This is a genomic window from Amycolatopsis sp. WAC 04169 (genome assembly GCF_003947535.1).
Classification (GTDB): Bacteria; Actinomycetota; Actinomycetes; order Mycobacteriales; family Pseudonocardiaceae; genus Amycolatopsis; species Amycolatopsis keratiniphila.
The window spans coordinates 113,768-170,019 of the sequence record NZ_QHJI01000004.1; the positions used below are offsets into that span (position 1 = coordinate 113,768).

The following is a 56,252-nucleotide window of genomic DNA, read 5'->3' on the forward strand; positions in this document are numbered from 1 at the left end:
CAAGGCCTTGCTGGCGGAAGAGGTCCGGCGGGGCCTGCAGTTCGGCGGCCGGGTCTGGATCGCCGAAGAGGAAGGGCTCACGGTCGGGATGGTGACCGGCGGAAAGCGCTCCCCGATCCCCGGCGACGCGCTCGCCGGACGCTTGCCGCCGGGCGAATGGGGTTACGTCGGAACGCTCGCCGTCACCGCGGCCGCGCGGGGACGCGGGATCGGGCGCGCGCTGACCGCCGTCGTGCACGACGAGCTGTTCTCGCCGTCGCTGCGCGGTACCTTCGTCTCGTACAATCCGGCGAATCCGCTGTCCCCGGTGTTCTGGCACCGGCAGGGTTATCGTCCTCTGTGGACGACGTGGGCGGCCGCCCCGGCGGCGGCCCTTCGGTAGCGGTGCCCGGCGCGTCGACCCTGGGGACGGGATGGAAATCGAGAAGACCTTGTTCGACGCGCACCGCGCCCGGCTCGCGTCGATCGACAGGCTCCTGCCCGAGGCGGCGCCGCCCCCGGTCGTCGGCGAACGCGTGGACGCGGCCACCGCGGCGGGCGTCCAGGTCACCGGTGTGGTGCAGCGCCAGTTGCACGGCCCGGACGACGTCCCCCTGCTGTGGTCGGCCGCCGATGTGCGCCAGCTCTTCCCGTTCACCGGGAACACCGGCACCGAGGGCATGGACGTGCTGCTGCGCGCGTGGCGGACGTGGATGGACGCCGAATCCCCCGGCGAGGACTCGTCCTGCGTGGTCAACTGGCCGAGCCGGGACGCCGAGGCGATCCGCGCCTTCCTCGACCACGGGCTGGTGCCGATGTCCGCGCTCGCCGTGCGCACCGGGAGCCACCGGGACACCCCGCCCGCCGAGGGCGTGGCCGTCCGCCGGGCGCGGCGTGAAGACTTCGACACCGTGCTCGCGATGGCCGTGTCGACCCACGACTACATCGGCCAGGTCGCCACCCGGCATCGTCCGAACGCCGCCGAACTGCTCGCCCCGGCTCTGGAACGCGCGCTCGACAAGGACGTCCCGCTGCTGTGGCTGGCCGAACGGGACGCCCGGATCGCGGCGTTCGCGCACGGCGCGTGGATCACCTCGTCGCCGGGATCGGCCGAGGCCGAACTGCTCCCCCACGGCCGCTGGGGTTACGTCAACAACGTCGTCACCGTGCCCGGCCTGCGCGGGAACGGACTCGGCCGCACACTGATGTCGGTGGTGCACAAGGAGTTCGCCGCCGACGGCGCGGACGGCACCTACCTCTACTACAACCCGACCAACCCGCTCTCCTCGGTGTTCTGGCACCGGCAGGGTTATCGTCCACTGTGGACGTCCTGGGAGGTCCATCCGGCTTCGGCCCTGCGCTAGTCGTCCGGTTTGCGGAGGTTTCGTCACTCTTGTGTGTGACGTGAGCCCCCCAAGGTTGTGCGCCTCCCAGGTCAGGGCTAACTTTTGAACTGACCAGTCAGTTTAAAAGTTCCGCGAGTCACCGACCTGGGAGTTCTTCGTGCGGGTTCAAGCCGACAGGGTGTCCGTGACCGGACCCCACGGCACGTTGCTGTCGCCTACTTCGCTCACCGTTTCGGGCGGTGAGCTGGCGATCGTGCACGGCGAGCCAGGGGTCGGCGTCACCGCCTTCGGGCTGGCGCTGGCAGGCAGGCTGAAGCCCGCCACCGGGACGGTGACCGTCGAGGGCGGTGACCCGCGCAAGGTCGTGGCGATCGTCGACTCCCCCGGGGTGAGCGAGCCGGACGGCGCGTTGTCGCTGCAGGTCGTCGTCGGGGAGGAACTCGAACTGGCGAAGCGGCCGGCGAACAAGGCCGCCGTCGCGAGCTGGCTGGCCGAGCACGGCGCCGCCGCCTTCGCCACCACCCGCTTCGAGAATATCGAACCGGTGACGCGCACCCGGCTGCTCACCGCGCTCGCCGCGGGCCGCGAGGGCGTCGGCGTCCTCGTGCTCGACACCCCGGACAGGCACACCAGCGACGTCGACAGCTGGGCGCGGCTCGCCCGCGAGCACGCCGAGCGCGGCCTCGCCGTGATCGTGCTGACCGCCACCACCCCGGTTTCGGCCCTGCCGGAGGAGCCCGCTCGCTGCGGCGCCCTCGAGCAGCCCGACCCCGTGCGCTGCGCGCCGGTCGAAACCGCTGAGATCGAAGAGACTTCAGGAGACCAGGAATGAATCCCGTCCGGATCGCCGCCAACGAGCTGCGCCGGCTGAGCAGTGGCACCCTGCCGAAGCTCGCCATGGCCGCGCTCGTCCTGGTGCCGCTGCTCTACGCGTCCTTCTACCTCTACGCGAACTACGACCCGTACTCGCGCCTGGACAAGCTTCCCGCCGCCGTCTTCACCTCCGACACCGGCGCGAAGGACTCGGCCGGCGTGGAGCGCAACGTCGGCCGTGAGGTCACCGACGAACTGGTCAAGTCCGGCACGTTCCAGTGGCACGAGGTGTCCCAGGACGAGGCCGCGAAGGGCGTCCGCGACGACAAGTACTCGTTCGCGATCGGCATCCCGCGCGACTTCTCCACGGCGCTGCTGTCCTCGGGCAATTTCCAGCCCCAGCAGGCGACGATCACGCTGACGACCAACGACGCGAACAACTATCTGTCCGGGACCATCGCGAAACAGGTGGCCGAGCAGGTCCGCAAGACGATCGCGGAGAAGGTCGGCAGCGAGGCGGCGGACAAGTTCCTGGTCGGCTTCTCCACGATCTACGGCAAGATCCAGGAGGCCTCGACGGGCGCTTCGCAGCTCGCCGACGGCGCGGGCAAGCTGAAGACCGGACAGCAGCAGCTGGCCGACGGTGCCAATCAGCTCGCCTCCGGCAGCTCCCAGCTGGCGACCGGGCTCGGCACGCTGAAATCCAGTACCGCCCAGCTCCCCGCGCAGACCCAGAAACTCGCCGACGGCGCCGGTCAGGTCGCCGACGGGAACCAGAAGGTCGCCGACGCCGCCTCGCTCGCGGCGACGGCCTCCGGGGACATCCAGGCCAAACTCGACGGCTACCGCACCCAGCTCGCGCAGGACCTGCGTGCCGCCGAAGTCCCCGAGGCGAAGGTGCAGGAGATCCTGAGCCGCCTCGACACCCTCCGGTCTCCGGTCGACCAGGCGAACACGAAGATCCAGGGCGCGAACAGCCAGCTCGCCCAGCTCGCGTCCGGTGCCCGGCAGGTGTCCGACGGCGCGCACCAGCTGGCCTCGGCCACCCCGCAGCTCACCAGCGGCATCGCGCAGGCGGCCGACGCCTCCACGCAGATCCGCGACGGCGCCGCGAAGCTGAACGACGGCGAGAAGACCGCGCTCAACGGCACGAACCAGCTCGCCGACGGCGCGGTGCAGCTGCGCGACGGGCTCGCGGCCGGGCTCAAGGAGATCCCGAACCCGGACGACCCCACCCGGGCGGCGACCGCCAACACCATCGCGGACCCGGTGGCGGTCAACTCCTCCGGCGTCGCGTCGGCCGGGACCTACGGCGCGGGTCTGGCCCCGTTCTTCATCTCGCTCGCGACCTGGATCGGCGCGTTCGTGCTGTTCCTGTTGCTGCGCCCGCTCTCGACCCGCGCGCTGACCGCCGGCGCGTCGCCGTTCAAGGTCGCGCTCGGCGGCTGGCTGTCCTCGGCGCTGCTCGGGATCGCGCAGGTGATCGTGCTGTTCGGCGCGGTGACCTGGCTGGTCGGCATCGACGTCGCGCATCCGCTCGGCGCGATCGGGTTCGCGGTGCTGGTGTCGCTGACGTTCACGTCGGTGGTGCACGCGCTCAACGCGTTCTTCGGCGCCGTCGGGAAGTTCCTCGGCCTGGTCCTGCTGGTGCTCCAGCTGGTGAGCGCGGGCGGCACGTTCCCGTGGCAGACCATCCCGGACGCGTTGTACCCGCTGCACATCGTGCTGCCGATGGGTTACGCGATCGACGGGTTCCGGCACCTGCTCTACAGTGGCGCCTCGATGGAGATCCTCGGTGACATCGGTGTCCTTCTCGCCTATCTCGTCGGCGGGATCCTGGTCTCGACGCTGGCCGCGCGGAAACGGCGCACCTGGACGGTTTCGGCGCTGAAACCCGAGCTGGCGTTGTGAGCCCCCGGGGTGAGGCGACGAAGCAGAAGCTGTTCGAAGCGACGCTGCGGCTGTCCGCCAGCCGCGGCCTCGTGGGGCTGACGGTGGACGACATCGCGGCCGAGGCGAAGGTCGCGAAGGGCACCGTCTACTACAACTTCGGCAGCAAGGACGGTCTTGTCGACGCACTGCTGCGCTACGGCGTCGGCGTGCTCGCGGACCGGCTGCGCACGGCGACCGGCGACGGCGACCCGATGGACGTGATCGAGTCGCAAGTGGACGGTGCGCTGGAGTTCATCGCCGAATACCCCGGTTTCTCGCAGATCCTGGTGAGCGAGATGTGGCGCACGCCCGGTACCTGGCACGAGACGCTGACGCTGCTGCGCGAGGAGATCATTTCGATCGTGCGCGAACAACTCCACCGGCTGGACGCCGCCGGGCGGCTGCCCGACGGCGTCCAGATCCAGACCGCCGCGGCGGGGTTGTTCGGCACGATGCTGGTGGTCGCGCTCGACTGGCAGGTCTTCCAGCCGAAACGGACGCGGGCCGATGTGCGGGAATCGGTGATGGTGCTGATCCGGGGCCTCGGGCGTTAGCTGAAGGACCCCTTCCTGCCGGATACGGGGAGCGGCGCTTGAGGTCAGGTCCGTGAAGGCCTCCTTGAGGGACTCTGGGTCTCTCAAGGAGGCCTTCACGGACTCGCGAATCGCCACACTCGACCCAAGTACACCGGCAGCCACAGCCGTCACAGGTGTCGCGCGTTAAGGGCCCCTTCCCTCGGCTCAGCCGAGGAAACTCGACCTTGCCAAGTACATGAAGGCCCCCTTCCTCGCGCCTAGGTACAGGAAGGGGGCCTTCATGTACCCCAGCTTCACGTCCTTCAAGTGCCCATCGCGGAGCGTGGGTGTCGAAACATCCTTCAGCTGTCTGTCTCCCGCGCCCACTTCAGCTTGACCTCGAAGTTCCCCTCCAGCCCCGTTTTCGCGATGACGGCGCCCGCCTGCGCGGTGAGCTTGACGCCGAACTTGAGTTCGACCTCGTCCGGTCCCCTCGGCATCGACCGGAACGCGTCCAGTGCCGCCGTGGCCGCGTCCTTCACGTTCGCGAGCGCCGCTTCGAAGGACCCCTTGGTGTCCTCGATCAGGTCGTCGCGCCGGGAGACCCGGGCGGTGCCGGGGACCGGGTCGATCTCGACGACCACCGAACCGCCGCCTTCGAGCGGGAACCGTGCCAGGTCGTTCACCGATGCTCCTCACTGTCCACAGGGGATTTCCAACCATTCGCCGGATTGGATGCTCTTCCGGACGTCGTCGAGTTGTTTCAGCAGGATGTCCAGCCGGTCCCGGTTGCTCAGGTACTCCAGGACGGCGCGATGGAACGCACCGGTCATCGTCGCCGGCATCAGGTCCGAGGCGTCGAAGCACAGCGCGGACGCCGAAGTGATCGTGTCCGCGACCCTCCGGCTCACCTGGTCCGGATAGACGTCGAGACCGAGCTTCCGGTTGGCGGAAAACGCGTTCGCGCGCGGGATCGACGGCCAGATCCGCTGTGCCTTCTCCGAAGCGAGGAACTCCATCAGCCTTCGCGCCTGCGGGGTGTCCTGGAACATCCCGGCGAGGTCGGCCGCGACCTCGGAGACGTCGCGCCCCGGGAAGGAGAGGAAGTCGAAATCGGTACTCGGCTTGGGAAAGGTCCCGTCGGGGCGTTCGAAGTTCTGGTAGCGGCTCATGATGAACGACGCCTGGTGTTCGAGCGCGCAGCCCGGCGGATCGGTGAACATCGGCTTGCCCGCGTCGCCGAAATCGGTCAGCAGCGCGGCCGCGGTGCCGCCGCGGATCGCGGCGGGTTCGAGCACGGAACCCCAATCCAGCCAAGCCTGTTTGACCTCGGTTGAGGTCCACGGCAACCCGCCGGACGCCCACTGCCGGTACTTCTCCGGCCCCGCCGAATGCAGCAGGATGTCTTCGATCCAGTCGGTTCCCGGCCAGCCCGAGGTGGGCGGGGCACCCATTCCGACACACCACGGCGTGCCGCCGGCCGCCGTCAGCCCGGCGGAGTATTCGCGGAGCGCGGCGAACGTAGTCGGGCGGACCCCGGTCATCCGCGCCGGGTCGTACCAGATCAGGCTTTTGAGATCGGCCTTCACCGCGACCGCGTACAGCTGCTCGGTGCCGATCTTCTGCAGGGTGACCCATGGCGAACTGAAGGACCGCGTCACGGCAGCGGAAAGGTCGTCGCCGAGCGGCAGCAGGTCGCCCGACTTCCGGTATTTCGCCAGCACCCCGGCGTTCGGCAGGACGGCCACGTCCGGCGGTGTGCCGCGCTGGACGTCCGAAGCGAGTACCTGGTCGACGGCCCGGGTGCCTTCGTAGAGGTAACCGATCCCGGTCTCGGCCGTGAACGCGTCCAGCACCTGGCGGAAGGCCGTTTCCTCGCCGTCGGTCCAGGACGCGAGGACGACGACCGGTTCGTCTTCCGCCGACGCCGAACAGCCCGCCGCGACCAGCGACAGCGCCGTCAGCACGGAGATCAGGCGCTTCATGGGCGATACCGGTATTCGTCGATCCGGGCGTGCAGCCCGAGCAGGACGAGTCCGCCCGCGAGCAGGGTGCCCGCCGGGATCAGGAACTCCCGTCCGCCGGATTCGGCCGCGGCGGAGGCGTCGGCCGCCACCGCCTTCGCGCCGGCCGTGGCCACCCGGGTGTTGTCCGTCGCCAACGTCGTGGTCTGTAGCGCCCGTGCCCGGAACTCGTCGACGGTCACCCCGCATCCCTGCTCCTCGTCGCAGTACCCCGTGAGCAGTTCGGCGAGCTGTCGCTGACCGGCATCGTCGGCCGCCCGGATCTGCTGCGATCGCGCGGCGGCGACACCGTCGAGCCGCTCCCCTACCGAATCCAGCCGTTCGCGGCTGATCAGGGTGAGCACCAGGGCGACCCCGATGGCGGCGATCAGCACGGTCGCCGCGAGCAGCGGGACATTCGCCACGCGCCGGAAGCGCTTCCGCAGGTACAGCTGGGTGAAGACGAGCAGCACCAGCAGGGCCAGCACCGGCAGCAGCCACAGCGGGAGCATCGCGAGACTCATCCCGGTGTCCGACAGCTGCCGGTTCAGCGCGTCACGTTGCCTGTCCTGCAACACTTCCAGCTCTTCCAGGACCCCGCCCGAAGCGTGCAGCAGCCGTGAGGCGTGCCAGAGATCTACCGCGCCCAGCACGGCGGCGTCCGGCTGACGGAAGTGCACGTCGGCCTGTCCGATGGAGCCCGAGTAGGCCGCGACCTGGCTTTCGATCACCTGAAGCGCGTTCCCGCCCGCCTCACCCGCCTGGTTGAACTCCGCGACCCGGGCGAGGCTCTGGCTCGCCAGCGCCAGCTGATTCGTGTACTCCTGCCCCGGCCCGGCGAGTTTCGCCTCACCGGAGGCGAAACTCGCGATCGCGGCGGCGTCGGCGGCCACCAGCGCGGCGCGCGCGGCGGTCACTTCGAGCACCGCCTGCGCGGTGCGGTCGCGGACGGTCTCGGCCGTGTTCTGGACGTTCTGGAACGCCCACAGCGAGACCACCAGTACCGCGAGGGTGAGTGCCAGCAGGGCCGTGCGGAGCCGGACCAGCCGCACCCGGGTGGCCGTCACGAAACCGCCTCGCCGAACGGTCTTCCGCAGCCGACGCAGAAGTTCGCCCCGGCGGGTGAGAGCGCGGGGCAGGCCGGGCAGGCGACCGGTGTTCCGTCGGGCATCGGCCGATCTTCCTGCGGAAGGGCGATTTCCGAAACCCTCGACGGGATGACGACGTGCAACGCGTGGCTGCGGGTCGCGTCCGGGCGCAACCGCACCACGCCTTTCTCCGCGTCGACGATCTCCACGACCCCCGAAAGACGGCCGAGGGTCTCTTCGTCGCCCGCGGCGGTGGCCAGGGCGACCGCGCGTCCCCAGTCCCGTTCGGCCCCGGCACGGTCACCTGCCGCGTAGGCGTCACCGCCGGAGGTCAACGCCTCGCCGAGATCGGCCTGCGCGGCGTACTTCGAGACCATCGGGTGAATCAGCGTCGGCGGGATCGGATCGCGTGTCCACCGCCCCGCGATGGCCAGCGCGTCCTCCTCGACCGCGGCTCCCGGCACCGGGACGAGTTCCGTCCAGGCCAGCTGGCGGTCCTGTCCGTGGCTGGGTTCCAGGTCCGGGTCGAGATCCAGGATCAGCTGGTAGTCCCGCGTCTCGTCGCTCGCGAACGAACCGAGCGACAGCTCCTGCTCACGGACGCCGACCTCCCGGCACCGGTCGGTGAGGTCGTACTCGTCGGGGAACACCTGCTTGATCGACCGCAGCCTGCTGAACGGCATGGTGCCGATCCGCAGCCGGACCTCGGGGAGCACCTTCGTCATCGCGCTCTCGACCAGCCGCCGGAAATCGTCGGCGAGCTTGTCGTCCTCGACGACGGAATCGACGTTCCCGCGCAGGACCCGGCCGATCTGGGTGAGTTCGGCGGGCTCCCAGCCGTCGCCGATCCCCCTGGCGTCGCAGACGAACCGGCCTTCGCAGCTGTTCAGCACGGCCATCAGATCGGCCCTGGTCTGGGAGTCGTTGCGACCGTCGGTAAGGAGGATCGCGTGGCGGACGGCGTCGGGCACGCCGTCGAAGAGGTCGCGTGCCTTGGCGAGCCAGGCACCCATCGCGGTGCCGCCGACGGCCGCGAGATGCTCGACGGCGGCGCGTGCCTCCGCCCTGGTCCGGTCGGAAGCGGTCACCAGACCGTCCTCGGCCGGGTAGATCGTCTTCGCGCGATCGGTGCCCTGGATGACGGCGAACCGCACGCCGTCGGGGAGGACGTCGATGGCCGCCGCGGCCGCGCGCCGGGCCTCGCCGATCTTGGTACTGGGGAAGCGCATCGAACTGGAGCAGTCGATCATCAGGACCTCGGCGGCCGTCCTGGCCGCGGACGCTTCACCGCCGCGGGAGACGACCCGGACGATCGCGGTCATCGCCCGGTCCCCCTCGGCCAGGAACTTGTTCTGGTGCACTTCGAGGCCCAGACCCGGTTCCCCGCTCATCTCTCCCCTTTCACACCAAGGTCACCGGTCTCACCGAGTTCGCGAGATCGATCAGCACGTCGTGCGCTTCCGGCGAGGGCGCGTGATGGGCGAGCCGCCGGTACGACTTGTCCAGCACGGTGCGGGCACCGGTCTCGTCCGCGCGCAGGATCTCCCCGTCGGTGATCCCGTCCTGCCCGAGCAGCACTCCCGCCAGGCCGGTCTCGCGCACGGCCGTCACGAGCCTGTCGAAGGCGTCGCCGTCGAGGTCCAACGCGGTCAGGCGGACCACGGCGTCGTCGAGTTCCGCCGACGCCGGGAGGTCACCCGTCCCCGGCATCGGCGCGGACAGCACCCGCACGCCGGCGATCCGCGCCGCCTCGTCGTAGCGCGAGAATTCCGGGACCTGGTCGAGGATCTCGACGGCAGCCGCACGGTCGCCCCGCGACAAGCGGACCCTCGCGAGCCCGAACGCCGCGCTCACCTGCGCCCGGTCCCGCACCCACAAGGCGTCGTAGTACCGCTCGGCGGCGGCCGCGCCGTTGAGGTGCTCCTCGCAGAGCCCCAGCGCGAGTTTCGGCGGCTCCTCGCCGGGGATGTCGCGGTACACGGCGGTGAACTTCTCCTTGGCCGCGGCGAAGTCGCCCTCGCCGAGCGCGAGCAGGCCCCGGTGCCACGCCACCCGCCAGTCGTGGGCGGCGCGCTCACCGAGCAGCCGTTCGGCCTCCGCCACCGCCAGCGTGCCTTCGATGACGGCCCCCAGCTCCAGATGCGCCCGGCACCGGCGGAACCCGACCTCCGGCGAACCGGGCACCTTGTCGAGCTTCTTCAGCAACCGCGCCGCGTCGGGCGCGCGGACGGCGCGGAGGAAGTTCGCCTGCGCGTCGTCCGGATCCTCCCGCGGCACCGGCAGCCCGAGGGCGATCTCCTCGGCGGACGGCCGCGCGCCGAGCGAGACGGCCGTGCCCCGCGTCCAGTGCTCCAGCGGTGGCGCCTGGCCGAGTCCCGCGTCGAGCAGCACCGCCCCTTCGGCGAAGAGCGTCGACGCACCGGGCCGGGACTGCTTGTCCCGCAAGGAAAGGATCTCACCGAGCACGCCGTCGAGCTGGACCAGCATTTCGCGTGCGGTCGCGAACCGCTGTTCGAACGGCGCTGTCGCCCGGTCGAGGACGCGGAGGAACGATTCGATGCCGAACCGCACGCCGCGCGCGTCGGTGGTGACCGACCAGCCGTCGCTGGCCTGGAAGAGTTCCCGCAACGTCACGCCGACGGTGTGGATGTCGGACCGGACGGTGAGGCCGTGGGTCGCCCGTTCCCGCGGGGTCACCTGATAGTGCTCGGTGCCGACGATCGGGCTTTCGTCGTCGTCGATCTTGCGGATGGCGCCGAAATCGATGAGCTTGATCCGCTTCTCGCCGTGGATCACGTTGTCCGGCTTCATGTCGCAGTACAGCAGGCCCTCGCCGTGCAGGTAGTCGAGCGCGGTCAGGATCTCGCGCCCGTACGCCACGACGTGCTCGACCAGCAGCCGTCCCTCGCTGGAGTCCAGCCCGGCCCGGCCGCGGTTCTTGACCTCCCGCAGGGAAAGGCCGTCGACGAACTCCATCACGATGTACCGGAAGTCGTCGTGCTCCACCACGTCGAGGATCCGGACGATGTTCGGATGATCCAGCGCGGTGAGCACCTGGCTCTCGGTCTCGGCGATCCGGACGGCGGCGGTGTTGTTCGTGTTGATCAGGCCCTTGAGCGCGACGTACCGGTCGCCGAGCCCGGAATCCGTTGCCAGATAGACGAACCCGAGCCCGCCGCGCGCGACACAGCCGAGCACGTGGTAGCGGCCGTCGACCACGTCGCCCGCCGCGAGCTTGGGCGAGAAGGAGAACGGCGTCCGGCAGACCGGGCAGAACCCCTCGGCGGGCGCGGGCCCGCCGCCGATCGAGCGGCCGACCGGGGTGGCCGTGCACCCGTGCTTGCCGCAGAACCGTTCCTCCTCAGGGACATGCGGCTCGGTGAGCAGGCGGCCCGCGACGTCCGGGAGTTCGACGACCGGCAGCGGGACCCGGTCGTCCGTGCCGGCGTGGCCCGCGAGCTGCTGGGAACGGGTGACCATCGTGCTGGTGATCCGGGTCGGCAGCTCACCGGGGCCGGGGATCACCAGGGTGGGTTTCTCCCGCGGCTCTTCCGGTGTCCCGGGCGGCAATCCGCAGATCTTGCAGAACCCGGTCTTGCCGAGCACGCCGGGGCAGCCGTCCTGTCCGCAGGCCGTCATCCGTCGATCCGTTTCCGTACGGTGTCCGCGTACCGCTCGACGGCGGCCGCCGCGGCCGTCAGGTCGCACGGTCCTTCGAAGAGCATCCGCCAGGCGGGGGCGTAGGCGGCATCCAGTTCGACGTCTTCGACGAGCCCGCTGTTACGGGCCATCTCCCCGTACGCGTCGAGCCGGGCGCGCAGTTCCGCACGCCGGGCGAGGTTCTCGTCGAGAAGCCGGCGAAGGTCGCGAGCCCGATCGAGGGTTTTGGCCACGGCGCGCTCACAGACCGGAAGCTGTCGTTTCACCCAATCGGTGTCTCCCTCCCGCTCCGCCGAACGCAGTTGCGTCAACGCGCCCCGCAGCCGCCGCTCCTTCGGATGAACGTGCGGGGCGCCGGAGAAGCGGGGTGAGTCGCTCGCATTGGTCTTCTCCAGCTTGGCGAGTTCACCCAACCGGGTTTCCAGGAGGGCGAACCGGCCCTCGATGTCGTCCTCGTCCGCGGGCAGCACGTCCGTACTCGACCTGACCACGCTCACCCCCGGCGAAGTCGCCTCGCGGAACGCCAGCGCGAGCCGCAGCCCGAGTTCGTGCGCGCGCTGGGCCAGCGGCACGAGCACGTCGCCGACGAGTTCGTCGGGTTCGGCGGCTTCGTCGATCCCGTAGACGACCACGGTGCGGCCGGAACCGTGACGGCCGGCGGGCGAATCCGCGGCGACGTCGAGCCGGTCGGAGATGCGGCGGCGTACCTCGTCGGCGGTCTTGCCGATCGCGTCGACGGCGAGCGCGACACTGCCCACCGGCGGCACCGTCGGTCCCGTGTCGGTCCGGCCCGCGCCGCGTTCGCGGTCGGCGAGGACGACGGCGCGCCGCAACGAGCCGGCCACGGCGGAATCGTCCTGTCCCATGATGATCACCCGGACATCGGCCCGGCCGTGCCCGCCGAGCCATCGGGCGAATTCGCGCGCGAACCGCGGATCGAGCGCGGGCGGCTCCGGGTACCGCACGAAACTCGGGTCGATCGCGGGGCTGCCTTCGGCCCAGCGGCGCAGTTCCGGCAGGTAACCGAGCATGGTCTCGACCGGGATCATCCAGGAGACGCGGGCGGCCTCGGTCGCGTACCGGGTCGCGACCATGCCGACGACGTGGCCGGTCTTGTCGGCGATCACCGCGGATCCGCTGAAGCCGTGGGTGATCGGCTCGGCGTCGGGATCGCGGTGCAACTGGACGCGTTCGAGGCCGTGCCCGCCGTCGCCGACGACGGTCGCGAGCGACCACATGCCGTCCGAACCGCACGGGAAGCCGTAGGCCCGGACTCGCTGGTCGTCTTCGAGGGCAGTCCGGTGGAGCGGGGCGCCGACGATCTGTTCCTCGGGGTCACGCAACCGGAGCAGCGCGATGTCCCCGCCGTCGTCGCCGATGGGCGCCGCCTGCGCGACGATCGTGGCGATTCCGGGCTCCACACCGGGAAGCGCCACGAAATCCACCGTGACACCGTCTTGGCCTTCGATCACGTGAGCGCAGGTGAGGAGATGCTCGCCGTCGAGCATGGTCCCGGCGCCCAGGATCCGCCCACGATGATCGCGCAGCCGCACCCGCCAGCGTCTGCGCTCGGAAGTCACCCGGAAGACCCTACCGATCGTGAGTGGTAATGACGGTTCTAACCGTCATTACCACTCACGAGGCCTAATGCGCGGCGTCGTTCCAGGACCGCCCGTATCCGACGGAGACCTCGAGCGGGACCGCCAGCTCGTACGCCGACCCCATTCCCTGTCGCACCAACGCTTCCAGCTGCTCGCGTTCGCCATCGGCGACTTCGAGGACGAGCTCGTCGTGGACCTGCAGCAGCACGCGGCTCTTCAACTTCGCCTCGGTCAGCGCCTTGTGCACGTTGAGCATGGCGACCTTGATGATGTCGGCCGCGCTGCCCTGGATGGGCGCGTTGAGCGCCATCCGCTCGGCCATTTCGCGGCGCTGCCGGTTGTCGCTGTTGAGATCGGGCAGATAACGGCGACGACCGAAGATCGTCTCGGTGTAGCCGACCTTCGCCGCATCGCCCACGACCGAATGGAGGTAATCGCGCACGCCGCCGAACCGGGAGAAGTACGCCTCCATCTGTTCCTTGGCCTCTTCGGTCGAGATCCGCAACTGCTGCGAAAGGCCGTACGCCGAAAGCCCGTACGCCAGGCCGTACGACATCGCCTTGACCCGGAACCGCAGCTCCGGCGTGATCTCCTCCGGCGGCAACGAGAACGCGCGCGACGCCACGAAAGTGTGCAGATCCTCGCCACTGTTGAAGGCCTGGATCAGGCCCTCGTCCTGCGAAAGGTGCGCCATGATCCGCATTTCGATCTGGCTGTAGTCCGCCGTCATCAGCTCGGCGTACCCGTCGCCGACGACGAACGCGTCGCGGATGCGGCGGCCTTCTTCGGTGCGGATCGGGATGTTCTGGAGGTTCGGGTCGACCGACGAGAGCCGTCCGGTGGCGGCGATCGTCTGCAGCAGCGTGGTGTGGATGCGGCCGTCGTCGGCGACCGACTTGATCAGGCCCTCGACCGTGGTGCGCAGGCGGGTCGCGTCCCGGTGCTCCAGCAGATGCTGCAGGAACGGGTGCTCGGTCTTCTCGAACAGGCTCTGCAGCGCCTCGGCGTCGGTGGTGTAGCCGGTCTTGGTGCGCTTGGTCTTCGGCATGCCGAGCTCGTCGAACAGGATGACCTGCAGCTGCTTCGGCGAACCGAGGTTGACCTGCTTGCCGATGACCGCGTACGCCTCCTCCGCGGCTTGCGTCACCCGGCTGAGGTAATGCGCTTCCAGATCGGTGAGGTGCTCGATGTCGACCGCGATACCCGCCGCTTCGAGCCCGGTGATCACCTGCAGCAGCGGCAGTTCGAGCTCGGCGAGCAGCTGCGCGCCGCCCAGTTCTTCGAGCTCCTTGGTCAGTGCGCCGGCGAGCTCGAAGACCGCGCGGGCCTTGACCAGCTCGGCCTGGATCTCCTTCTGCTCCATGTCGTCGGCGCCGCCGTCGAGCAGCGAGAGCTGCCCGTCCCCGGTGTCGGCCTCGGACCGCAGCTCACGGTGCAGGTACCGCAGGGCGAGATCGTCGAGCTCGAAGGTGCGCTGACCGGGGCGGACCAGGTACGCCGCGAGCGCGGTGTCCATGACGAGCCCGGCGAACGTCCAGCCGCGGGCCTTGACGGCGTGCAGGGGGATCTTGAGCTCGTGGCCGATCTTCTGGATCTTCTCGTCGGCGAGCCAGGCCGTGAGCGCCTTGTCGTCCTCGGCGTCCATCGTGGTGACGTCGACGTACGCGCCTTCGCCGTCCGCGGCCGCGAAGGTGATGGCCTTCAGGTCCGAGCGGACCGAGGCGCCGGTGGTTCGGAACGCCAGGCCGACCGGCTTGTCCGTGCCGGTGTGCGCGGACAGCCATTCCGTGAGGGCGCCCGGCGCGAGCTTCGACCCGCTGACCTCGAAACCCTCCTCGGCCTCGGGCTCGGCGCTCTGCAGGGTGGCGAAGAGCCGGTCCCGCAGGACGCGGAACTCGAGCTCGTCGAACAGCGCGTGCACGGCCTCGCGGTCCCACGGGCGCAGTTCGAGCATGGTCGGGCCGAGCTCCAGCTCGACGTCGCGGATCAGCTCGGTGAGCTGGCGGTTCAGCATCACCGCGCCGAGGTGCTCGCGCAGCGCGTCGCCGACCTTGCCCTTGACCTCGTCGACCCGGTCGACCAGCTCGTTGAACGAGCCGAACTGCCTGATCCACTTCGCGGCCGTCTTCTCCCCCACCCCGGGGATGCTCGGCAGGTTGTCCGAAGGGTCGCCACGCAGCGCGGCGAAGTCCGGGTACTGCGCCGGCGTGAGGCCGTACTTCTCCTCGACCGCCTCCGGGGTGAACCTGGTCATCTCGGACACGCCGCGCTTCGGGTACAGCACGGTGACCTGGTCGGTCACCAGCTGGAGCGCGTCACGGTCGCCCGTACAGATGAGGACGTCGAAACCTTCGGCGGTCGCCTGTGTCGTGAGCGTGGCGATGATGTCGTCGGCTTCGTAGTTCTCCTTGGTCAGCGCCGGGATGCCGAGGACCTTGAGCACGTCCTCGACCAGCCCGACCTGGCCCTTGAACTCGTCCGGGGTGCTGCTGCGGTTGGCCTTGTACTCCGCGAACGTCTCCGACCGGAACGTCTTGCGCGAGAGGTCGAAGGCCACCGCCAGGTGGGTCGGCGCCTCGTCGCGCAGCAGGTTGATGAGCATCGAGGTGAACCCGAAGACGGCGTTCGTCGTCTGCCCGGTCTTCGTCTTGAAGTTCTCCGCGGGCAGCGCGAAGAAGGCGCGATACGCCATCGAATGGCCGTCGATCAGCAGCAGTTTGGGCCGCTCGGCCTGTGCGGTGGCGGGTGTGGCGTTGGCAACGGTCGTGTTCTCACTCGGGCTCACGGGAGCGAGTCTAGGGTGAGGGTCTGACAGTCCTACCTGTCGTGTCGTTTAAGGAGCTCTGCGTGACCGAACAAGCCCTCGAAACCTTCGCCGGGATCGACCCGGCCTTCGCCGGACAGCAGCTCAACGACAAGCTCGGGCTCGAGATCAGCGAATTCGGTCCCGAACGCGTCGTGGGCAGCATCCCGGTAGAGGGCAACCTCCAGCCCTACGGCCTCCTCCACGGCGGCGCGAACGCCGTCGTCGCCGAAGCGCTCGGTTCGATGGTCTGCGCGCTCAACGCCGGCACCGACAAGGCGACGATGGGGCTCGAACTCTCGTGCACCCACCACCGGGCGGTCCGGTCGGGACGGGTGACCGGTGTCGCGACGCCGGTGCACGTCGGACGCGGGACCGTGACCGCCGAGATCGTGCTGACCGACGACCAGGGGCGCCGGTCGTGCACGGCGCGGCTGACCTGTGTGGTGCGGGAGCGGCCGCCGGGCGCCTGAGCCGTCCGGCCCTTCGAAGTGTCATGAAAGGGCCGTTCAGGACGTTTTTGGTCCTGAACCGCCCTTTCATGACATTGGGGACCGCCGTGGGTGTGCACCGGAGGTCCGTGAAGGCCTCCTTCACTACCTTGAGGGTAGGCAAGGAGGCCTTCACGGCACGAAGGTCGAGTTTCCTCGGCTGAGCCGAGTGAAGGGGGGCCTTCACGTACTTTGAGCGACGTGGATCTCGACACTGCCCAGGTGCGCGCGTTCGTCGCCACCGCCGACCACGGCCATTTCGGTCGCGCGGCAGAATCCCTGTTCCTCACCCAGCAAGCGCTGTCGAAGCGGATCCGGAAGCTCGAGGACGCCCTGTCCGTCCAGCTCTTCCGCCGCACCAACAGGTCCGTCGAGCTGACCGCCGACGGCGACCGCTTCCTCCCGCACGCGCGCGAGCTGATCCGCGCGGCCGACGCCGCCGTCGCCGCGATGGGCCTGCAGGACCGCCCACCCCGCCTCGACATCATCGACCCGCGCCTCTCCCCCATGTACATGCTGCGGCGCATCGCCCGGCGCGACCCGGCACTGGCGGTCGAGCGCGTCGCCGGGCGCGGGCTGGCCAACGCCCTCGATCCCCTGGTCCGCGGCGAGATCGACCTCGCGTTCGGCCGCGTCGCGGACCTCGGCCGCGAAGTGCCCGCGGAACTCGAACACCGGCTTGTCCGGCTGGAGCCACTGGTCGCCCTTCTCGCGCCGGACCACCCGCTCGCGAGCAACGATGTCCTGAAATTGTCCGATCTCCGGAGTGAGGGCATCTGGATTCCGCAATTGGGCGGCCCGGTCGAATGGCTTTCTTATTTGCAACGCCTATGCAAAGAATTCGACGTCCCGATCGACGACTCCGGGGTCAGCTACGACCTCCGGCACACATTGGAACAGACGCGCTACGGAAAGCAGCGGGTCACGCTCGCCGGCGCCGACATGGACCTCGCTTCCGACCTCAATCTGCGAGTCCTGCCATTCGAGCCGTCGCCGCTGTTCCCGTGGTCGGTGGTCTGGCGCCGCGGCGAAGGCCCGGCCCTGCGGCGCCTGCTGGCGCTCGCAGGCCGGACCAGCCACGAAGAAGGTTGGTGCGCCTACGATCCCGACCGGTCCTGGCTGCCGGACGACGACCTCAGACAGCTAGGTGCCGGGCGAACCAGCGCGTGAGCTCGGCGTCCACCAGCTTCGCGTGTTCGGTCTGCGGAGCGGGTTCGAGGCCGGGCGCCTCGGCGAATTCGTGCGCCATCCCCGGGATGGTGACGAGCTCGGATCGCCGCTCCCCCAGCGCCTTGTGCAGGGCCGCGGCCGGTTCGGTGATGGAGACGTCGTCCTCCTCGCCGATGACGAGCAGGACCGGCGCGGTCAGTTCGTCCGCCCGCCGCACGTAGTCGTATTCGTTCGCGACCGCGCGGGAGCGGTCCGACCAGGGGTAGGTGACGTCGTAGACCCGCTCGTTCGCCGCGATCACCGGCGCCAGCTGGGTCACCGGGTTCACCAGCGCGGCGGCCGCCACCTCGATCTCGGGATGGGTCAGCATCTGCAGCGCGACCCCGCCGCCCTGTGAACCGCCGACCAGCCCGACCGGACCGTCCTCAATGGACAAGCGGGAGCGCAGTTCCGCCACCGCCGCCGGGAACTCCGCCTCGACCTGCTTGGTGAGCGGCTCGACGACGTTGAGCACGTTGTCCTCGCTCGCCAGCCGGAAGAAGCCCTCGAAACCGCCTTCGGGAAAACGTTTCCCGGTCAGTGGCAACCCGAGGTGCACCCGCCACGCGTGCAGTTCCCGCATCGGCAGCGCCGCCGCCATGGCCGCCTCGCTGAACGGCGCGCCCAGCAGATGCCAGGTCAGCACCAGTGGCGCCGGGCGCTTACCGTCCGACGGCGGCAACGCCACGAACGGAACCCCTGCTGCCACGCCTTCGATCGCTTCGGTACTCATCGTCATGGGAACAGCTAATCGCGAGGTCAGGGCCGGGATCCAACAGCCGTTCGGACCGCGACGACAACCATCGGTTGTCAAGGTGCGAAGGAAGACGGGGCACCGTTGGCGCCCTTTGGGGCAGCCTTGCTACGACGAAAGGCCGCCTACGAAGGAGCTGAAAACCGCAAGATACGCGGCCGAAACATGATCATTACCCACGAGCATGATCGACGTGGTAGCGGTGAATCCCCAGCGTGACCAGCGAAGACCTGTCAACCGGCAACATTCGCCTTTTCGTGCAATTCGTTCTGGTTTCGACCGTCACGATGTGGACACAGAGTGATGGGCGTCTGTCCAGATCATGGCGGAGGGGGATATCTTCCTGCCCTAACCTAGCCCCTGTGTCGGGGGCAACGCCTACCGGCGGCTGGTTGGTCATGGGAGGTAGTCGGTGTCAGGAGTGCGTTTTGGACGGGTTTTCGCCGTCGCGGCGGCTGCGTCGCTGGCGCTGGCGGGCTGTGCAGGCGGCAGCAGCTCGTCCGGCAGCGGTGACAGCAGCACGCTGAAGATCGGGTTCATGGGTGACCTCACCGGTGAGAACTCCGGGATCGTGATCCCGCCCCGCAACGGCGCCAAGCTCGCTATCGACGAGTACAACAAGACGAACCCGGCGATCAAGCTGGAGCTCAAGGAATACGACAGCCAGGGCAAGCCCGAGCAGGCGACGTCGCTGATCGCGACCGCCGTCGGCCAGGACAAGATCACCGCGCTGATCGGCCCGGCCTTCTCCGGTGAGTCGAAGGCCATCGGTGGTCAGCTGGAGCAGAACAAGATCCCGAGCGTGTCGCCGTCGGCGACCAACGCGGGTCTGTCCTCCAACGGATGGAAGTACTGGCACCGCGTCGTCGCGAGCGACGCCAGCCAGGGACCGGCGATCGCCAACTTCCTCGTCACGGCGAAGTCGCCCAAGAAGGCCTACATCATCTCGGACGACCAGGAATACAGCGTCGGCCTGGCCGACAACTTCGAGAAGACCCTGAAGGAGAAGAACGTCCCGACCGAGCGCGACAAGTTCGCCAAGGACGCGTCGGACTACTCCTCGACCGTGCAGAAGGTCAAGGCCGCGAACCCGGACATCATCCTCTTCGGTGGCTACTACGCCCAGGGTGGCCGTCTGCTCAAGCAGCTGCGTGACGGCCAGGTGACCGCCACCTTCGCGACCGGTGACGGTTCGCTCGACGCCCAGCTGATCAGCGGTGCCGGTGCCGCGGCCGCCGAGAAGGCCGTCGTCGGCTGCCCGTGCAACATCCCGGACGCCGGCTCCACCGACGAGTTCAGCACCAAGTACAAGGCCGCGTTCAACGTGGACCCGGCGATCTACTCGAGCGAGGGTTACGACGCCGCGACCGCCATCATCAACGCGGTCAAGTCCGGCGCCAACACCTCGGAGAAGATCAACGAGGCCCTCAAGACGATCGACTTCAAGGGTGCCTCGAAGCAGATCAAGTTCAAGGAGAACGGCGAACCGTCGACGGAAGCGATCAACATCTACCAGGTCACCGGTGGTGTCCTGAAGAACCTCGGCGTCTCGACCGAAGCCAAGCTCAACGGCTGACGGAGCAGATAGGAACACCTAACGGAAGCGGGGGCGCTGTGCGATCACAGCACCCCCGCTTCCCGCAAATGTGGCGAAAGAAATCCTCGCCCCGTCCCGTAAGGCATCCACGTCATGCTTCAAGACCTGCAAGCCCAGTTCCTCGGTAGCACCATCGGCGGACTGGTCGCCGGAAGCATCTACGCCCTCATCGCCCTCGGCTACACAATGGTCTACGGCGTGCTCCGGCTCATCAACTTCGCGCATTCCGAGATCTTCATGATCGGGACGGTCACGTCCCTGTTCGTCCTGATCACCATCGCGGGTGGCACCGCCCCGATCACGCTCGGCGTGTTCGGGATGATCGCCGTACTGCTGTTGATCATCATCGCTTCGGCCGCCGTATCCGGTGGTGCGGCGGTCCTTCTGGAGCAAGTGGCCTACCGGCCGCTCCGCAAGAAGGGCGCGACCCGGCTCGCCGCCCTGATCTCCGCCATCGGCGCCTCGCTGTTCCTCCAGGAACTGTTCGGCCTCGAGATCATCGAATGGATCACCGACAAGTCCGGCCGCGTGCAACAGAACGCGCCGCGCTTCATCCCGCACGAGGAGCTGTTCCGCATCGGCAACGGCGTGGTCCGCACGGACCACGTGTTCGTCGTCGTCGGTGCCGTGATCATGATGGTCGTCCTCGACCAGCTGGTCAGCCGCACCCGCATCGGCCGAGGTATCCGCGCCACCGCGCAGGATCCCGAAGCCGCCGTGCTGATGGGCGTCAGCATCGACAAGATCGTGCGCCTCACCTTCCTGCTCGGCGGCGCGATGGCCGGTGTCGCCGCCGCGCTGTACGTGATGGAGTACGAGAACACCGACTACCGCATCGGGTTCCTCCTCGGCATCAAGGCGTTCACCGCGGCCGTGCTGGGAGGTATCGGCAACCTGCGCGGCGCCCTGCTGGGTGGCATCGTGCTCGGTTTGGTGGAGAACTGGAGTTCCATCTTCTTCGGTTCGGCTTGGAAGGACGTCACCGCCTTCGTGGTTCTGGTGCTCGTCCTGATGTTCCGTCCCACCGGCATCCTCGGTGAATCGCTGCAGCGGGCACGCGCATGAAGGGCAACGAAGAAGTGGCTGAAAAGTCCCCAGAGAACGGAAAGCCGACGCGCGCCGGCTTCCACCCCGTGGACGGTATGCGGGATTGGTGGGCACGCGCTCCGCATTGGCAACGCTATGGCGTGTACATCGCCCTGATCATCGGCGCGCTGATCCTGCCCGCGCCCGCGATCGGGTCGTTCATGTCGCCGGAATCGGACTGGACCACGGTCCTGATCTTCCCGGTCGGCGTGTACATCCTGCTGGCGATCGGCCTGAACATCGTGGTCGGCCACGCGGGCATGCTGGACCTCGGGTTCGTCGCGTTCTTCGCGATCGGCGCGTACACGCTCGCCGTGATGGGCACCCTGCACGGCTGGGGATTCTGGGGCACGCTCGTGCTCGGTATCTTCCTGGCGGCGATGTCAGGGGTGATCCTCGGTGCTCCGACGCTGCGGTTGCGCGGTGACTATCTGGCCATCGTGACCCTCGGCTTCGGTGAGATCGTCCGGATCACCGCGACGAACACCGACGCCATCGGCGGCGCCCGCGGTATCACCAACATCCCGCACCCGGAGCCCATGTTCGGGACCGAGTTCCTGCTCGACCCGGCGCCGTACTACTACCTGATCCTCGCGGCGATCGTGATCGCGATCATCTTCTCGGTGCGGCTGCACAAGAGCCGGGTCGGACGGGCGTGGGCGGCCATCCGCGAAGACGAGGACGCCGCCGAGCTGATGGGTGTCCCGACGTTCAAGTTCAAGCTGCTGGCGTTCGCCATCGGCGCCATGCTCGGCGGTATGGCCGGTGTGGTCTACGCCAGCAAGGCCGTCTTCATCGAGCCGAACAACTTCCCGTTCATCCTGTCCGCGACCATCCTCGCGGCCGTGGTGCTCGGCGGCGCGGGCAACCTGCCCGGCGTCATGCTCGGTGCCTTCCTGGTCGCCTGGCTTCCGGAGCGGTTCCGGTTCCTGTCCGAGTACCGCATCCTGATCTTCGGTGGCGTGCTGGTGCTGATGATGGCGCTGCGGCCGGAGGGTCTGCTGCCGTCGCGGCAGCGCAAGGCGGAACTACACGAGGGAACGGGCGGGATGGGTGCCATGGGCGCCGAAGTCGCGGGTCCGGATTCCGAGGCTTCGGCGGAGGTGACGAAATGAGCGCGCTGCTCGAATTCGACAACGTGACGATGCGCTTCGGCGGTGTCACGGCGTTGAAGGAAGTCGACCTCGCCATCAACCAGGGTGAGATCTTCGCCCTGATCGGCCCGAACGGCGCGGGGAAGACCACGGTCTTCAACGTGATCACCGGCGTCTACCGGCCGACCGAAGGCCAGGTGCGCTTCGGCGACACCCGGATCGACGGGATGAAGCGGTTCAAGGTCAACCAGGCCGGGATCGCCCGCACGTTCCAGAACATCCGGCTGTTCCACAACATGTCGGCGCTCGAGAACGTCATGGTCGGTGCGGACTCGCACCACAAGACCGGCGCGATCTCGGCGACGCTGGGCCTGCCCGTCCACCGCAAGGAGGAGAAGCGGGGCCGCGAACTGGCAAGGGACCTGCTGGACTTCGTCGGCATCGGCCGGGTCGAGCACAACACCGCGAAGAACCTCTCCTACGGCGACCAGCGCCGTCTGGAGATCGCGCGTGCGCTCGCGACCGACCCGAAGCTGCTGCTGCTCGACGAGCCCGCCGCCGGGATGAACCCGGCGGAGAAGAACTCGCTGCAGCAACTGATCCGCAAGATCCGTGACGACGGCCGGACCGTGCTCCTCATCGAGCACGACATGGGCCTGGTCATGCAGATCGCCGACCGGCTGGCCGTGCTCGACTTCGGCCAGAAGATCGCAGAAGGGCTCCCCCACGAGGTGCAGAACAACCAGAAGGTGATCGAGGCTTACCTGGGGGTGGCGGAAGATGCTTCTTGAGGTTCAGGACATCAACGTCCACTACGGGAAGATCGCCGCGCTCAAGGGAATGAGCATCGAGGTCGGCGAGGGCGAGATCGTTTCGCTCATCGGGGCCAACGGCGCCGGCAAGACCACGACGCTGAAGACGATCTCGGGCCTGCGTCCGCTGACCAGCGGCCGGATCCTCTTCGACGGCAAGGACATCTCGAAGACGCCCGGCCACAAGCGGGTCGAGCTCGGGATCGGCCAGTCACCGGAAGGCCGGGGTGTGTTCCCCGGTATGACGGTGCAGGAGAACCTCCTGATGGGTGCCTACACCCGCAAGGACGACCTGAAGGCCGACCTCGACGAGGTCTACGAGCTGTTCCCGCGGCTGAACGAGCGCAAGACCCAGTTCGGCGGCACGATGTCCGGTGGCGAGCAGCAGATGATCGCCATCGGCCGCGCGCTGATGACCAAGCCCAAGGTGCTGCTGCTCGACGAGCCGTCTATGGGCCTGGCGCCGATGCTGATCGCGCAGATCTTCGACATCATCCGCGAGATCAACAAGCGCGGGACCACGGTCCTGCTGGTGGAGCAGAACGCGCAGCAGGCGCTGAAGCTCTCCGACCGCGCGTACGTGCTGGAGACCGGTGAAGTGGTCAAGAGCGCCCGCGGTGCCGAGCTGCTGGACGACCCGCAGGTGCGGGCCGCCTACCTCGGTGGCGATCTGGGCGTCTGACGCCTTTCGGGAAGGGCCCCGTCGCGTTTCGCGGCGGGGCCCTTCTCATGCCAGCTTGATGTCGGTTCCGGTGAGGTTCTTCATGTCGGTCAGCGTCGGACCGCCGAAAGCCCGCAGCACCACGGGTTTCGCTTCCTTGGGCAGGTCGAAGTAGAGGTCGAACTCGACCCGCACACCGCGCCCCAGCTCGAACTTGTCCGGCTGCCGTTTGATCGTCATCGCCTGGTTGTCGACCGCGATCACCGCGCCGGAATCGGTGACCAGCTGCTGGCGCCGGGTGTCGAAGAGGATGCCGGACACGCCCTTGCCCGTGACCACCAGCCGGAGCCGGACGAACCCTCCCTTCGCCTCGAACTCGGTGTGGCTGCCGGTGAGGCTGGGCAGCCCGGCGGCCAGCCCGATGAGGGAGAACTCGGTCTCCCCGTTGAGCGCGGGCGGCAGGTGCAGCGCGGTCTCGTCCGGGCGGACTTCTCGCGCGGGGAGGTCGTAGACGGGTTTGGCGGGCGGCGGTTCCTCACCGGCGGAGCAGCCGGTGAGCAGGACCAGGACCGAAGCCGCCGCTGTCAGGCACTTTCTCATCGGACGACCTCCACGCTCAGCCACGGCCAGCCGTCGACCTCCGGCAGTCGTAGCGGGCCGATCTCCTCCCCTGGCAGGAAACGCACCGTCGTGCCGGTCGTCCCGTCGTCGGCGATCGGCGACAGGGCGGTGACCGGGACACCGCGTTCGTAGCGCTGGGTCCAGGAACCGTTGCGACGCCGGTTGGTGTGCACGAGCCAGTCGCTCAGCGCGGCCACCACCGACACACCGCGGCGCGGATGACCGTCCGGCAGCTTCTGTGCCTCGGGGGAATCGAAGAAACGCAGATCCTTGGTCGACATGACCGGCTTCTTCACGAACCCGCCGTGACCGTCGGCGCGGGTGTCGGTGCCGCGCCCGTCGTCCGCCACGGAGACCGAACCGTCGGAATGGACCGTGACGACGGCACGCCCGCCGCCGGTGCTTTCGGCCTCCTCGGCCGCATAGGCGAGCACTTCGAGGACGAGGTGCGCGACTCCGCCGGGGGCGAACTCCCCGGGGCTCCGGCGGATACGCGCCAGGTGGTCGAGGTCCACGGAACCGGCCCAGTCGTGCGTGGTGTTGCGCCATTCACTCACCCCGTCGATTCTGCCCGGTCCGGGGCTACTGTGCGGCTGTGGAGTTACGACGTCTTCGCTACCTGTGTGCCGTGGCGGAGGAAGGCCATCTCACCCGCGCCGCGGAGCGCCTCGGCATCCGGGCGTCGTCGCTCAGCCAGCAGATCATCGCGCTGGAGCGGGAACTGGACGCGACGCTGTTCGTCCGCACCCAGGCGGGGATGACGCCCACCGCCGCCGCGCTGGCGCTGCTCCCCCACGCCCGCCGGATGCTGGAGGAGGCCGATCTCGGCGCGCGGGCCGTCCGCGACACCGTGGGCAGGCCGCTCCGCGTCGGCGTGACACCGGGCGCGCCGTCGAGCGTGCTTCCCGCCCTTCACGCGGAAGGGGTGGAGATCGACGACCTCTCCGCGGCACGGCAGCTCGAACTCCTCCGCCGCGGCGCGCTCGACGCCGGTCTGCTCGCCCTGCCGGAGGACGTGGACGGCCTGCGGGTGGCCGTCGTGAGCGAGCGGCCGCTGGGTGTGCTCGTCGCGGACACGCACCCGCTGGCCCGGCTGGACACCGTCGGCTGGGAGGACCTCGCCGGGCTGGACCTCCTTCTGTACGAACGGAAGCTGGCCCCCGGATATCACGACGCGCTGCTCGCGGACTGCGCGGCGGCGGGCTGGCGGCCGGCTCACGTGCGGTCCGGGCCACCTCGGCGGTCGCTGTTCGTCGGCGAATTGCGGTACGGCGGAGACGTCGTCGCCTTGCGCCCCGAGGAAGAACCGGCCGAAGGACTGCGACGGTTGCCATTGCGGGAGGCGCCTGTCGTCCGGCACGCGCTCGTGTGGGATCCGGCGCACGAGTCCTCCGATCGGATCGCGGCGCTGGTATGACGGCGCCCACAACGGATTTCCACGCCGTCCGTTCGACCTCTCCTGTTCGGTGACGCCTGACGGCCGTTCGGATCCGCCTCGTGGACGGCGCCCTTCGGTTCGCGATTACCTCACGGTGTCCGAGAACGAAGGAGAATCGTCATGCGACAGTGGGGTTTCGTGTATTTGGCCGACGGCTGCGACCCGGAGCGGGATGTGTCCCGCGTGGACAGTGGGACCTGCCTGACGGTGATGATCGGGGTCGGCCGCGTGGAGCAGGTCGTCGCCGCGGCCCGGCGACTGGTCGGTGAAGGGGCGCAGCTGATCGAGCTGTGCGGCGCGTTCGGTCCCGTTTGGACGGCACGGGTGATCGAGGCGGTCGGCAGTGAGGTTCCGGTCGGGAGTGTCATGTACGGCGCCGAAGCCACCGAACAGCTTCACGACCTGTTCGGCGGCTAGCAGTCGTCGATATGCGCGGATTCGACGCAGGCGGCGGGCTCGGCATGGCCCGCCGCCTGGTACAGCAGGGTGTACAGCGTTTCGCGCTGATCCTTATCGAGCGCGCCGAGCACCTCGTCTTCGACCGCGGCGAGGGCGAACTCGGCCTTGACGAGTTGCTTCAGGCCGACGTCGGTCAGTTCGACGATGTGGCGGCGCCGGTCCGCGGGTGATCGCCTGCGTTCGATGAGGTTCGCGGATTCGAGGTCGTTGAGCAGCCCGACGACGTTCGTGCTGTCCATCTCCAGCGTCTTCGCGAGGTCCTGCTGCGAACAGCCGCCGAGGTCGCGCAGCACGGTCAGCGCGACGAGATGCCGGGGGCGCAGGCCGAGCGGGGCCAGGACGGACTCGCTGCGCAGCCGGATGCGGCGGGTGACGTGGTCGAGCAGCGCGCCGCAGCGGTGCGGGGGCTGGTTAACGACCGGGAGTTCGGACACTCGTCAAGTGTACGTTCCCACATGATGACCGCCACAGCATCAATGGTTTGCGTTACACAAACTATCTATGCAAGATAGTACGCATGACGAACCTGCTGCACATCGACTCCAGCATCACGGGCGAGCACTCCACCAGCCGCCGCCTCACCGCGCGGGCGGCCGCGGCCTGGCGTGCGGCGCATCCGGAAGGCACCGTCACCTATCGCGACCTGGGCGCCGACCCGCTGCCTCATCTGGACGCGGTCACCAACGTCGCCAGGACGCTCCCGCCGGAACAGCACACCCCGGAGCAGGCAGCCGCCTGGCGGCTGATCAAGGAGCTCGTCGACGAGGTGAAGGCGGCCGACACGATCGTGCTGGGCCTGCCGCTGTACAACTTCGGCCCGCCGAGCACGGTCAAGGCCTGGGTCGACCATCTGATCGCGCCCGGCCTGTCGATCGACATGGAGACCAGGGAAGGCCTCCTGGGCGGCCGCGATTTCATCGTCCTCGCCGCACGCGGCGGCGGATACGGCGCGGGCACGCCACGCGAGGGCTGGGATCACGCGCAGTCCTGGATCCCCCACGGCCTCTCGCTGACCGGCCTCGAGCCGCGGTTCGTGACCGCCGAGCTGACCATGGCGAAGACCAACCCGGCGATGGCGGACCTCATCCCGCTGGCCGACGAGAGCCAGGCCGAGGCGGAACGCGCCATCGACGCCTTGTGGACTCCCGTGGCCGCCTGACTCGTGAGTGGCAAGGACGGTTCTAACCGACTCGTAATTTACCTACCCACAGGTGTGATTGGCGGTCGACGGGGGTTCGGGGACATCGAGTGTCCCGAACCTTCCGTTGATCAAGGGCCAAGACCAGGCGTCCCTGGCGACGATGGAGGATTTGGGACGTTCAACGTCCCAAATCCTCCATCGTCGCGCCCGGCAGCCGCGGAACCACCACTCTCGCCCACTCAGGCGTAGGGAGGCAAAGACCGGTCCGCTCTAACCGTCCTTGCCACTCACGAGGGCTCAGCCGATGCCCGCCGCGAACACGTGCATCGCGCTGTTCGACGGCAACGTCACCGCGACGACCTCCTTGCCTGCGGCCAGCGGGACGGAGTTCGCGAACACCCGGTACGGCGTGGTCGGATACGCGGCCCCGGCGCGGGTGTGCTTACCCATCACCGTCGCCACCGTGGTCGCGCCGTACTGGGCGGGATCGGCACAGCACCAGTTGGGGAAGCCGAGTTCGGCCTGACTCGTGCTGCCGTCGGCATAGCGGACGACGACCGTGCCCTTCGCCGTACCTGTACCGGTTCCGGCCAGCACGAGCTTCGCCCCGGTACCTCGCACCGCGATGGTCTGGCCGGACGCGAGGACGTTGTCCTTCTGCCCGGAACCGGTCTGCGGCCACGTCAGCTGCGCACCGAGCGCGGAGAAGCCCGCACCCGGCTTGAGACCCGCCTCGGCGAGGCCTTCCGCCCGGAAACTGCTGCCGCCACCGTCGATGTCCCCCACCGCGACGTGGGCCGCGTCGGTGACGCCGACGTTGCCGTAGGCCGCGGCCAGCGAACCGTGCGGGACGGTGACCGTCACCGAGTCGGTGACCCGGTTCTCCCCCAGCCGCGCTTTGTACGACGCCGACGCGGTGAGCTGGTAGTCATCCGGTTTGATGCCCGCGTCCGGCGTCACCTTCACCGGGACACGCACGGTCGCGCCGGGCATCACCAGCCGCGGGCCGGCGGGCACCTCGGCACGGAAGCCGTTGGCCGGCAACGAGAACGAGACGTCCCGGACCGGCAGCGGCGTGCCGTTGGTGAAGCTCAGCGTGCCCGTCGCGGTCTGTCCGGGACCGGCGACCGCCGGGACGGACAGGGTGACCGAGCCGTTGCGGTCCTCGGGGAAGATCCCGCCGACGGCGCTCGTGCCGAACAGCCGGACGTCCTGACGGTCACCGGCGCCGATCTTGCCGGTCTTGACCCGTGCGACCCCACCGGTGGCCGGATCGAACCACCAGCCCGACGGCGCCGCGTCCAGTTCGGCCTTGCTGCCGTACTGCCGCAGGATCGAAGTCCCGGCCAGTACGGTCGCGGGCTTGCTTCCCGTGTGGACGGTCAGCTGGTAGTTCCGCGACGCGGGCTTTCCGGCGTAGGAACCGGAGCTGGCCCCGATCCCGACGGTCACCGTGCCCAGCCCGGACGTCGGCGCGTCCACGGTGAACGTCTGCTTCGCCTGGTCACCGTTCTTGTACGCCCTGGTCACGCCGTCGTCCTCGGTGAGCGTGAACGAACCCTTGCCCTGCGGGTAGACGTCGAGGTCGAGCACGCCCTTGTCCCGCGTCTGCCACGACTTCGTGCCCTCGGCCCACATCGGCACCACGGCACCGGCGCGGACGAACAACGGCAGCGTGTCGAGCGGCGCGTCGTAACCGTCCACAGTGGTCGGACCGGTGTAGGTCTTGCCGCTCCAGTAGTCGACCCAGGTACCCTTCGGCAGGTAGATGCCGTTGCGGACGGTCGAGTTCTCGTACACCGGCGCGACGAGGAAGTCCTTGCCGGACAGGAACTCGTACTTCGCCTTCTCGCCCCACACGTTGGGGTCGTCGGGATATTCGAGCGCCAGCGGGCGGACCTGGCCGACGCCGGATTTGTGCGCCTCCACCGAGTGACTGTAGGTGTAGGGCAGCAGCCGCTCCTTGAGCAGCAGGTACTTGCGGTTGATCGAGGTGTACGGCTCGCCGTACCGCCACGGCTGCTTGTCCGACGCGGCCCAGCCGTCCATCGTCATCGAGACCGGCAGGAAGGCCTTCCACTGCAGATCGCGGACGTAGGTCTGCGGGCTGCCGCCGAAGATGCCGTCGATGTCGCCGGTGTTGTACGCGATCCCCGACGTCGTGGCGCCGGCGTAGGTCGGGATCTGCCACTTGATGTAGTCGTAGGAACCGGCCTGGTCGCCGCTCCACAGCACGCCGCAGCGCTGTGCGCCCGCCCAGCTGACCGGTGTCCACACGAAACCGCGCGCGTCGCTGTTGTCCTCGATGCCCTTGTGCGCGGTGTCGCAGGCGTCCAGCGCGAACTGGTAGCCCGGGCCGACCCACGCGACGTCGAGTTTGCGGACGCGGACCCCGGCCTTGACCTCTTCGACCTGGTTCGGCACGCCGTTCTCGGTCCACAGGCCGAGCTGCATGTTGTTCTTGCGCAGGCCTTCGCCCGTCTGCTGGAGGTTTTCGTAGCCACAGCCGTAGCCGTCGTTGACGAGCATCCAGCCGTTGGGCATCCCGTGCTCGGTGTAGCCCTCAGCGATCTTCACCGCGTCCAGTGTGTGGCGCTCACCGCGGTTGGCGTTGTGCAGGTAGCAGTCGGCGTCACCGTGTTCGAGGCCGTAGAGCGGTGGCAGGAAAGGTTTCCCGACCAGATCGGTGTAGCCGGTGATGACGTCCTTGAGCCCGTCGCCGACGACGTATGTCGCGTCGAAGCGGCGCTCGTCGTGCGTGGTGCGCACCGGTTCGGTGAAGGCGTAGGTGCCTTGCGCGAAGGTGTTGCGCAGCACGCCGTATCCCGCTGTGGAGGCGTAGAACGGTTGCGAGTTCGGGGCCCCGCCGTCGTTCCAGTTGTAGTCAGCGAAGATCCGGATCGTCTGGTCGCGATGGCTGAAGCGGCCGTTCTGCTCGCCGCCGCCGACGAACTGCTCGGTCGCCGTCCGCGCCAGGGTCTGCGTGGTCTGTTTGTCGGTCCAGGACAGCGGCGCCGACTCCTCCCAGAGCCGCTTGCGGTCCGCACCGTCGTACAACGCGAGCCGCAGCGGATGCTTGTACGCCCGCAACGTCGCCTTGGCCGTGGAAACCGCCCAGTAGTCCCCCTTGTCGGCCGTCTTGGGGGTCACCGGGGCGCCGGTCCGCGGCAGCACGATCTTGCTCCCGGCCGGATCGGTGAACGTGCCGTCCGGCGCCAGCCAGACCCTGACGGCGCCTTCGGCCGGGAAGCCGACGCGCACGGCGGCACTTCCCGATTTCAGCGTCACCGTGGGACCTTCGGCGGAGATGCCGGTCAGATCGCCCAGCTTGCCCGCCGCCGCCGCGGCCGGGTCGGCGTGGGCGGCGACCGGGGAAAGCCCGAGAAGGGCCACTGCGGCCAAACAACTCAGGGATTGCGCAACTCTGCTCATTCGAGACACCTTTCGCGCATGAATACGCAATAGGGTCTCTGTATAGCGCACGGTTCGCGCAAAGTCATCCGCCGAAGCGGTGCTGCCGACTTTCGTCGGGTCGGCCGAAGATCCTTATGGGGCAATGGGTGTGCGTGCCCTGGATGTCATGAAAGGGCCGTTCAGGACAAAAGATGTCCTGAACGGCCCTTTCATGACACTCGGGACCGGAGAGGTCAGACCGCCTGGACCTCGACGCCCGCGGCTTCGAACGCCCGCAGCACCTTCGGGTCGGCGTTCGAATCGGTGACCAGCGCGTGCACCTGCGGCGTCGCGCAGATCCGCGCGAACGCCCGGCGGCCCAGCTTCGAACCGTCGGCGACCGCGACGACGCGTTCCGCGCGCTCGACCATCAGCCGGTTGATACTCGCCTCACCCTCGTGGTGGGCGAAGGCACCGGCGTCGGCGTCGAACGCGTCGACCCCGAGGAACAGCAGGTCGATCGTCAGTTCGCTGAGCACACGCGTGGCCAGCGGCCCGCTGAGCTCGAACGACTGCGGACGCGCGACCCCGCCGGTGACCACGATCTTCACATGCGGCCGGACGGCGAGTTCGTGCGCGATGTTCAGCGCGTTGGTGACCACCGTCAGCCCCGGCGAGTCACCACGACCGGCCAGATCGGACCGGGTCGCGAGCGAGCGCGCGACCCCGGCCGTCGTCGTCCCGCCGTTGAGGCCGACCACCATGCCCTGCGCGACGAGCGCCGCCGCGGCGACGCTGATCCGCTGCTTCTCGGGCACGTGCCGCGCCGTCTTGTAGCGCAACGGCAGGTCGTAGGCGAGGTCGTTGGCCACCGCGCCACCTCGGGTGCGGGTGAGCAACTGCTGCTCCGCCAGATGATCGAGATCGCGCCGGATCGTGGCGGCGGAGACGTTCAGTTCCTCCGCCACGTCCTCGACGTCGATCTTCTCCCGCTGCCCCAGCAGGTCCAGCAGGGTGCTCAGCCGTTCGTGCCGGGCCATCGGCGCCACTCCTAGCTCGCTGCGGCCTATCGCGCATACCGGTGCGCTGTTGGCCACTGTTTCGAGCAGTATGCTGCATCGCGGTTGTCCGCCGCGAGCGGCACGCCGGTCGAGTGGCCCGGCCGGTCACTTCATCCGGAAGTCGTGCTGTTCCGGCAGCGGTTCGTCGGAAACCGCCGCCCAGGTGTCGGACAAAGACGTTTCCCCTTCCCTGATGTTCGCGACCTCGAAACCACCGTCGTACACGGCCTTGGCCCCGGCGGTGTCGCCGAGGGCGAGCCGGGTCCTGGCGGTCAGGAGGGCGATCCGCCCTTCCACGGGCAGCCCGTCCAGCAGCACGCTCGCTTCGTCCGGAAGCCCGGCGGCCAGTTGCGCCGCGATGGCCTCGACGACCAGTGGACGCAGCGACGGCGCGAGGGCGACCGCCCGCCGGTACAGCCACGCGGCCTCGTGCCCGGCCGTCGCGATCGCGAGATTCCGCAGGGCCCAAGGGTTCTCGGCCGCCGACACGGATTCGCGCCAGGCGCGGACCGCGTCCGAGTGCCGTCCGGCCGCCCAGTGCGCGACACCGCGGTGGTACCAGGTCAGCCAGTTCTTCGGGGCGTACTCCATGAGATCCGCCCAGTACCGGTTCACCAGGGTCGCCGGCGGGACGGCGAGCGGATCGCCGTCCGGCGGAGTCCCGTCGAGCAACGCGAGCCACGGTTCCTGGTCCGGCCCGAGTGATTCGTCCGGGAACGGCGTGCCCGGGAGACACATCGGCGCCCGCCGGTTCTCCAGGGCACCCCAGCCGGAACCGGTGGCCAGGAAGGATTCCGGGGTGACGTCGGCGATCTTCCGCCACGCGTCGTGGAGCTCGTCCATGGTCTCCGCCGACGGCAGACCGGCGGCGACGGCTTCGCGAGCCGCCGTCCAGTCGTCGCCGTGCACCGCGGCCGGATCGGCGGTGACCGGGCCGTATGCCTCCAGCCAGTCCCAGCTCTCCCCCGGCGGCAAGCGCAGGTGCTCCAACTGGGTGCGGGCCAGCCCGGCCTGGATCTCCAGATAGCCACCGGCGCCCGGGGCCAGCCATTCCTGCCAGCGACGTCCGCCCGCGGATTCGCCCCACAGGAACAGTTTCCGGCCGCGTAACCGCCCCGTGGACAACTGCGCGAGCCCCGTCCCGTCCTGCTCGACGGCCGCGACCCACGGTCGCCCGGTCACTTCGAAGAAGTAGTCCGCCGCGGCCTCCGCGCGGGCCGGATACGTCAGCTCGCCGGGTACGTCGACCAGGTCGAGCCGTCCCGAATAGCCGTAGTGCCAAGCCTGCGTCGCGGGCGCCAGCACGCGGGTGCCTTCGTTCTGCGGCACCGCGATGTTCGACCACCAGTACACCGGGACGTCGTAGGGATGCGGGTTCCGCACCCGCACGGCCACGAGCAGGTGCTCCGACCCTTCCGGCAGCCAGAAGTCGACCTGGTAAGGCAGGTCGCGGGTGCGTTCCCACTCCCACAGGCGCAGCACCGGCGTGCCGTCCGGTCCCTCGATCTCAGCGGCGAACATCGGCTCGCAGGTCAGCGTCGTATGCCCGGTGCTGCCGAGGTTCCACTCGACACCACCGGCGAACCACGCGTCCCTCAGCGCGAGGTTCGCGGGCTGGAACACCGGGTTGCGGTAGAGCAGCTCACGCCCGGACGGCTTGTGGACCAGCGAGTACAGCCGCCCGCCCAGCGACGGCAGCACGGTGGCCCGGAGTTTGTCGTTCTCCAGCACCACCGCCGGGAGTTCGCGTTCGGCACGTTCGCGCGTGTAGCCGTCCTGCAGGAGACACGGCAGCGTGGTGTCCAGGCGGCCGTAGCCGATGTTCTCCGCCAGGTCCGGCGGCAGCTCGTCCACATTGGACACCGTCGCCACCGCCTCCGGTTTCCGGAGCGGCGGCAACGGGTTCTCCGGGCCCAGCTCGGCGGCCGGGAGCACCAGCCCGGTGCGGTACAGGCTGGTCATGCGTCCGGGAGCCGGTCGCCGGTCGCGGCGTCGAACAGGTGCACCGCACCCGGTTGCGGGGTCAGGGAGATCGGCTCGCCGCGCTGCCACGGGGCCATCCCCGGGGTGCGGACCGTCAGCACACGGTCGCCGTCACGGCAGTAGAGGTACTGGTCGCTGCCCAGTTCCTCGACGACCTCGACGATGGCTTCGAAACCGCCGTCACCGATCGTCCAGCCTTCGGGCCGGACGCCGACGACGATGCCGGGCCCGGTCAGCGCCGAGCGTTGTGCCGGGGTCAGCGGCAGCCGGGTGCCGCCGGCGACGGCACCGTCGCTGTCCACAGTGGTCTCCAGCAGGTTCATCGCGGGCGAGCCGATGAACCCGGCGACGAACACGTTGACCGGCTTGGCGAACAGCCCGACCGGTGTGTCGCACTGCTGCAGGATCCCGTCCTTCAGCACGGCGACCCGGTCTCCCATGGTCATCGCCTCGACCTGGTCGTGCGTGACGTAGAGCGTGGTGATGCCCAGCCGCCGCTGCAGCGAGGCGATCTGGGTGCGCGTCTGCACCCGGAGCTTGGCGTCCAGATTGGACAGTGGCTCGTCCATCAGGAACACACTGGGCTCGCGCACGATCGCGCGCCCCATCGCGACGCGCTGCCGCTGGCCGCCGGACAGCTTCGCGGGTTTGCGGTCCAGGTACTCGGTCAGGTCGAGCACGGCCGCGGCCTCGCGCACCTTGCGGTCGCGTTCGGCCTTGGACATCTTGGCCAGCTTCAGGTGGAAGCCGATGTTCTCCCCCACCGTCATATGCGGGTAGAGCGCGTAGTTCTGGAACACCATGGCGATGTCCCGGTCCTTCGGCGGCAGTTCGGTGACGTCGCGGTCGCCGATGTGGATGGAGCCGTCGTCGACGCCTTCCAGCCCGGCGAGCATCCGCAGCGTGGTCGACTTCCCGCAGCCGGACGGGCCGACCAGCACCAGGAACTCGCCGTCGGCGACCTCGAGGTCGAGGCCGTCGACCGCGGGACGGTCCACCCCGGCGTAGAACCGGGTGGTGTCGGAGAAGGTCACGGTGGCCATCAGGTCCTACTTTCCGGCGCCGAGGGTCAGGCCGGTGATGATCCGGCGGGCGAGCACGAGGTAGAGCACGAGCATCGGGAGCACGACGATCGCCACACCGGCGATCAGCCCGCCGTACTCCGACTGGTAGCTCGCGGCCCCGTAGAAGGTGAAGAGAGCACGCGACAGCGTGAAATGCGCCTGGTCCTTGAGGAACACGATCGCCAGCAGCGTCTCGTTCCACAGCCCGATGGCGTTCAGGGTGAGCGCGGTGATCATGCCGCCCCGCGTGAGCGGCAACATGACCGAGAAGAACGTGCGCATCGGCGACGCGCCGTCGAGCGCGGCCGCCTCCTCCAGTTCGTCGGGCAGCGACCGGAAGAACCCGGTCATCAGGAACACCGTGAACGGGATCGACAGCGCCACGTACAGCACGAACAGGCCGTATTCGTTGTCCAGGTGCACTTTGCTGAGCACCACGAACAGCGGGATGATCACGGTCTGGAACGGCACGCCCATACCGATCGCGACGACGTTCGTCATCGGCCCCGCGCCGCGGACGCCGAGCCGGGTCAGGGCGTACGCGCAGGGCGCCGAGACGGCGACCGTGACGACCGTCGCGAGCCCGACCAGGACCACCGTGGTCAGCACGGCCTCGCCGAAACCGGCGTTGTTCCAGGCGTAGATGAAGTTCCGGAACGGCTTGCCGACCTTGAACCACTGGTACGGCAGGTCGAACGGCTTGGTGAAGATCTCCACCGGTGTCTTGAACGAAGCCGTGAGCAGCCAGTACAGCACCAGGATGTTGCCTGCGGTGAACAGCCACACGATCGTGGAACCCAGGACGCGCAACGGGCTGAACCGTTTGGAGCCGGGTGCCGGACGTGGTTTGCGTGGCGGCTTGCGCACCGGTTTCGCCGCTCGCCGCGCGGGCGCCTCGACGTCGGTGACGGACATGGGATCTCCCTCAGAACTGGATCGCGTCACGGCGCATCAGCCGGCGGAGCAGGACGACGAGCACGGACACCAGCACGATCATCGCCACCGCGCAGGCACAGGCGGCGCCGAAGTCCGGGGTGCCGTTCGAGCCGAAGGTCCGGTCGAACACGTAGATCCCCAGCGTCCACGCCTCGTTGGGCGGGGCGTAGGTGCCCGGCCCGGCCAGCACGAACACCAGCTCGAAGATCTTGAGCGCGTTGATCGTCCACAGCACCCCCGCGACGCCGACGACGTCCCAGGTCATCGGCAGCGTGATGTTCTTGAACTTCTGCCACGGCGACGCGCCGCCCAGCTCCGCGTCCTCGTAGAGGTACGGCGGGATGCGGTCGACCGCGGCCATCAGGATGGTGATGTAGAAACCCGAGCTGGCCCAGATCAGCGAAGCCGTCACCACACCGGTCACATTGGACGGTGCGAGGAACTTCGCCGCGTCCGCGCCGAGACTTTCCAGCACGTAGTTCGCCAGTCCCTGTTTCCCCGGCTGGTACTTGAAGACGAAGCCGAGGAACATGCCGAGCGCCACCGGCGCCACGATGTTCGGGAAGAACAGGATGGCGCGGACGATCTTGCCGCCCTTCATGTCCCTCAGCACCATGGTGAACAGGAACGCCAGCGCGAACGTGCCGATCCCGCCGAGGAACACGTAGATCAGCGTGTTGCGGAAGGCGTACTGGAACGAGTCGCTCGCCCACATCTGCGTGTAGTTGGTGACGCCGTTGGGTTCCGGCGTGTCCCCCGCCCCGGCCCAGCTGGTGAAGCTCAGCACGACGGTCGCGATCGTCGGCAGGACCAGGAAGGCCAGGTACAGCACCAGCGCCGGCGCGGCGAACGGCCAGAACAGCCGTTTCTTGCGACTCAGGTGCGCCCCGGCCTTCACGGCCCGCGCCGGCGGTGTCGTGACCGTCATCAGCCCTGGTTCTTCCAGAACTCGGCGCCCTTGGTGGCGAGCTGGTCCACGAACTGCTGCGGGGTGATCTGGCCCTTCAGCAAGGCGATGTCGGCGGGGTCGAAGACGTCGGTCTGCCATTTGCCGCCGGCGATGCCGTCGATCCCGTCGTACTGCAGGACGTGCTCCTTCTTCGGGTCGTCCAGCGCGGCCTTGACCTGCTTCAGGTCGTCCGGCACGGCGAGATCCGCGCGCGGCACGAGATTGTCGGCCACGATCGGGATACCGGCGAGCAGGTCCTTGTTGAGGAAGTAGGCGATGAACGCCTTGGCCGCCTCGGCGTGCTTGGCCTTCTTGGTCACCGAGAAGCCGATCGACATCTGCTCGACGGTGTCGTGCGTGGCGCCTTCGGGCATCGGGAACTGGAAGGAGCCGTAGTTGATCTTCGTCCCGGCGCCCTGCTTGTCCAGGTACTCGCGGGTCTCGCTCGGCGCCCAGCTGCCGACGTAGAGGAACCGGGAGTCACCGTCGGCCCAGCGCTGCTGCACCTGCGGGAACTTCGCCGCGTCCCAGCCGTCGATGAAGTACTTGGGCAGCTTCGCGGTTTCGGTGGCGGCCTTGAGGAAACCGGGGTCGGTCTTCCACGCCTGGCCGGTCTTGTCGGTCGCGGCCTTGTACAGCCCGCCCGCGCCGACGTAGCGCTCGGCGAGCTGGGTGTAGAAGTACATGTTGTAGAACGGGATGTCGCCGTCGAGGCTGATCGCGGCCTTGCCGTCGGCCTTCGCCTTGTCGAACAGGCCGATCAGCTCGTCCATCGTCTTCGGCTGCTGGATGTCGCCGGCGGTGTCCTTGTTGAACCACCAGGCGCTCGACTGGATCGTGTACGGGACCATGAAGTTGTGGCCCTCGCGGTCCTTGTTCTGCGGGAAGTCGTACGAGCTGGGCGAAAGCACGTCCTTGACGGTCTTGTCGCCCTCGCCGACCTTCATCGCGAACACGTCGTCGACGCTCTGCGTGCCGCCCGGCGTCATGACCGCCGCGCCGACCTTGCTGACGTCCTGGTCGAACAGGTCCGGCACGGCGTCGGTGTTCAGTGCGGGCACCAGGTTCTGGGTGTAGGCCTTGCGGCCCAGCCACTGCACGTCGACCTTGACGCCGGTCTTCTCCTGGAAGCATTTGAAGGCCTTCTGGAGGACCTTGCCCTGCGGTTCGTCGGCCGTCCACATCGACCAGTACGTGAATTCCTTGTCCGTCGCGGGTTTCACCCCCGCCTCCGGACAGGGCGCGTTGAGGAACTGATCGACGCCCGGGAGGGCGTTCTCGCCGGTGCCACCGGCCGTGTCCCCGCCGCCGCATCCCGCGAGCAGGAGCGCCGCCCCTGCCGTAAATGCCGTGAGCCTGCCTACCCGCATCCGCCACCACCTGGATCGAAGATCACACAAGTTCTGCTTGTTCTTGCGCAGTTTTGTGAGGTTTCACGCACATGTCAACACTCAATCGCGCAAAGTCTGCTCAATCGTCACCTTGACCGGTTCAACATGATCAAGCTTGAGCACTCCCAGCAGCCGTCGCAGCTCGACGGCGACCGCGGCGCGCCCGGCACCGAGGTACTTCCGCGGGTCGACGCGCTCCGGATGCGCGCGCCAATCCTCCGCCGCGGCCGCGGTGAACACCTTGTTGAGCTGGGTGGCGATATTGATCTTCGTCATCCCGGCTCGTACGGCTTCGGCCAGCCCCTCGTCGGGTACGCCCGACGAGCCGTGCAGTACCAGCGGCACCGGCACCCGTTCCCGCAATCGCGCGATCAGCTCGAAGTCCAGCGCGGCGTCACGGGTGAGCATGGCGTGCGAACTGCCGACCGCCACCGCCAGCGCGTCGACGCCGGTGGACGCGACGAACTGCGCCGCCTCGTCGGGATCGGTGCGCGCTCCGGGCGCGTGGACGCCGTCCTTGCCGCCGACCTCGCCGAGTTCGGCCTCCACCCATACGCCGTGGTCGTGGCAGTACGCGGCGACTTCCCGCGTGACGCGCACGTTGTCGGTGTAGTCCAGTTTGGACGCGTCGAACATGACGGAGCCGAAGCCGAGCGCGACCGCCTCGCGGACCAGATCGGCCGATTCCGCGTGGTCGAGATGTACCGCGACCGGCGTGGCGGCTTCTCTGGCCGCTGCGAGGGCCGCGGCGCCGACCGGTGCCAGTGAGCCGTGGTACTTCACGGCGTTCTGGCTCAGCTGCACGATCACCGGTGCTTCCGCCGCGGCGGCGCCGTCGATGATCGCGGTGAGGTGTTCGAGCTGGATCGCGTTGAACGCGCCGCAGCCGTGCCGGGCCGCCGCGGCGGCACCGACGATCTCCCCGGTTCCCACCAGAGGCATGACTGTTCTCCTAGTCCGGGCGGGCGCGCACGGCGACCAGCCCCTGTTCGGCTCGGTAGTGCTCGAGGTCGACGTCCCCGGCGAGCGGGCCGAGCACGGCCGCCCCGGACAACGCGACGGCGCGGCGCAGGACGTCCGGCCAGGATTCGGCGCGGCTCAGCCCCAGTGCCAGCGCGGCGACGACGGCGTCACCCGCGCCGGTGGTGTTGCCACTGAGCACAGTGGACGGTGCCGCGTGCCAGGTGCCGGAGCCGGTCACCGCCAGCAGCCCTTCGGCACCCAGCGAGACGACGACGGCGCCGGCCCCGGCCTTGCGCAGTTCGGCCGCGGCGGCCGCCGGATCCCGGAGGCCGGTGACCTCGCGCAGTTCGTCGGCGTTCGGTTTGACGACGGACGGTTTCCCGGCCAGTCCGGCGAGCAGCGCCTCACCGGAAGTGTCCAAGATGGACGGTGCGTCGCCGAACAGCCCGGCGTATCCCCCGGCGCCCGGAGGGAGGCTGCCCGAGCAGACGAGCACGTCCGGCTTGCGGGCGTGGACGGCCGTCGCAAACGCTTGCCACTCGTTTCCGGCGAGCCGTGGCCCGGGCTCGTTCAGCAACGTGACCGATCCGTCGTCCGCGAGAACCGTGATGGTGCGCCGGGTTTCGCCGCCGATCGGAACGGCGGTGGCCGGGATGCCCGCCGCCGCGAGATCACCCACGACGGCGGCGCCCGTCGCGCCGCCCGCCGTGAAGAGCGCGCGGACGTCGGCCCCGAGCGTGTGCAGCACCCGGGCGACGTTGACCCCCTTGCCGCCCGCCCGGTGCCGCACCTCCCGCACCCGGTGCACGTCACCGGGCCGGAGACCGTCCACTGTGTACGTGACGTCCAGCGCGGTGTTCGGCGTGACGGTGACGATCACGGCTGCCTCAGGTCAGGACGACGGAGCGCGTGAGGCTGCGGGGGTTGTCCGGATCGAGCCCCTTGCGGGCGGCGATGGCCCCGGCGACACGCTGCGCGCGGACCAGGTCCGCCAGCGGGTCCAGGCCGCTCTCGACGAACAGCCCGCCCGCGCGGGCGACGTCTTCGGCCAGCCCCTCCGGCGCCTTCCCGAACATCCAGGTCACGCGGCCGGGTTCGCTGATGCTGATCGGCCCGTGCCGGTAGTCCCACGCCGGGTACGACTCGGTCCACAGCAGGCACGCCTCGCGGAACTTGAGCGCGGCCTCGTTCGCGATGCCGACGGACCAGCCGGTGCCGAGGAAGCTGAACTGCCCGGCGCCGATGAGTTCCTCGGGCAACGGTTCGGCGAGCACGCGCTCGGCCTGGTCGGCGACCGCGGTCAGATCCTCGCCGAGGTGCGCGCGCAGCATCGCCAGCGCCGTCGTGGCGAAGCGGGTCTGCACGACCGAGCGTTCGTCGACGACGGACAGGTCGACGATCGTGTCCGCGGCGGCCTCGATCTCGCGGGGCACGCCGGTGATCGCGATGGTCGGCGTCCTGCCTCGCAGCTTCGCCAGCAGGGCGTGGACCTCGGTCGTGGTGCCCGACCTGGTCAGCGCCACGACGTGGTCGTAACCGCGCCCCTCCGGGAACTCCGACGCGGCGAAGGCGTCGGTCTCGCCGAGCCCGGCGGACTCGCGAAGGACGGCGTACGCCTGGCCGATGAACCACGACGTGCCGCAGCCGACGATCGCGACCCGCGCGCCCGGCGGCGGCAGCAGCTCACTGTTCGCCGAGGCCAGCGCCGCCGCGTCCCGCCAGCGGCCGGGCTGGCTCGCGATCTCCGCCGCCATGAAGGTCCCGCTCATGAACTCCCCATCCGTGCCAGTTGTGCGCAATAGCTGTCACGTTAGGTGCAGTTTTGTGCAACGTCAATGCTCTGTTAGCGCACTTTCACGCATTTGACGCGTTCGGATGTGCGTGATGGCCGCGGCCTCGACATGCGTGACCGGCGTCACTCCTAAAGCTGTCACAACCGCTCCGCCCGGCTCGTCATGTAGGCAGCAATCGACCGAGAGGAAAGATCATGGAACCGCGCGTCAACCTGTTCGAGAACGAAGTCGTCCTCAAGTACGTCAAGCGTCTCGGCGCCGCGAACCGCCCGATCGAGGAGTCCTCGCTGCCGCACGCGACCCAGGAACTGGTGAAGCTGCGCGCCAGCCAGATCAACGGCTGCGGTTTCTGCACCGACATGCACAGCAAGGACGCCGCACACGCCGGTGAGACCTCGGTCCGGCTCAACCTGGTCGCCGCCTGGCGGGAGGCGAACGTGTTCACCGAGCCCGAGCGCGCGGCCCTCGCGCTCACCGAGGAGGGCACCCGGATCGCCGACGCGCACCACGGCGTCAGCGACGACACCTGGGCGCAGGTGCGCAAGCACTACGACGACGAGCAGATCGGCGCGTTGATCGCGTTGATCGCCGCGATCAACGCGTACAACCGGCTCAACGTCATCGCCCGGACGCCGGCGGGCGACTACCAGCCCGGCATGTTCGACTGATCCTCGCGTTCATCGACAACAGGATCGCTTCGCCGGACAACGATCGAGGTGCGACGGGCTGCTAAACCTGCGGATACCAGCGATCCGGAGGTTTAGCCCGTGCAACTCGACGTCCGCTTCTTCCCCGTGACCGGGACCCATCGGCTCAGCACCGACCTGGTCGGGCTCCGCGCGAACTTCCACTACGGCTCGGGAAACGTACTGGAGCAGCATTACGCGGACCGGACGACGATGATCTGGACCGGCGTGTCCGGCGACTTCGCCGGTGTCCGCCAAAAGGAATCGACACTGCGTGTCTTCGAAACCGGTCCGGCGCAGTATTTCGTCACCTGGTACGAATCCGGGACCGTCGCGACGGCGGCGCACGGTGAGATCTTCGACGGCGGCTATCCCATCGCGGTGATGGCCGACTTCGGCAAGTCGGTGGCCACGGCCGCTTATACGAACCCGCGCGAGGACGGCGGCCAGTATTTCCTGGTCGACCAGGCGACGATCGAGATCCTGGACAAGCCGCACGGCTGGCCTTCCTTTCCCGAACCGCGGTCGTGAGTGGCGTTTCGGGTTCTAACCCGAAACAGCACTCACGACCAGACGCTGCCGAACAAGCACCGCGCGCGCAAAGGCAAAGCCCCCGCCCGCCTCCGCTCCCATACTGGCCGTCCAGCGGAGATGAGGAGCACCGAATGAGCCGTGACGACACGTCGCTCGCCAAGAACGTCCTGGGCGTACCGGGCATCGTCTTCCTCGTGCTCGCCGCGGTCGCGCCACTGACCGGGATGATCGTGATCGCGGCCATCGGCATCGCGGTCGGCAACGGCGGCGGCATGGTCGCGGCGTTCCTGCTGGCGACGGTGGTCCTGCTGCTGTTCGCGGTCGGGTACGCGCAGATGTCGCGGGTCCTCACGAGCGCTGGTGGCTTTTACGCTTTCGTGGTGAAAGGTCTCGGCAGGACGCCGGGTCTCGTCGCCGGTTTCATCGCGATGCTCGGCTACAACTGTTTCGTCGCCGGAGCGATCGGCACGAGCGGGTTCTTCACCTCAACGGCGATCGACGACGTCTTCGGCCTGAAACTCGATTGGCTGTTCTGGAGCGCGCTTTCGGTCGCACTGGTCCTCCTGCTCAGCCGTCGCGGGATCGCGGTCAGCGCGAAGGTTCTGGGTGTCTCGCTGATCCTCGAAGTGTCGATCCTGCTGATCATGGACTTCAGCGTGTTGTTCCGGCACGGTTTCTCGTTCGCCGCGTTCAGCCCGTCCGTGATGTTCCAAGGCGCCGGCGGGCTGGCGTTGTTGTTCGCCGCCAACGCTTTCATCGGGTTCGAGGCGACCGCGCTGTTCGGCGAGGAGGCCAAGGATCCCAAGCGGACGATCCCGCGGGCCACCTACATCGCCATCGGGTTCATCGGGGTGTTCGCCGCGTTCACGACCTGGGCCGTGGTCAGCGCGATCGGCGCCGAGCAGGCGCAGGACGTGGCCGCCGCGCATCTGTCGAGCGGGGATCTCGTGCTTTCGGTCGCCCAGGAGTACCTCGGCGGCCCGTTGACCAAGCTGATGTTGCTGCTCCTGGTGGTCAGCCTGTTCGCGGCGCTGCTGGCGCTGCACAATTCGGCCACCCGCTATCTGTACGCGCTGGGCCGGGTCGGCGTGCTGCCGCGGCTGCTCGGCAAGACCAGCCCGAGCAACGGCGCGCCGCGTTACGCCTCGATCGTCCAGCTGGCCTTCGGTTCGCTGGTGGCGCTGGCGTTCCGGCTCGCCGGGCTCGACCCGGTCGCCGACCTCACCGCGAGCATGACCGGCTTCGGCACGCTCGGCATCCTCACCCTGCAGTTGTTCGCGGCCGTGGCGATCCTGGTCTATTTCCGCCGGACACGGGACCGCCGGGTCGTGAAGACGCTGATCGCCCCCGGGCTGGGCGCGGTGGGGCTCGGCCTCATCGTGACGCTGGCGATCCTCAATTTCCCGACGCTCGCCGGATCGAGCAACGGCGTCGTCCCGCACCTGCCGTGGCTGCTCCTGGTGGTCGCGCTGGCCGGGCTCGCGCTCGCGGTCTGGCTGCGCCGGTTCCGTCCTTCCGTGTACGAGGCGCTGGAGAGCGACCTGGAACGCGAACCGTCAGACGTTGTTGGTCAGTGAGAGGTTGAACGAGTACCGCGAGGCCCGGTAGACGTGCCACCCGTATTCCACGACCTTGCCGGACTCGTCGTAGGTGGTGCGGCGCATGGTGAGCAGTGCCGCACCCGGCTTCTCGTCGAGCAGTTCGGCGTCCTCTTCGGTCGCCTGCCGCGCGCCGACGTTCTGCTGGGCGGCGTGCAGACGGACCCCCGCCGAGCGCAGTAACTGGTAGAGCCCCTTGTCCCGCAGTTCGTCGTCGGCCGGATCGATGAGGCCGTCGGGCAGGTAGTTGTTCATGATCGCCAGCGGCTCGCCGCCGGTCGAGCGCACCCGCTTCAACCGCCGGACGTGGGTCAGGCCCGGCGTCTCGAGATGCTCGATCGCCTCGTCACCCGCGGGCTCGACCTGGTTCACGAGGACGACGGATTCCGGCTTGTCCCCGAGTTCACTGAGGTCGTCGAAGAGGCTGCTCAACCGCAGCGGCCGGGCGACCTTGGTGCGGACAACCTGCGTGCCGACACCCCGTTTGCGGACGAGCAGCCCCTGGTTGACCAGCGACTGGATCGCCTGGCGGATGGTCGGCCGCGACAGGTGCAGCCGCGCCGCCAGATCCAGCTCGTTGTCCAGCCGGGCGCCGTTGGGCAGCCTGCCGTCTTCGATGGCGGCGCCGATCTGGCGGGCGACCTGGGAGTACAGCGGTTCCGGGCCGTTCGGATCCACCACGATCTCGCCGGGCGCCCAGGGTTTCATGCGCGGAGCCTACCGCGCTCGACCACTATGACCTTATGTCCATATGTCTTGACAAAGTCTCCGGGCGCTTGCGATGGTCGAAGGACCACGCGAGCCGGGAGGTACGAACGTGTCGGACACAGTGCGCCGGATAGTCGCCGCGCGAGTGCGGGATCCGGGGGCCGTCGCGGTGGCCGCAGCCACCCGGGTCCGCGCGAAGTCGCCGTTCAACGACAAGGGCCGCACGATGATCATCGCCGCGGACCATCCGGCCCGCGGCGCCAACGGCGTCGGCTCCGACCCGCTCGCGATGGCCGACCGCGGCGAACTGCTCGACCGCCTCGGCCTCGCGCTGGAACGCCCCGGGGTCACCGGCGTGCTGGCGACGCCGGACATCATCGACGACCTGCTGCTCCTCGGCGTGCTCGACGGCAAGACCGTCATCGGCTCGATGAACCGCACCGGGCTCGCGGGATCGAGTTTCGAGATCGACGACCGGTTCGCCTGCTACGACGCCGAAACGATCGAACGGATGCGCTTCGACGGCGGCAAGACGCTCACCAGGATCTGCCTGACCGACCCGGCGACGCCGAGCGTTCTCGAGAACACCGCGAAGGCGGTCAACGACCTCGCCGACCGCAAGCTGATCGCCATGGTCGAGCCGTTCCTCGCGGACTGGGTCGACGGACGCCTCCGCAACGACCTCTCCCCCGACGCCGTGATCCGCTCGATCACCATCGCCTCCGCACTCGGCCGCTCGTCGGCGTACACGTGGCTGAAGCTCCCAGTGGTGAAGGACATGGAGCGCGTACTGGCCGCGTCGACCCTGCCCGCGGTCCTGCTGGGCGGCGAGGTCAAGGATCCCGACGCCGCGTTCGCCGCCTGGCAGCGGGCGCTCGCGCTGCCGACCGTGCAGGGCCTCGTGGTCGGCCGGTCCCTGCTCTACCCGCACGACGGCGACGTCGCCAAGGCCGTCGACACGGCCGTCGGACTGCTGTGAACACCTGTGGAGGACAACGCGTGAAGACCATCGACCACTGGATCAACGGCGCCGCCACCACGGCAGGCTCCACCCGCACGGCCCCGGTGTACGACCCGGCCGCGGGACAGGCGCGGGCGGAGGTGCTCCTCGCGGAACCGTCCGATGTGGACACCGCGGTCGCCGCCGCGGCCAAGGCCTTCGAGTCGTGGGGTGATTCGTCGCTGTCGCAGCGGACGAAGGTGATGTTCGCCTTCCGTGAGCTGCTGGTGAAGCACGAGGACGAACTCGCCAGGATCATCTCCGCCGAGCACGGCAAGGTGATCGACGACGCGCGCGGCGAGATCGTCGGCGGCCGCGAGATCGTCGAGTACGCCTGCGGGATCGCCGACGCGCTGAAAGGTGGCTTCTCCGACCAGGTCTCGCGCGACGTGGACGTGCACGACTTCCGGCAGCCGCTCGGCGTCGTCGCCGGGATCACGCCGTTCAACTTCCCGATCATGGTGCCGCTGTGGATGCACCCGATCGCCATCGCGGCGGGCAACACGTTCGTTCTCAAGCCGAGCGAACGGGTCCCGTCCGCGTCCCGGCTGGTCGCCGAACTGTACGCCGAGGCCGGGCTCCCTGACGGCGTGTTCAACGTGGTCAACGGAGACAAGGTCGCCGTCGACGCGATCCTGGAGCATCCCGGCATCTCCGCCGTGTCGTTCGTCGGGTCGACGCCGATCGCCAAGTACGTCCACGAGCGCGCGACGGCCACCGGCAAACGCGTGCAGGCGCTGGGCGGGGCCAAGAACCACGCCGTCGTCCTGCCCGACGCCGATCTGGAGTACGCCGCGAACCATCTCACGGCGGCCGCGTTCGGTTCCGCCGGGCAGCGCTGCATGGCGATCTCCATCGGCGTCGCCGTGGGATCCGCCGGTGACGGGCTGATCGAGATCCTCGAACGCAAGGCCGCCGAGATCAAGGTCGGCCCCGGCCACGAGGCGGGCAACGACATGGGCCCGGTGGTCACCGAGGCCGCGCGGCGACGAGTGATCGACTCCGTCACCCTCGGCGCGGAGCAGGGCGCGACCGTGGTCGTCGACGGGCGGGAGCTGCGGGTCGCCGGGCACGAGGACGGATTCTTCGTCGGACCGTCCCTTTTGGATCATGTGACCACCGGGATGGCCGCCTACCGGGACGAGATCTTCGGGCCGGTGCTCGGGATCGTGCGAGTGTCCACACTGGACGAGGCGATCGAGCTGATCAACGCGAACCCGTACGGCAACGGGACCGCGGTGTTCACCGGCAGCGGCGAGGCGGCGCGGCGGTTCCAGCGGGAGGTGAAGGTCGGGATGATCGGGGTCAACGTGCCCATCCCGGTGCCGATGTCGTACTACTCCTTCGGCGGGTGGAAGGACTCCCTCATCGGGGACAGCCCGATCCACGGCCCCGCGGGCGTGCGGTTCTACACGCGGGCGAAGGTCGTCACGACGCGGTGGCCACACTCCGCCGCCGGCTTCAACTTCCCGACGTCGAGCTGACCGACCGCGTTTCGTCCTCTGAATGCGGCCAGGTACGTGAAGGACCCCTTCATTGCGTCTAGCGCAGTGAAGGGGTCCTTCACGTACCTGAGGGGTGCTGGAGGTCATGAAAGGGTCGTTCAGGACGAAATGTGTCCTGAACGACCCTTTCATGACATCCGGGGAGTCGCGAAGGCCGAGTTCCCTCGGCTGAGCCGCGTGAAGGGGTCCTTCACGCGCAACCGTTGAGGCGAGCCGCAGTTAAATGCGGCAACCGCATTCAGAGGACGAAACGCGGGTCGTCAGCGCACCTCTTGCCGTTGCCGTTTCCCGACGATCCGCCAGCCGACCGCCAGCACCACGACCAGCACCGGGATCGAGTAGAACGCGATCTTCTCGGCGCCGTCGGAGAAGCCCATCAGGACCACCACCAGCGCGAGGAAGCCCAGCGTCGCCCAGCCGCTGTAGGGCGCCCACGGCATCCGGTAGGACGGCCGTTCCAGTTCCCCCCGCAGCGCCGCCTGACGCAGCCGCAACTGACAGAAGATCAGTGTCGCCCAGGTCGTGATCACGCCGAGCGAGGCGATGGCGATCGCGATGTCGAAAGCGTCCTTCGGCACCAGGTAGTTGAGCACCACGCCCAGCACGTAGGCGCCGGACGTGAACAGGATGCCGCCATAGGGCACGTGACGGCTGCTCATCCGGCCGACGAACTTCGGCGCCTCGCCCTTGTCGGCGAGCGCCCGCAGGATGCGTCCGGTCGAGTAGAGCCCGGAGTTGCAGCTCGACAGCGCGGCGGTGAGCACGACCGCGTTCATCACGTCGCCGATACCCGGGATCCCGAGGCGGCTGAACACGGTGACGAACGGGCTCTCGCCGCCGTTGTAGAACGGCCACGGCAGCAGCATCGCCAGCAGCAGCACGGATCCCACGTAGAACACACCGATCCGCCAGACGACCCCGTTGATCGCCTTCGGCAGCACCTTGCGCGCGTCCTTCGTCTCGCCGGCCGCGATGCCGACGACCTCGATCGCGGAGTAGGCGAAGATGACCGCCTGCAGGGTCATCAGCGCGATGCCGACACCGGCCGGGAAGAAGCCGTTGTGGGCGGTCAGGTTGTGCACGCCCGCCGTGGTGCCGCCGATGTCGGCGCTGGTGAGCACCAGCCCGGCCGCGGTGACCAGGAAGACCACGATGGCCAGCACCTTGACCACCGAGAACCAGAATTCCAGCTCGCCGAACAGTTTCACCGAAAGCAGGTTCACCGCCAGGAGCACGCCGAGGGCGACCAGCGCGGTGATCCACTGCGGCACGTCGGGCAGCCACTTGTGCACGTAGATCGCCACCGCGGTGATCTCCGCGATGCCGGTCATCGCCCAGTTCACCCAGTACATCCAGCCGGAGGCGAAACCCGCCCACGGCCCGATGAACTTGCGGGCATAGGTGACGAAACTGCCGGAGGACGGCTCGTGCAGCACGAGCTCACCGAGGGCGCGCATCACGAAGTACGCGGCGATACCGCAGAGCGCGTACGACAGGACCAGCGACGGCCCGACCTGGTGGAGCTTGCCACCGGCACCGAGGAACAGCCCGACGCCGATCGCGCCGCCGATGGCGATCATCTGCACTTGGCGGTTGCCCAGTGCTTTTGAGTAGCTTTCACCTTTTTCGGTGAGCAGCGAGGAATCCATGGTTGCCAGACGCTAGAGCGTGTGCGGCACGTCACCCAACATTGCTAAGGAAGACTTAAGGTGTGCGGGACGTCACTCCGCCGGTTTTACGGGAATTTCCCTTTTCGATTTGACAAATTCACCCGCGAACCCCGATCGTCGCGCGCGAAGAGGCGCTTCTACGCTACGGCCGTGGACCTCGCAGCGCTGCTGGACCGGATCGCCGACGACGTCGCGCCGGAGATCGGCCGCGGCTCCGTCGCGGACTACATCCCCGCCCTGGCCAGGGTCGATCCCGGCCGGTTCGGCATGGCGGTGGCCGAAGTGGACGGTGGGCTGCACGGGGTCGGCGACTGGGAGATGCCGTTCTCCATCCAGAGCATGTCGAAGGTCTTCACCTTGGCGCTCGCGCTCTCCCACGGCGACGGGGTGTGGGAACGAGTGGGCCGCGAACCGTCCGGGAACCCGTTCAACTCGCTGGTCCAGCTGGAGAACGAGGACGGAATCCCGCGCAATCCGTTCATCAACGCCGGCGCGCTCGTGGTGACCGACGAATTGGCGCACCACGGCGACGCGGCGGAAACACTGCTCCGGTTCCTCCGGGAGGAAAGCGGCCGCGCGGACATCGGAATCGACGCCGAGGTCGCCGCGTCGGAGGCCGCGCACGCCGACCGCAATCGCGCGCTCGCGTATTTCATGGCGTCGTACCGGAACATGCGGCATCCGGTGCCCGCGGTCCTCGACCAGTACATGCGCCAGTGCTCGATCGCGATGAACTGCGGCGACGTCGCGCGGGCGGCGGTGTTCCTCGCCCGCCACGGCGTGCGCAACGACGGCAGCCGTCTGCTCGGGCAGAGCGCCGCCAAGCGGGTCAACGCGGTGATGCTGACCTGCGGCACCTACGACGCGGCGGGCGAATTCGCCTATCGCGTCGGGCTTCCCGGCAAGAGCGGGGTCGGTGGCGGCATCGTCGCGATCGTCCCCGGCCGGTGCGCGATCTGCGTCTGGAGCCCCGGCCTCGACCCGCGCGGCAACTCCGTCGCGGGCGTCGCGGCGCTGGACCGGTTCACCACCCTGACCGGCTGGTCGATCTTCTGAGCGGTTTGGATCCGCGCCGGCGGGGGAAGCCGCCGGTGTGCAGACGTTTCTCCCGTGCGCTGATTTCCGGGCCTCCGCTTCCGTCCTCGACCAGCGGAGGCTCGGGAAGCAGCGGGTCGAGACCATCCAGGTGCTGCGCGCCCTGACGGTGCCGGGATACGGCTGGCGGCATCACCCGGCCGCGGCGATGTGGGCGGGCTACGAGGAGGCGCTCGTCCGGTACGGCTTCGACATCTGCGAGGTCTGGTGCGAGACCGGCCGCCAGGACACCTGCCGGCAAACGCTGCGGCTCGATCTGCTCCGCGCCACCGGGCTCGACGAGGTCCGCACCCAGGACCGGCTCGCCGGCGCGAAGGAACTGCCGCCCTGGCTCGGCGACCCGGATTTCCACCGCAGTCACCAGTCCGCGCTCGTCCGCAAGGAGCCGGGGCACTACCGCGCGAGTTTCCCGGACGTTCCCGACGACCTGCCCTACGTCTGGCCGGCGTCGGACCGTCCACGACGAGAAGGAGTGCGATGAGCAAGCGATTCCGCAAAGGCGACAAGGTCCGCTGGAACAGCCACGGCGGGCACGCCGAAGGCGAGGTCCTGAAGGAGATCACTTCGGACACCGAGGCGGGCGGCCGCACGGTTCGCGCGTCCAAGGAGGAGCCGCAGTACCTCGTCCGCAGCGACAAGAGCGGCGGCGAAGCGGTCCACAAGCCCGAGGCACTGGAGAAGCTGTGAGCGAAGACAAGGACGTCCACGCCGAGTTCGGCGAAGCGGTCAACATGACCGCGGGTGAACTCGAGAAGTGGCTGAAGACCGACGAGTCCCGCGACGCGGGGCAGCACAAGGACGGAGGCGAGTCGGTCGGCCACGAGTCGGGCCGCCGGATCGTCACGATCCTGCGCACGAAGAAGGCGGAACTCTCCGAAAAGGACGAACGGCACATGCGCAAGGTGGTCGGCTACGTGCACCGGCATCTCGCGCAGCGCCCGTCCGGCGACGTCACGGAGACGACCTGGCGGTATTCGCTGATGAACTGGGGCCACGACCCCTGCAAGTAGTCAGCCGGCCGAAGGCCGCCCCATCTCGTGCCCCGGCCGCCCCTCGGTACGCCGCCGTCGCTTGATCCGCTCTTCGTGCAGATGCCGCCGCCCGCCGGTCAGGTCACCGGTGACGTCGCGCGCCATCTCGCGATAGGCCGCGTAGTAACCCTCGTCGTACTCCTCGATCATCTGGAAGGTCCACCGCTCCGGCAGCACGTTGAGCCCGACCAGCTCGGTCTGGATCCGCTCCGCCCACTCGGCGTGCCCGGCCTCCCGGAGCGCTTCGACGGCCTCGCCGAGCGCGAAGTCGGCGGTCCCGGTGAGGTGGTGGAAGGCGTACAGGTGGCCACGCGCCTGCTCGACCGTTTCGAGGGCGAAGGTCAGCTTCCCGACGGCGTCGACGGTCGCCTGGTCGGGTTCTGGAGATGAGTCCGGCATGCCGGGGAATGCCCCGGACGCGGCGTTCCTACACCCCGGCGTCGTACCGCGTCCTGGCGTCGTTGATCTCGTTGATATGGAGTTCGGCCCAGTCCCGGATCACCGCCAGCGGTGCGGTGATGGTCTGGCCGAGTGTGGTCAGCGTGTACTCGACCTTCGGCGGCACCGTCGGATGGACGGTGCGCGTGACCAGACCGTCGCGTTCGAGCCCGCGCAGGGTCTGGGTGAGCATCTTCTCGCTGACCCCGTCGATCGCGGCGCGCAGTTCGCTGTAGCGCTTGGTCCCCGTGGAGAGACAACCGACGATCAGCGCGGTCCATTTGTCCGCGATGCGATCCAGTACCTGTCGCGAGGGACACGGCGCGCTGTACACATCGGCCGGCCGCCCGTCCGGCAACCAGGCCAGCACCTGGCCCGGAGTGCCTGGACGGGGACGGCGGCGGTGTGGTTCCGGCATACCCGCGACGTTATCCGGTGGCCTGGCCCGCGGCCCAGATCCGGCGCAGCGCGGGCGGCAGGACCCGGCCGAACACCTGGCCGGCGAAATGCCCGCCCGCGAGGATCGTCCAGTCGTCCTCGATCTCCTTCAGCAGTTGCTCGCGGGTGGCGACGCCCTCAGCCGGATCGACGTCGAACGCGAACGTCCAGTGGCTTTCGGTGATCTGCACCTGGCAGTGCATGACGTCGCCGAGCACGACGACGCGGCGGGGATCCTCCCCGTCCGGATCGGTGACCACCAGGCTGCTGTGGCCGGGCGTGTGCCCCGGCGTGGCGAGTATCCGCACACCCGGCGCGACGACGTCGCCGTCACCGAAGAACCCGATCACCTCGGCCAGCGGCTCCTGTACGGCGAGCGGATCCGGGCCGACCGGGTCGTTCGTGCCGGACCAGTGTGCCCATTCGGCCTCGCTGACCAGATGCCGCGCCGCGGGGAAGGTCAGCCCGGTCACCGGCCCGCGCTGGCCGTCCGGCGCGGGCGGGACGTTCGTCGTCCAGCCGACGTGGTCGTGGTGCAGATGCGTGTAGATCACGGTGTCGACGTCTTCCGGGCTCAGGCCTTCCGCGGCCAGGGCGTCGAGCAGGCCACCGCCGTGGAACTCGGCGGCACCGGGCAGGCTGAAGTCGGCCGCGCCGAGCCCCAGGTCCACCAGGATGGCGCGGTCGTCCGTCCTGATCAGGAAGGAACCGATGCTGACCGGGAACCAGCCGCGTTCGTCGAGGAACGCGTCGTGGGCCGCCCAGCCGGACGGGACACTCGACGGCAGGAAAACGCCGGGGTTGAGCCAGGCGTGGCCGTCGGGCAGGTAGGTGACCGTGGTCCGGCCGACCCGGATCTGGGACCTGGCGGCAGGTCTGGACATGTCGTGGACTCCCTTGTGGATGGTGAGCGAAGCTGTACTCACTTTCGGGGAGCCGCTCTCCGGAGGGAAGTACGCACTTACAAGTGCGGTCTAGAGATGGCCTTCCACGGCGATCCGCGCGAACGAGCGGATCAGCGGGTTCTCCCGCTCGGTCACCCACGCGACGACCAGCGGGCTCGGTGGCATGTCGGCCAGCGGCACCCAGGTGAGCCCGTCGGGGAGGGCGTGCCCGAGCGGCGCGATCCCGGCCGATCCGTTCCACAGGACGGCTTGCAGGCATTCGCCGACCGTGCGCACCACCGGCCCGGACGGCCGCCCGCCGACGGGTGTCGCCCCGTTCCAGTACTCGCGCCACCGGGGATCCGTGCCCTCCGGCAACTGGAACCACGGCCGATCGGCGACGTCGTCCAGCCGGAGCGTCGCGTGGTCGGCGAGCGGATCGCCGGTACGCAGCACCAGCCCGACCGGATCCTCACGCAGAACCCGGACGGTGAGGCCGGTTTCGTCGAACGGCGACCGGGTCAGCGCGACGTCGGCCAGCCCGGCGCGCAGGCCGGTGGTGGGATCGGTGAAATCCGCCTCACGGAAGCGGATCGAGACCTCGGGATGCCGTCGCCGGAACGCCGCGGCCAGGCGGGTGCCCGCCTCCCCCGCGCCGTCGGACAGGGTGCCGACGGTGAGCGTCGCGGGGCCTGCCGCCTCCACCACCCGGGCGCGGGCGCGTTCGGCCTGGTCCAGCAGGGTGCGGGCCTCGGCGTACAGGGTGCTTCCGGCCGCGGTGGGTTCGACGCCGGCGGCCGACCGGAGCAGCAGGACGACCCCCAGGTCGTTCTCCAGTTGCCGGATGGCCCGGCTCAGCGGCGGCTGGGTCATGTGCAGCCGCGCGGCGGCCCGGCCGAAGTGCCGCTCCTCGGTGACGGCCACGAAGTAGCGCAACAGGCGTAGCTCCATCACCAGCGATGATACCCATCAGGTATCGAGATGCGGAGATCGGACTTGGACGACGCCCGGAGCCCGGCGCGAAGGTGGGGACATGCCCTTCGAACCACTCACCCACGAACCCGCCGTCGACCCGGCCCAGGCCAGGGAGATCGCCCGCGACGTCGTGGTGATCCCGAATCTCGGCGTCGACCTCGTACCCAACATCGGCGTCATCGGCGGCTCGCACTCGGTGCTCGTCGTCGACACGGGACTCGGCCCTCGTAACGCCGAGAAGGTGCTCGCCTTCGCGACCGAACTCGCCCGCGGCCGCAGGCTCTACCTGACGACGACGCATTTCCACCCCGAGCACGCTTTCGGCGCGCAGGTCTTCGCGGACGACGCGACCTACCTCGTCAACAGCGCCCAAGCCGCGGATCTGGTCCACAAAGGACCGAATTATCTCGACATGTTCCGCGGCCTCGGCACTCCGGTCGCCCGGGCGTTGGACGGTGTCGAACTCGCCACCCCCGACGTGGTCTACGACGACGCGTACGACCTCGATCTCGGCGGGCGGATCGTGCGCCTGGCGGCCACCGGACGCGCCCACAGCAGGGGCGATCAGGTGGTGACCGTGCCCGACGCCGGCGTGCTGTTCACCGGAGACCTGGTCGAGACCGGGCAGTTCTCGATCTTCCCGTGGTTCCCGCCGTACGACACCGATGTCTCGGGAGTGCGCTGGATCGAAGTGCTGGGACGGCTGGCCGCCGCCGGACCGGACCTCGTCGTCCCTGGTCACGGCGACGTCTCCGGACGCCGGATCCTGACCGACGTCCGCGAATACCTCGAACTGCTGCGCGACGAGACCTGGAAGCGCCGCGACTCGGCGCTTCCCCAAGAGACGATCGCCGCGGAGGTCGAAGCGTTGATGATCGAACTCCACCCCGGGTGGGAGGGGCGGGACTGGATCGCGAAGGGGGTCGGCTGCTTCTGCGCCGACCATTCAGGCCATAAGACAGCACGCGCCGGTGAAGCAGCCGAAGGCGCCTCCGCTTGACGCGTTCTTCCAGTTGTCGAAGTGGTCGATCACGAGTTCGACCTCGGCCTGCCCGGCCGCGGTGACATCGATGCCGGCGTCGGAGAAGAAGCTGCGGATATCGTCGGAAACGGTGGTCTTCATCGAAGATCTCCCTCGAACCTGCGGTTTGGACACCGAAATCGTGCAGGTTCGGGCCCCGGTGCCGACAGTGCGAAGCGACACGGGCGACGCGTGGCTTTCGACTGCTCCACTCGCGTCAACCGGGCGACGCGAGTGGAGCAGCCTGCTACTTGAAGATGGCGATGGGGTGGACGACGAGTTCGCCGGTTTCGGGGTCCCAGTCCTCGACCTTGCCGAGGCATCGTGCCCGGAACGCGCCGGCGGGCGCGGAGTCGCGCAGGTCGCTGGTCACACAGGTGAACCGGATCCGCCTGCTCCGCTCCGGATCGTCCGGATTCCCATACGGCGCCACGAAAACCGTCTCGGTGTCGGTCTGGGACCGTTGACGGAACAGGCCTTTCACGGAGATGAACGCCTCGAAACCGCGCAGCCTGGTCTTGAGCTGCCGGGTGCTCTCGGGGCCGTCGGCCCAGCCGAGTTCCCTGACCAGTGCCCGATTGTGGACCAATTCCTGCTTCGTCAAATCGACGTAGATGATGTCGTGGTGCTTCTCCAGCACCTTCGTCACGATGCCGATCACCGTGATCGGTTCGGCCTTGCGGATGTACCTCCGGAACTCCTCGTCGGTGTCAGTGCGCTCCGATTCCCCTCTCAGCGGGCCGAATCCACCCGAACCCCAGAACCGCCAGCCCCGGCTCTTCCGTTTCTCGACCTCCTGTTCCAGCGCCTCGTTGTAGCGATGCAACTGGTAGAGGCCCATCACGGATTTCGTGTGCAGGTAGAAGGCGATGCCCCGGATCATGCCCTGATCGCCGTCGGAGCGCGCGCGGCGCCAGTGCTTCACGAAGGCGACGATCGCGACGAGGAAGGCGACCACGGTCAGCACCCAGACCGCGAGCCACCAGCCCCAGACGTCCCACCACAGATTATCGGCAGCCACGGATCTCCTTGAAGGCGTCGAGCAGGGAGGTGGTGTTCGCGTCGACCATCCGGCCACCGGTGGCCACGGCCGCGCGCTCCAGTTCGGCGGGATTCGCCTCACCGAACCGGATGGTGTACGTGTGCACGCCCGGATCCCTTGGCGCGCGCAGGAATTCTTCGATGCCGGGGCCGGTGTTGCTCTCCCCGTCGGTCATCAGCACGATCGAGACGTCCCGGCCTGGCTCGGCGCCGCGATGGGCACTCGCCTTCGCGTACGCCTCGCCGAGGGCGGACCAGACCGCGGTGTTGCCGTCGAACTCGTCGGCCGCGATGAAGGCCCGCAACGCGTCGAGATCGCCCGGCCCGTCGATGGTGAACTCCTTGTCCCCCAGTATCTTCCCGCCGAACCGGAGGACCGTGAGGCGCTCGCCGCGGTAGAAGCGGTCGAAGCCTCCGTCCGGACCGCCGCTCAGCCCGGCGAAGGCCGCCCGGAGCGCGGCGATGCGAGCGCCCTTCATCGAACCGGAGAAGTCCAGCACGAAGATCACGCGCCCCGGCGCGCGGGAGGCGGCGGCCGCGTAGTCGTCGAGGAGTTTGTCCACGACGGCCTGTTCGTCCGGGAAGTACAGCGAGTTCCCGATGGAGGCGGGCAGCCTCGGATCGAGCCCCACCTCGCCGGTGATCGGGCGGCGGAGGGTCCGCTCCATCAGTTTCTTCTGCGTCGCCGGGCTTCTGAGCCAGGAGACGACCTGGTCGTACACCTCCCGTTTCGCCGGGTCGAGCAGCAGGACCGGGTAGTCGGACTGGACGATGCCGTCGCGCGGGTACACCAGTTCCAACGGGGTCTTGAGCCTGCCGCTCGCGTTCAGGGAGAGCAAGGTGGACTCGTATCCGATGATCGCGTCCACGTCCTGGCGTTCGGTGAACCGATCGGCCACGGCGGCCGAAGTGTCCGCCGTCAGCGTGTGCCCGGTGCGGAAGCCCTGGAGCTTGTCGCATTTCACGTCCTGGAGGCGCAGCGCGGCGCCCGT

55 protein-coding genes (2 of these 55 running past the window's edge) are annotated in these 56,252 nt (G+C 68.7%); 25 read left to right on the plus strand and 30 right to left on the minus strand.

Annotation, left to right across the window (positions count from 1 at the left end; translation table 11 throughout):
- From DMC61_RS09760 to DMC61_RS09780, 5 genes are all read left to right on the plus strand, one after another.
- Positions 1-382 carry the end of a GNAT family N-acetyltransferase gene (locus DMC61_RS09760; RefSeq protein ID WP_125688603.1) on the plus strand. The gene continues 521 nt to the left of window position 1, outside the view, so the window shows 382 of its 903 coding nt (coding positions 522-903); its start codon lies off the left edge, out of view; its stop codon occupies positions 380-382.
- Between the two features lie 31 nt (positions 383-413).
- Entirely contained in the window at positions 414-1,343 is a 930-nt protein-coding gene (locus DMC61_RS09765) for a GNAT family N-acetyltransferase (RefSeq protein ID WP_125688605.1), read from the plus strand.
- Between the two features lie 139 nt (positions 1,344-1,482).
- Positions 1,483-2,157: an ABC transporter ATP-binding protein gene (locus DMC61_RS09770; protein ID WP_125688612.1), complete on the plus strand. Its 675-nt coding sequence runs from the start codon at positions 1,483-1,485 to the stop codon at positions 2,155-2,157.
- Positions 2,154-4,049, plus strand: a complete 1,896-nt coding sequence (locus DMC61_RS09775; RefSeq protein ID WP_125688614.1) for a YhgE/Pip domain-containing protein — start codon at positions 2,154-2,156, stop codon at positions 4,047-4,049. Before DMC61_RS09770 ends, DMC61_RS09775 begins: the two co-directional genes overlap by 4 nt.
- Positions 4,046-4,624, plus strand: a complete 579-nt coding sequence (locus tag DMC61_RS09780; protein ID WP_016335482.1) for a TetR/AcrR family transcriptional regulator — start codon at positions 4,046-4,048, stop codon at positions 4,622-4,624. The genes DMC61_RS09775 and DMC61_RS09780 overlap by 4 nt, the downstream gene beginning before the upstream one ends.
- 323 nt (positions 4,625-4,947) lie before the next feature.
- Here DMC61_RS09780 and DMC61_RS09785 read toward each other — a convergent pair whose 3' ends face one another.
- The 7 genes from DMC61_RS09785 to polA form a co-directional block, all read right to left on the minus strand.
- Positions 4,948-5,271 (minus strand): CU044_2847 family protein, encoded by a 324-nt coding sequence (locus DMC61_RS09785; protein ID WP_016335483.1) that lies wholly within the window; start codon positions 5,269-5,271, stop codon positions 4,948-4,950.
- Positions 5,272-5,280: 9 nt separating this feature from the next.
- Positions 5,281-6,570 carry an ABC transporter substrate-binding protein gene (locus DMC61_RS09790; protein ID WP_125688616.1) on the minus strand — a complete coding sequence of 430 codons (1,290 nt, stop codon included), beginning with the start codon at positions 6,568-6,570 and terminating at the stop codon, positions 5,281-5,283.
- Positions 6,567-7,655, minus strand: a complete 1,089-nt coding sequence (locus tag DMC61_RS09795; RefSeq protein ID WP_125688618.1) for a hypothetical protein — start codon at positions 7,653-7,655, stop codon at positions 6,567-6,569. Before DMC61_RS09795 ends, DMC61_RS09790 begins: the two co-directional genes overlap by 4 nt.
- A complete protein-coding gene (locus DMC61_RS09800; RefSeq protein WP_125688620.1) occupies positions 7,652-9,067 on the minus strand; it encodes a VWA domain-containing protein in 1,416 nt (471 codons plus the stop codon). Before DMC61_RS09800 ends, DMC61_RS09795 begins: the two co-directional genes overlap by 4 nt.
- Positions 9,068-9,077: 10 nt before the next feature.
- Entirely contained in the window at positions 9,078-11,315 is a 2,238-nt protein-coding gene (locus DMC61_RS09805; protein ID WP_125688622.1) for a serine/threonine-protein kinase, read from the minus strand.
- Entirely contained in the window at positions 11,312-12,916 is a 1,605-nt protein-coding gene (locus tag DMC61_RS09810) for a serine protease (protein WP_233594742.1), read from the minus strand. The genes DMC61_RS09805 and DMC61_RS09810 overlap by 4 nt, the downstream gene beginning before the upstream one ends.
- Positions 12,917-12,980: 64 nt before the next feature.
- A complete protein-coding gene (polA, locus tag DMC61_RS09815) occupies positions 12,981-15,722 on the minus strand; it encodes a DNA polymerase I (protein WP_125688624.1) in 2,742 nt (913 codons plus the stop codon).
- A 62-nt stretch (positions 15,723-15,784) separates the two neighbouring features.
- On the opposite strand from polA, the gene DMC61_RS09820 reads away from it, so the two are divergent.
- Complete coding sequence (locus tag DMC61_RS09820) at positions 15,785-16,213, plus strand: PaaI family thioesterase (protein WP_037345470.1); 429 nt, start codon at positions 15,785-15,787, stop codon at positions 16,211-16,213.
- Between the two features lie 219 nt (positions 16,214-16,432).
- Positions 16,433-17,401: a LysR family transcriptional regulator gene (locus DMC61_RS09825; RefSeq protein WP_125689397.1), complete on the plus strand. Its 969-nt coding sequence runs from the start codon at positions 16,433-16,435 to the stop codon at positions 17,399-17,401.
- Here the strand turns inward: DMC61_RS09825 and DMC61_RS09830 are convergent.
- The gene (locus tag DMC61_RS09830) at positions 17,367-18,179 is read right to left on the minus strand and encodes an alpha/beta fold hydrolase (protein WP_016335492.1); all 813 of its coding nucleotides are present in this window, start codon (positions 18,177-18,179) and stop codon (positions 17,367-17,369) included. The genes DMC61_RS09825 and DMC61_RS09830 overlap by 35 nt on opposite strands.
- A gap of 436 nt (positions 18,180-18,615) precedes the next feature.
- Here DMC61_RS09830 and DMC61_RS09835 point away from each other — a divergent pair, with 436 nt between their 5' ends.
- From DMC61_RS09835 to DMC61_RS09855, 5 genes are all read left to right on the plus strand, one after another.
- Positions 18,616-19,770, plus strand: coding sequence for a branched-chain amino acid ABC transporter substrate-binding protein (locus tag DMC61_RS09835; RefSeq protein ID WP_016335493.1), 1,155 nt, complete (start codon positions 18,616-18,618; stop codon positions 19,768-19,770).
- Positions 19,771-19,884: 114 nt separating this feature from the next.
- Positions 19,885-20,856 carry a branched-chain amino acid ABC transporter permease gene (locus tag DMC61_RS09840; protein ID WP_016335494.1) on the plus strand — a complete coding sequence of 324 codons (972 nt, stop codon included), beginning with the start codon at positions 19,885-19,887 and terminating at the stop codon, positions 20,854-20,856.
- Complete coding sequence (locus DMC61_RS09845) at positions 20,853-21,992, plus strand: branched-chain amino acid ABC transporter permease (RefSeq protein WP_016335495.1); 1,140 nt, start codon at positions 20,853-20,855, stop codon at positions 21,990-21,992. The genes DMC61_RS09840 and DMC61_RS09845 overlap by 4 nt, the downstream gene beginning before the upstream one ends.
- Positions 21,989-22,762, plus strand: coding sequence for an ABC transporter ATP-binding protein (locus tag DMC61_RS09850; protein ID WP_125688626.1), 774 nt, complete (start codon positions 21,989-21,991; stop codon positions 22,760-22,762). Before DMC61_RS09845 ends, DMC61_RS09850 begins: the two co-directional genes overlap by 4 nt.
- Positions 22,752-23,465 carry an ABC transporter ATP-binding protein gene (locus tag DMC61_RS09855; RefSeq protein ID WP_016335497.1) on the plus strand — a complete coding sequence of 238 codons (714 nt, stop codon included), beginning with the start codon at positions 22,752-22,754 and terminating at the stop codon, positions 23,463-23,465. Before DMC61_RS09850 ends, DMC61_RS09855 begins: the two co-directional genes overlap by 11 nt.
- A gap of 45 nt (positions 23,466-23,510) precedes the next feature.
- Here DMC61_RS09855 and DMC61_RS09860 read toward each other — a convergent pair whose 3' ends face one another.
- Positions 23,511-24,044, minus strand: coding sequence for a hypothetical protein (locus tag DMC61_RS09860; RefSeq protein ID WP_125688628.1), 534 nt, complete (start codon positions 24,042-24,044; stop codon positions 23,511-23,513).
- Complete coding sequence (locus DMC61_RS09865) at positions 24,041-24,622, minus strand: ATP-binding protein (protein ID WP_233594744.1); 582 nt, start codon at positions 24,620-24,622, stop codon at positions 24,041-24,043. Before DMC61_RS09865 ends, DMC61_RS09860 begins: the two co-directional genes overlap by 4 nt.
- A gap of 38 nt (positions 24,623-24,660) precedes the next feature.
- Between DMC61_RS09865 and DMC61_RS09870 the strand changes: the two genes are divergently transcribed.
- Both DMC61_RS09870 and DMC61_RS09875 read left to right on the plus strand, forming a co-directional pair.
- Positions 24,661-25,482, plus strand: a complete 822-nt coding sequence (locus tag DMC61_RS09870; RefSeq protein ID WP_125688632.1) for a LysR family transcriptional regulator — start codon at positions 24,661-24,663, stop codon at positions 25,480-25,482.
- 141 nt (positions 25,483-25,623) lie between these two features.
- Positions 25,624-25,920, plus strand: coding sequence for a DUF6506 family protein (locus DMC61_RS09875; protein ID WP_125688634.1), 297 nt, complete (start codon positions 25,624-25,626; stop codon positions 25,918-25,920).
- Here the strand turns inward: DMC61_RS09875 and DMC61_RS09880 are convergent.
- Entirely contained in the window at positions 25,917-26,396 is a 480-nt protein-coding gene (locus DMC61_RS09880) for a MarR family winged helix-turn-helix transcriptional regulator (protein WP_016335502.1), read from the minus strand. The two genes, DMC61_RS09875 and DMC61_RS09880, sit on opposite strands and share 4 nt — an antisense overlap.
- An 83-nt stretch (positions 26,397-26,479) precedes the next feature.
- On the opposite strand from DMC61_RS09880, the gene DMC61_RS09885 reads away from it, so the two are divergent.
- Complete coding sequence (locus tag DMC61_RS09885; protein WP_125688636.1) at positions 26,480-27,121, plus strand: FMN-dependent NADH-azoreductase; 642 nt, start codon at positions 26,480-26,482, stop codon at positions 27,119-27,121.
- 279 nt (positions 27,122-27,400) lie between these two features.
- Here the strand turns inward: DMC61_RS09885 and DMC61_RS09890 are convergent, their stop codons facing one another.
- The 10 genes from DMC61_RS09890 to DMC61_RS09935 form a co-directional block, all read right to left on the minus strand.
- Positions 27,401-30,535, minus strand: a complete 3,135-nt coding sequence (locus DMC61_RS09890; RefSeq protein ID WP_233594745.1) for a TIM-barrel domain-containing protein — start codon at positions 30,533-30,535, stop codon at positions 27,401-27,403.
- 215 nt (positions 30,536-30,750) lie between these two features.
- Positions 30,751-31,536 (minus strand): DeoR/GlpR family DNA-binding transcription regulator, encoded by a 786-nt coding sequence (locus DMC61_RS09895; protein WP_016335505.1) that lies wholly within the window; start codon positions 31,534-31,536, stop codon positions 30,751-30,753.
- Between the two features lie 126 nt (positions 31,537-31,662).
- Positions 31,663-33,519: a DUF5107 domain-containing protein gene (locus tag DMC61_RS09900; protein ID WP_125688638.1), complete on the minus strand. Its 1,857-nt coding sequence runs from the start codon at positions 33,517-33,519 to the stop codon at positions 31,663-31,665.
- Positions 33,516-34,583: an ABC transporter ATP-binding protein gene (locus DMC61_RS09905; RefSeq protein WP_125688639.1), complete on the minus strand. Its 1,068-nt coding sequence runs from the start codon at positions 34,581-34,583 to the stop codon at positions 33,516-33,518. The genes DMC61_RS09900 and DMC61_RS09905 overlap by 4 nt, the downstream gene beginning before the upstream one ends.
- Positions 34,584-34,589: 6 nt before the next feature.
- On the minus strand, positions 34,590-35,519 hold the full coding sequence (locus DMC61_RS09910; protein ID WP_038511254.1) for a carbohydrate ABC transporter permease: 930 nt from the start codon (positions 35,517-35,519) through the stop codon (positions 34,590-34,592).
- Positions 35,520-35,529: 10 nt separating this feature from the next.
- On the minus strand, positions 35,530-36,468 hold the full coding sequence (locus DMC61_RS09915; RefSeq protein ID WP_016335509.1) for a carbohydrate ABC transporter permease: 939 nt from the start codon (positions 36,466-36,468) through the stop codon (positions 35,530-35,532).
- Entirely contained in the window at positions 36,468-37,859 is a 1,392-nt protein-coding gene (locus DMC61_RS09920; protein WP_125688641.1) for an ABC transporter substrate-binding protein, read from the minus strand. The genes DMC61_RS09915 and DMC61_RS09920 overlap by 1 nt, the downstream gene beginning before the upstream one ends.
- A gap of 81 nt (positions 37,860-37,940) precedes the next feature.
- Positions 37,941-38,822: a class II fructose-bisphosphate aldolase gene (locus DMC61_RS09925; protein ID WP_125688643.1), complete on the minus strand. Its 882-nt coding sequence runs from the start codon at positions 38,820-38,822 to the stop codon at positions 37,941-37,943.
- Between the two features lie 10 nt (positions 38,823-38,832).
- Complete coding sequence (locus DMC61_RS09930; protein WP_125688645.1) at positions 38,833-39,723, minus strand: 1-phosphofructokinase family hexose kinase; 891 nt, start codon at positions 39,721-39,723, stop codon at positions 38,833-38,835.
- Between the two features lie 7 nt (positions 39,724-39,730).
- Positions 39,731-40,612: an SIS domain-containing protein gene (locus DMC61_RS09935; RefSeq protein ID WP_125688647.1), complete on the minus strand. Its 882-nt coding sequence runs from the start codon at positions 40,610-40,612 to the stop codon at positions 39,731-39,733.
- 218 nt (positions 40,613-40,830) lie between these two features.
- On the opposite strand from DMC61_RS09935, the gene DMC61_RS09940 reads away from it, so the two are divergent.
- From DMC61_RS09940 to DMC61_RS09950, 3 genes are all read left to right on the plus strand, one after another.
- The gene (locus tag DMC61_RS09940; RefSeq protein ID WP_016335514.1) at positions 40,831-41,304 is read left to right on the plus strand and encodes a carboxymuconolactone decarboxylase family protein; all 474 of its coding nucleotides are present in this window, start codon (positions 40,831-40,833) and stop codon (positions 41,302-41,304) included.
- 99 nt (positions 41,305-41,403) lie between these two features.
- On the plus strand, positions 41,404-41,853 hold the full coding sequence (locus DMC61_RS09945; protein ID WP_038511234.1) for a MoaF C-terminal domain-containing protein: 450 nt from the start codon (positions 41,404-41,406) through the stop codon (positions 41,851-41,853).
- 134 nt (positions 41,854-41,987) lie between these two features.
- Positions 41,988-43,433 carry an APC family permease gene (locus tag DMC61_RS09950; protein WP_125688649.1) on the plus strand — a complete coding sequence of 482 codons (1,446 nt, stop codon included), beginning with the start codon at positions 41,988-41,990 and terminating at the stop codon, positions 43,431-43,433.
- Here the strand turns inward: DMC61_RS09950 and DMC61_RS09955 are convergent.
- The gene (locus tag DMC61_RS09955; protein ID WP_125688651.1) at positions 43,413-44,162 is read right to left on the minus strand and encodes a GntR family transcriptional regulator; all 750 of its coding nucleotides are present in this window, start codon (positions 44,160-44,162) and stop codon (positions 43,413-43,415) included. The genes DMC61_RS09950 and DMC61_RS09955 overlap by 21 nt on opposite strands.
- Before the next feature lie 109 nt (positions 44,163-44,271).
- On the opposite strand from DMC61_RS09955, the gene DMC61_RS09960 reads away from it, so the two are divergent.
- Together DMC61_RS09960 and DMC61_RS09965 are read left to right on the plus strand one after the other, a co-directional pair.
- Complete coding sequence (locus tag DMC61_RS09960; protein ID WP_043848982.1) at positions 44,272-45,141, plus strand: hypothetical protein; 870 nt, start codon at positions 44,272-44,274, stop codon at positions 45,139-45,141.
- A gap of 20 nt (positions 45,142-45,161) precedes the next feature.
- Complete coding sequence (locus DMC61_RS09965; RefSeq protein WP_125688653.1) at positions 45,162-46,646, plus strand: CoA-acylating methylmalonate-semialdehyde dehydrogenase; 1,485 nt, start codon at positions 45,162-45,164, stop codon at positions 46,644-46,646.
- Positions 46,647-46,927: 281 nt separating this feature from the next.
- On the opposite strand, the gene DMC61_RS09970 is transcribed toward DMC61_RS09965, so the two are convergent.
- Positions 46,928-48,316: an amino acid permease gene (locus DMC61_RS09970; protein WP_016335520.1), complete on the minus strand. Its 1,389-nt coding sequence runs from the start codon at positions 48,314-48,316 to the stop codon at positions 46,928-46,930.
- Positions 48,317-48,487: 171 nt separating this feature from the next.
- Here DMC61_RS09970 and DMC61_RS09975 point away from each other — a divergent pair, with 171 nt between their 5' ends.
- From DMC61_RS09975 to DMC61_RS09990, 4 genes are read left to right on the plus strand one after another with little or no spacing between them, the layout of a single operon-like run.
- A complete protein-coding gene (locus tag DMC61_RS09975; RefSeq protein ID WP_125688655.1) occupies positions 48,488-49,393 on the plus strand; it encodes a glutaminase in 906 nt (301 codons plus the stop codon).
- A gap of 37 nt (positions 49,394-49,430) precedes the next feature.
- On the plus strand, positions 49,431-49,913 hold the full coding sequence (locus tag DMC61_RS09980; protein WP_125688657.1) for an MSMEG_6728 family protein: 483 nt from the start codon (positions 49,431-49,433) through the stop codon (positions 49,911-49,913).
- Positions 49,910-50,119, plus strand: coding sequence for a DUF2945 domain-containing protein (locus tag DMC61_RS09985; RefSeq protein WP_083715402.1), 210 nt, complete (start codon positions 49,910-49,912; stop codon positions 50,117-50,119). The genes DMC61_RS09980 and DMC61_RS09985 overlap by 4 nt, the downstream gene beginning before the upstream one ends.
- Positions 50,116-50,442 carry a DUF3140 domain-containing protein gene (locus tag DMC61_RS09990; protein ID WP_125688660.1) on the plus strand — a complete coding sequence of 109 codons (327 nt, stop codon included), beginning with the start codon at positions 50,116-50,118 and terminating at the stop codon, positions 50,440-50,442. The genes DMC61_RS09985 and DMC61_RS09990 overlap by 4 nt, the downstream gene beginning before the upstream one ends.
- On the opposite strand, the gene DMC61_RS09995 is transcribed toward DMC61_RS09990, so the two are convergent.
- The 4 genes from DMC61_RS09995 to DMC61_RS10010 form a co-directional block, all read right to left on the minus strand.
- The gene (locus DMC61_RS09995) at positions 50,443-50,862 is read right to left on the minus strand and encodes a hypothetical protein (protein WP_125688662.1); all 420 of its coding nucleotides are present in this window, start codon (positions 50,860-50,862) and stop codon (positions 50,443-50,445) included.
- 28 nt (positions 50,863-50,890) lie between these two features.
- The gene (locus DMC61_RS10000; RefSeq protein WP_228709205.1) at positions 50,891-51,319 is read right to left on the minus strand and encodes a helix-turn-helix domain-containing protein; all 429 of its coding nucleotides are present in this window, start codon (positions 51,317-51,319) and stop codon (positions 50,891-50,893) included.
- A gap of 10 nt (positions 51,320-51,329) precedes the next feature.
- A complete protein-coding gene (locus DMC61_RS10005; protein WP_125688664.1) occupies positions 51,330-52,223 on the minus strand; it encodes an MBL fold metallo-hydrolase in 894 nt (297 codons plus the stop codon).
- Positions 52,224-52,313: 90 nt separating this feature from the next.
- Positions 52,314-53,174, minus strand: a complete 861-nt coding sequence (locus tag DMC61_RS10010) for a LysR substrate-binding domain-containing protein (protein WP_125688666.1) — start codon at positions 53,172-53,174, stop codon at positions 52,314-52,316.
- 82 nt (positions 53,175-53,256) lie between these two features.
- Between DMC61_RS10010 and DMC61_RS10015 the strand changes: the two genes are divergently transcribed.
- Positions 53,257-54,198: an MBL fold metallo-hydrolase gene (locus DMC61_RS10015; RefSeq protein ID WP_125688668.1), complete on the plus strand. Its 942-nt coding sequence runs from the start codon at positions 53,257-53,259 to the stop codon at positions 54,196-54,198.
- Here DMC61_RS10015 and DMC61_RS41385 read toward each other — a convergent pair.
- The 3 genes from DMC61_RS41385 to DMC61_RS10025 all read right to left on the minus strand — a co-directional run.
- Entirely contained in the window at positions 54,145-54,321 is a 177-nt protein-coding gene (locus tag DMC61_RS41385; RefSeq protein ID WP_167337776.1) for a hypothetical protein, read from the minus strand. The two genes, DMC61_RS10015 and DMC61_RS41385, sit on opposite strands and share 54 nt — an antisense overlap.
- Before the next feature lie 145 nt (positions 54,322-54,466).
- Positions 54,467-55,240, minus strand: coding sequence for a hypothetical protein (locus DMC61_RS10020; protein ID WP_125688670.1), 774 nt, complete (start codon positions 55,238-55,240; stop codon positions 54,467-54,469).
- Positions 55,227-56,252 carry the 3' portion of a substrate-binding domain-containing protein gene (locus DMC61_RS10025; RefSeq protein ID WP_125688672.1) on the minus strand. 507 nt of this gene lie beyond the right edge of the window, so 1,026 of the gene's 1,533 nt are visible here — the last part of the coding sequence; its start codon lies beyond the right edge, outside the window; the stop codon is at positions 55,227-55,229. The genes DMC61_RS10020 and DMC61_RS10025 overlap by 14 nt, the downstream gene beginning before the upstream one ends.

Bases quoted from the DNA above. Each gene is read 5' to 3' on its own strand.
- DMC61_RS10005 (WP_125688664.1), bottom strand. From the start codon at position 52,223: ATGTCCAGACCTGCCGCCAGGTCCCAGATCCGGGTCGGCCGGACCACG.
- DMC61_RS09950 (WP_125688649.1), top strand. From the start codon at position 41,988: ATGAGCCGTGACGACACGTCGCTCGCCAAGAACGTCCTGGGCGTACCG.
- DMC61_RS10010 (WP_125688666.1), bottom strand. From the start codon at position 53,174: ATGGAGCTACGCCTGTTGCGCTACTTCGTGGCCGTCACCGAGGAGCGG.
- DMC61_RS09875 (WP_125688634.1), top strand. From the start codon at position 25,624: ATGCGACAGTGGGGTTTCGTGTATTTGGCCGACGGCTGCGACCCGGAG.
- DMC61_RS09830 (WP_016335492.1), bottom strand. From the start codon at position 18,179: ATGACGATGAGTACCGAAGCGATCGAAGGCGTGGCAGCAGGGGTTCCG.
- DMC61_RS09885 (WP_125688636.1), top strand. From the start codon at position 26,480: ATGACGAACCTGCTGCACATCGACTCCAGCATCACGGGCGAGCACTCC.
- DMC61_RS09920 (WP_125688641.1), bottom strand. From the start codon at position 37,859: ATGCGGGTAGGCAGGCTCACGGCATTTACGGCAGGGGCGGCGCTCCTG.
- DMC61_RS09895 (WP_016335505.1), bottom strand. From the start codon at position 31,536: ATGGCCCGGCACGAACGGCTGAGCACCCTGCTGGACCTGCTGGGGCAG.
- DMC61_RS09775 (WP_125688614.1), top strand. From the start codon at position 2,154: ATGAATCCCGTCCGGATCGCCGCCAACGAGCTGCGCCGGCTGAGCAGT.
- DMC61_RS09955 (WP_125688651.1), bottom strand. From the start codon at position 44,162: ATGAAACCCTGGGCGCCCGGCGAGATCGTGGTGGATCCGAACGGCCCG.
- DMC61_RS09805 (WP_125688622.1), bottom strand. From the start codon at position 11,315: ATGACGGCCTGCGGACAGGACGGCTGCCCCGGCGTGCTCGGCAAGACC.
- DMC61_RS09845 (WP_016335495.1), top strand. From the start codon at position 20,853: ATGAAGGGCAACGAAGAAGTGGCTGAAAAGTCCCCAGAGAACGGAAAG.
- DMC61_RS09940 (WP_016335514.1), top strand. From the start codon at position 40,831: ATGGAACCGCGCGTCAACCTGTTCGAGAACGAAGTCGTCCTCAAGTAC.
- DMC61_RS09900 (WP_125688638.1), bottom strand. From the start codon at position 33,519: ATGACCAGCCTGTACCGCACCGGGCTGGTGCTCCCGGCCGCCGAGCTG.
- DMC61_RS09935 (WP_125688647.1), bottom strand. From the start codon at position 40,612: ATGAGCGGGACCTTCATGGCGGCGGAGATCGCGAGCCAGCCCGGCCGC.
- DMC61_RS10015 (WP_125688668.1), top strand. From the start codon at position 53,257: ATGCCCTTCGAACCACTCACCCACGAACCCGCCGTCGACCCGGCCCAG.
- DMC61_RS09905 (WP_125688639.1), bottom strand. From the start codon at position 34,583: ATGGCCACCGTGACCTTCTCCGACACCACCCGGTTCTACGCCGGGGTG.
- DMC61_RS09915 (WP_016335509.1), bottom strand. From the start codon at position 36,468: ATGACGGTCACGACACCGCCGGCGCGGGCCGTGAAGGCCGGGGCGCAC.
- DMC61_RS09855 (WP_016335497.1), top strand. From the start codon at position 22,752: ATGCTTCTTGAGGTTCAGGACATCAACGTCCACTACGGGAAGATCGCC.
- DMC61_RS09800 (WP_125688620.1), bottom strand. From the start codon at position 9,067: ATGAGCGGGGAACCGGGTCTGGGCCTCGAAGTGCACCAGAACAAGTTC.
- DMC61_RS41385 (WP_167337776.1), bottom strand. From the start codon at position 54,321: ATGAAGACCACCGTTTCCGACGATATCCGCAGCTTCTTCTCCGACGCC.
- DMC61_RS09910 (WP_038511254.1), bottom strand. From the start codon at position 35,519: ATGTCCGTCACCGACGTCGAGGCGCCCGCGCGGCGAGCGGCGAAACCG.
- DMC61_RS09790 (WP_125688616.1), bottom strand. From the start codon at position 6,570: ATGAAGCGCCTGATCTCCGTGCTGACGGCGCTGTCGCTGGTCGCGGCG.
- DMC61_RS09850 (WP_125688626.1), top strand. From the start codon at position 21,989: ATGAGCGCGCTGCTCGAATTCGACAACGTGACGATGCGCTTCGGCGGT.
- DMC61_RS09890 (WP_233594745.1), bottom strand. From the start codon at position 30,535: ATGAGCAGAGTTGCGCAATCCCTGAGTTGTTTGGCCGCAGTGGCCCTT.
- DMC61_RS09925 (WP_125688643.1), bottom strand. From the start codon at position 38,822: ATGCCTCTGGTGGGAACCGGGGAGATCGTCGGTGCCGCCGCGGCGGCC.
- DMC61_RS09985 (WP_083715402.1), top strand. From the start codon at position 49,910: ATGAGCAAGCGATTCCGCAAAGGCGACAAGGTCCGCTGGAACAGCCAC.
- DMC61_RS09970 (WP_016335520.1), bottom strand. From the start codon at position 48,316: ATGGATTCCTCGCTGCTCACCGAAAAAGGTGAAAGCTACTCAAAAGCA.
- DMC61_RS09995 (WP_125688662.1), bottom strand. From the start codon at position 50,862: ATGCCGGACTCATCTCCAGAACCCGACCAGGCGACCGTCGACGCCGTC.
- DMC61_RS09765 (WP_125688605.1), top strand. From the start codon at position 414: ATGGAAATCGAGAAGACCTTGTTCGACGCGCACCGCGCCCGGCTCGCG.
- DMC61_RS09860 (WP_125688628.1), bottom strand. From the start codon at position 24,044: ATGAGAAAGTGCCTGACAGCGGCGGCTTCGGTCCTGGTCCTGCTCACC.
- DMC61_RS10000 (WP_228709205.1), bottom strand. From the start codon at position 51,319: ATGCCGGAACCACACCGCCGCCGTCCCCGTCCAGGCACTCCGGGCCAG.
- DMC61_RS09840 (WP_016335494.1), top strand. From the start codon at position 19,885: ATGCTTCAAGACCTGCAAGCCCAGTTCCTCGGTAGCACCATCGGCGGA.